This is a genomic window from Alcanivorax sp. HI0007 (assembly GCF_001635525.1).
Classification (GTDB): Bacteria; Pseudomonadota; Gammaproteobacteria; order Pseudomonadales; family Alcanivoracaceae; genus Alcanivorax.
In genome coordinates this window covers 1-56,719 of record NZ_LWEJ01000170.1, presented here as the reverse complement: position 1 = coordinate 56,719, position 56,719 = coordinate 1, and the positions used below count along the sequence as shown (strand labels likewise).

The following is a 56,719-nucleotide window of genomic DNA, read 5'->3' as shown; positions in this document are numbered from 1 at the left end:
AGGGCATCGAACACCTCGGGTATCAATTTTGTATGCAGGCTGAGCATACCGAGATGCCCCGTTACATTGAGGTCATGGGGCGATTATGTATTGCCATGCTGGGTAACAGACACGACTGGCAAGAGATGATGGCATCACCTTTCTTCAGTCGCCTGCTGGGTCTGGTAGAGAATGAATCAGAGACAGGCTCCTAAAAACAACAATAAAGGAAGTGACCATGGAAAAACGCTACCTCTTTGGCGCACTGCTGCTGTTCTTGATGGCCGTATTATTGATCTGGGGTTTGCCGGGAGACCCTGAGAGCCACCGCACAGCGAAGCCGGCACGGGATACCGCCAGTACCTCCCTTTCTGATCTTGAAATCGCCGGCCTGACTGACACGGAAGGCTATGATCATTTCCGTCAGCGGGCGCAGAGCGTGGGGCCGACACCGGCGTCGCTCCAGGGGACCCGTGTTGATGGCCAACTGTTGGTTAACGCCAATGGAGACCTGGTTATCAATCCTGCTGTCCGTCAGGTGTTTGACTATTTCCTGACGGCTGTGGGTGAAGAGCCCCTGGAAGATATTCAGGCACGTCTTGCCGGGTATTTGTCAGAACAACTTCCTCCCCAGGCCGCACGCCAGGCCTGGACGATTTACCAGCAGTACATGGCCTTGCGGGAAGCCATGGAGCAATTGCCGGAGCACGATGGCAGTGTCGCAGCCATGCGTCAGGCCATCACGCAGCGACACGATATGCAGCAGGCGTATCTGGGACCGGAAGTGGCCGACGCTTTTTACGGGCTGGATATGACCTATGATCGCTACATGATTGAACAGCAGGCTGTGCGTGAGAATGACAATTTGACGGCGGTGGAACGGGACCAGCAACTGGCTGCCCTTGAACAGAATCTGCCCGCGGGCCTGCAACAGATGCTGAATGAAACCCGCGCTCCGATAAGGCTGCAACAGCGCACCCGGGAAATGCGCGAGCAGGGCGCCAGCGAAGCGGAGATTCGTGCATTACGGGAGCAGACTTTCGGTCCCCAGGCGGCAGAACGTTTCGAAGCCCTGGAGCAACAGCGTCAGGATTGGGAGCAGCGTTACCAGGCATATCGACAGGAGCGCCTGCAGCTGATCAACAGTGGGTTGTCACACACGGACCAACAGGTGGCGCTGGCCCGGTTGCAGCAACGACTTTTCGAAGAGAAAGAACTCGCCCGGGTACAGGCTCTGGACCGGATCAACAGCGAAGACCGTTAATCCGGCGACGGTTCGGGGCTGACCTAAAGACGAGCCCGGTGGGCTCGTCTGTAGCGGCCTGGTCAGAAATGATAGCGCAAACCTGCGCCGATCATATCGACGCCGATATCATTGTCGAAATGCACGAACTCGCCATACAGGTACAGTTTGTCGAGCAGGTCAACGGTGGCACCAACCCCGCCAAAAGCGTCTGTGGATGAGTCGTCATCGTCTCCGCCCGCATTGCGGATATCGAAATCAGTGTCTGCCACCCCGGCCTTGCCATACAGACCGACCGGGCCCAGCTCAAGACTCAACAACCCAGCCAAGGTAAAGGCGCCGCCTTCGATGCGGGTACCGTTGTCAGCCTCCTGTTCCCCGAAATCGTAGTAGCCGATTTCTGCACCAATCAACTCGATGGGGCGCCAACCAAGAAACAGGGCGCCGGTGGTGTCATCGTCATCGAACTTCACATCGTCGACGTTTTCGTCCACCGAGGCGTTATAGAGGCCGCCCCCGATATAAATCCCGCCGGCATTGGCGAGAGGTACCAATGTCAGCAGAGCCAGGCCGGTGAGTGCTTGTCCAAAGCGTTTCATGTGGTTCTCTCCTTAAAAGACATAACAGCAGTCTATACGACTTACATGTGATCTACGAAGAGATAAATAGTGAACAGTCGGCTTCGGGGTAAAGTATTTTAATTTTGTGATCAATACTTTACGAAGAAAGGTGTTTCGAGAGAATCGATATGTACCTTCTGTAACGTTTTTGTTTTCCGCTGTAAGCAAAGAAGCCCGACTTTTGTATATCCCACATTTTTGATAGGGAAGAGAGCGGGTCTTGCGCAGAAGGTATGTACATATACCCTGCTTGGTTGTAAACGGTTAGCTCGCCAAGCCATAAATCGACGCCGTCATAAAGCAGGTCAACACGTAGATGATCGAATTCTTTGCCCAGTTTCCGAGCAATTCTCAAAGCGGCTGGAAAGGAAGCGGGAAGGGGCATATTGGGGTCTGGCTTTGCCAAAGAGGCAGGTTCATCGCTCAATACAGGATTGTCATCGTTGTCTATATTCCACGCATTTGATCTGATGTCACCCAGTCTGCCACCAATATGAACAATGCGGCCTACCTTGTCGCCAAAAGTATATATTTTAAGCTCTGTAAGACTGTCTTTCTTGGGCTCAATAATTTCTTCAAGGAAGATTTTTCTTCGAATTTGACTATAAGCCCACTCACCATGATCTTTGCCATGATTAAGTCTTAACCAGCTCTGCGCTTTTTCCTCAAGCTTCCTTAAGTCATAGTTTGCTTCGTTGAGAAAATAATTTGTTCCGCAGCCATGGTTTGCTTTCAGAATTGCTGGCTTCCCAATTAATTCCCGGGGAATATTTCCGATGCTATTGCCTGCCCAGAGTACCTTTGCGATACGAAGTTCAGGAATTCTTTCCGAAACCCACTTTTTACAAGCTAATTTGTCTGAAAGTATGACGAATCTCCGGTCATGGTCAAAAATCTTTCTCCATATAAACTTATCGTTAATGGTTTTTGGGAATATAACTCTTGGGAAATATCGTATTCTTCTTATGAAGAAAGCAATAATTTTCGGGTGGGTCACCCATATCCAAAGAGTAAAAAAAACGAGGTATGCGCTATCGGCAACGGTGTTTTTTTTATTTTTCGGCGTAAGCATAAATCAATGACCATTTTAATAGGTGGCTGCCGTCGGCTTTCACAATTCCGAGTGTCTCGGATAGCGTAGGCGCTAACTCTTCTGTTTTGGCTTTCTTCAAGCCAAAAAGAAAGTGGCAGAATGAAATCAGGTCATCATGCTTTGAAAAGCTCCAATAGAATTGTTCATGATTCTCTGTGATATTTTTGAAGCCTGATTTTCGCATATATTCAGAAAGCTCTCCCTCTTCGAAGAAGTTTCCGTCATGCCCTGTTTCTGTCCATCTATCTACAGGGCCATTTAAAAAAATGGCCACATCAGAACCTTTGAGAACATCTGCAACCGCTATTTTTCCACCATGCTTCATTATTCTGAAGCATTCATCAAAAAACTGTTGAATTTGTTCGCGGGTTAAGTGGTGTAGGCCAGCAAGGCTTCCCACCTTATCCACGGACAGACTTTCTAATGGTGTGCAGAAAATGTCGGTAAAGTGCGTCTCGAAATGCGGAGGTATATAATCTCCAAAGTTTTTTGCTGGCTCAACGCAGATTGGTATAGCTTCAGCTTCATATAAGGCTTCGGAAAGGTAGCCTCCCCCTGCCGGGGCATCAACGATAATATCCCCTTTAGAGGGTTTAATCAGGTCCAGGATGATCCTCCTTTCCTGGTCTCTGGCTTTTGGCCATTTCTCCATGGCCAGATTGTAAGACTTCCCTCTCTCGTTAAAAATTTCCTTATAGAACGCCACAGTGCTTCCCCAGCAATCATTAATAAATAAGCCGATAAGATGATGAAAAGAGATTTCTTTTAAGTTTTCGGACTGTCTTCATGGAGTATGAGTTTGGTCTTTATTATCGGAGGAATGCGCATTTTGGTGCAACTATATACATATGGAGGATTACCGTTTCCTTTGCGAAGGGATTGAGGCTGCGTTTCTTCCAGGTGTCCGCAGCTGATGGAGTGATTCGGCCTCAAGGAATTGTGTTGAATTGACGAAACCGTTTGTTCGGACTGGTTTTTCCAGTTCTTGTATTCTTCACGTTCTTACACGCTAAGATTTGACAATGAAAAGACCTGACTACACAAAATTGTCCTGCATTAGAGGACTGATCTTCGATCTGGATGGCACCCTGGTGGATTCCAGGCTGGACTTTACCGCCATCCGCCACGAACTGGCCTGCCCGGAAGGGGTGGGGGTGCTGGAGTATATTGCATCGCTCCCGGAAGAGGATCGGTCCCCAGCGGAAAAAATCGTTCTCCAGCATGAGCGCCGGGGCGCCGAACGGGCTCAATGGATGCCCGGTGCCCGGGAATGCCTTGAGTATTGCGAGCGGGCCAATCTGCCCACGGCGATCCTGACCCGGAACGCCCGGGAGGTGGCAGATCTGACCCTGACGCGTCTTGGCATCCGGGTGGATATGATGCTGGCCCGCGAGGATTGCGCCCCCAAGCCAGCGCCCGACGGCTTGTTGCAGATTGCGGATGCCTGGGGGCTGCCGCCTGCCAACCTGGTCTACGTGGGGGATTTCATTTATGACCTGCAGGCCGCCCGGCGGGCGGAGATGATCAGCTGTTTTTACGACCCTCAGGAAACCGGCAACTACCAGGCCGAGACGGACTGGCATCTTGCCGGTTTTGAACAGCTTACGGCGATGCTTGGGACGATTTCAGGTATTGCCGCGCCGCCTGATTGACTTTGGGGGCCAGTAGCAGGGCAGAGGTCATGGTGGGGATGGCCATCAGGGCATACATGGAGTCCACCAGGCTCACCACCAGTTTCAGCGATGCCACTGAGCCCAGCACGACCAGTACCAGATACCACCAGATGTAATAGTGCTGGTATTTTGCACCGATCAGAAAGCCCAGACATTTACTGCCGTAATACCAGAAGGTGAAAACGGTACTCAGACTGAGCAGGGAAACCAGTACCGCGAGAATCACGGCGCCACCATGGGGGAACAGGTCCCCGAACGCGTTGGCAGTGAGGGTGACACCGTTACTTTCACCGCTTTGCCAGACGCCGCTGATGAGAATGACCAGAGCGGTGCAGGTACAGACAATCAGCGTATCAATCACCGGCCCTAACATGGCCACCATGCCCTCGCGGACGGGCTCCCTGGTCTGGGCGGCGCCGTGGGCCATGGCTTCGGTGCCGATGCCGGCTTCATTGGAAAAGGCCGCCCGGCGGATGCCGGTAATAATGACACTGCCCACCACGCCACCGGCCACGGCATTGCCACTGAACGCATCCTGGAAAATCATGGCAAAGGCCGCCGGGATGTCACTGGCATGGCTGATCAGCACCACAGCAGTAAGCAGCAGATAACCGACCACCATGGTCGGCACCAGCAAGCCGGTGACCCGTCCCAGCCGTGGCAGTTTCCCCAGCGCCACCATCATTACCAGCAGTGCCAGCACCAGGCCCAGCAACAGATCGAAAGTGAAATGCGCATTGTCACTGGCCAGGCCCGCTGGAATCGCCAGGGTGTCGCGCAGCACCTGGACCAGTTGATTGATCTGGAAAATCGGCATGGTACCCAGCAGCCCGGCCACGGCGAAGAAGTACGCCATCGGCAGCCATTTTTTTCCCAGCCCCTCGCGCACCACATACATGGGGCCGCCTTGCCACTGGCCTTCACTGTCCTGGCCACGGAACATCACGGCCAGGGTGCAGGTATAGAACTTGGTGGCAATCCCGACCAGCGCACTGACCCACATCCAGAAGATGGCACCGGGGCCACCCATGGCGATGGCAATGGCCACGCCGGATACATTGCCCATGCCCAGCGTGCCGGAGAGGGCGGTGCTGAGAGCCTGGAAATGGGACAGCTGCCCGGGGTCATCGCGGTCCGGTTTGCGCCAAAGCAAACGTACGCTCTGTGGCAGGTAGCGGTAGGGCAGCAAGCGGGAATAGAGCAGAAAAAAGAGGCCGCCACCCACCAGCAGGATCACCAGCGGTGGTCCCCAGAGAAAGCCGACCAGCTGGCCCATGACCGTTTCGAGTTGTTTGATCGTATCCATGGTCCGTAACCCTAGCATGGCGTTTATGGCACGGTCAGGTCTGTAAAGGAGGCCGTCATCTTTCTTTTTCTCCGCAAGCTGACACACTGAAAGAAAAACAACGGGGCATGATGATGGGGTTATGGATTATTCGGCGGGTTGCTGTACTGGCGGTGTTGGTGTCTCTGGCACCCGGCCTCCAGGCGGATCCGGTCTGGGAAGTCAGCAAAGAGGGCAAGCGTATCTGGCTGGGGGCCACTGTGCATTTTCTGCGCACGGCGGACCTGCCGCCACCAACGGCCATGCAGCACGCCTACAAGGAAGCGGACCAGCTGTATCTGGAATCGAATCTGGCTGAGTCCGCCACGCCGGCCTTTTCCCGGCGACTGACGCAGATGATGATGCAGCCGGCTGGCCGCACCCTGAAAAAGGATCTGTCCGATCCCGTCTGGGGGCAATTGCAGGACTATGCCGCCCAGGCCAACTTTCCACTGGCCACTTACCAGAGCTTCAAGCCGGCCATGGTCGCCATGGCCATGACGGTCCATGAGTTGGGGCGTCAGGGCTTTGGCCGGGGTGTTGATGAATACTATTTCACCCGGGCGAGCGAGCAGGGCAAGTCAATGGGTTTTCTGGAATCCAGCGATACCCTGCTGTCATTCATGGCGCAATTGAATGAGGAGAGTGGCGACGCCCTGATCGAGTCTTCCCTGGAAGGTATCGAGCACATGGATGGCATGATGGAACAGGCGGTTAATGCCTGGCGGGAAGGCGATCTGGACGGCCTCTATCTTCTGCTGGGTGCGGATGAAATGGAGAGCGAATATCCCGGTATCTACCGGAATCTGATCATCGATCGTAATCGCCAGTGGTATCCGAAAATCCAGCAGGCCATGACGGAAGGCACGCCGAGCCTGGTGCTGGTAGGCGCACTGCATCTAGGCGGGCCGGACAGCCTGCTGGTGATGTTCGAGGATGCGGGCTACAAGGTGGAGCCTTTCAACGCCGGTCCAGAGCAGGGGAACCAGTAAGCTCGTTCAGAGCCCGGGCGAACCAGGTCCGGGTCTGTCGCCTGTGGGGCTTCTCCGTGCAGAGCGATAAATTTCCGGGTCATGTAGTCATCGGGATTTTCCAGCGCCGCCAGGCGCTGGTGTATGAAGGCTTCTGTCAGAGCCAGTCCACAAACCTCAGTAATGCAAAGTCGTCATTCGCCATAGCTGGCAGGAATCGGGAGTGCCATGGGCGTGATTTCCGTTGCTGTGATTGTGTCTGCCAATTGTTATGTTATAACATAACTTAAAAGGGAGGCCATCATGTCGGACGTGCTCAGTGAAAAGGCCCTGCTGGCCATGCCCGAGGCGGATTACATGAATGCCACCCAGCAGCCTGCTTAACCCGGCTGGAAGCCAACGAAAGACATTATGCCCATTCACGAACCGGATGATTCCATGACTACCCAGCCAGCTGCCCCCGCGCGCCAGCTACCCGTCACTGTACTGTCGGGCTTTCTCGGCGCCGGCAAAACCACCGTTCTTAACCATATCCTCAATAACCGTGCCGGGCTCCGTGTGGCCGTGATTGTCAATGACATGAGCGAGATCAATATCGACGCGGCGCTGGTCAGCAATGAGGTGTCCCTGAATCGTGCCGAAGAAAAGCTGGTGGAAATGAGCAACGGCTGCATCTGCTGTACGCTTCGCGAAGACCTGTTGCTGGAAGTGACCCGGCTGTCCCGGGAGGGGCGTTTTGATTACCTGGTGATTGAATCCACCGGTATTTCCGAACCGCTACCGGTGGCGGAAACCTTTACCTTCGAAGACGAAAACGGCGACAGCCTGTCTACGGTGGCTCGGCTGGATACCATGGTCACCGTGGTAGATGCGGTGAATTTTCTGCGTGATTACCGCAGTGCCCGCACCCTTCAGGAAGAGGGCGAAAGCCTGGGCGAGGACGACCAGCGCAATGTGGTGGATCTGCTGGTGGAGCAGGTGGAATTCTGCGATGTGCTGCTGATCAGCAAAACCGACCTGGTCAGTGAGGCCGATCTGGAAACGCTCACCGCCACCCTGCGGTTGCTCAATCCGGACGCTCGCATCATACCCATCAGGCACGGCATGGTACCGCTGGATGCGGTGCTGGACACCGGCCTGTTCGATTTCGAAAAAGCCCAGCAGGCGCCGGGCTGGCTCAAGGAAATGCGCGGTGAGCACCTGCCGGAAACCGAGGAATACGGTATCAGCAGCTTCAGTTATGAGGCCCGCCGTCCTTTCCATCCGCAGCGGTTCTGGGACTTTCTGCAACAGCCCTGGCCCTACGGAACGCTGTTGCGCTCCAAGGGGTTTTTCTGGTTGGCCAGCCGCCCGCAATTTGCCGGCAACTGGAGCCAGGCCGGTGAGATCGCCCACCACGGCCCTGCCGGCCTGTTCTGGAAAACCGTGCCGGACAAGCACTGGCCCACAGACCCGGACTATCGCGCCATGATCATGGAGAAATGGCAGGAGCCCTTTGGCGACATGCGCCAGGAGCTGGTTTTCATCGGCCACAATCTGCAGCCGGAGGCCACCCGGCAGGCCCTGGATGCCTGCCTGCTCACGGAAGAAGAAATGCTCGCGGGCAAGGAAATCTGGCAGCAACTGGAGGACCCGTTCCCGCAGTGGGAGATGGCAGGATGATCGAGGCAAGGACATTGCCTGCGGCCTATGCGGCCCCGGGTTTGAGCATGCGTGATTATGCCGCCGTTCTGACCGATGTGATGATGGACCCGGTACAGGTGGCCGTCTGGGACCGGCGCAGCCCGATTGACCCGCAGCGGGTAACGCTGGCCTGCAGCAGGAAAATGGCCATAAAAAGCTGGCTGGATGCCAGTGACCTGACCGGTTCCATTGCCCGGTCGTTGCCCGGCGAGGATTTCGCCCCATTGCGTGAGGACCTGGCGTTGCTGGCGGAGATGATGGCCTGTTTGTTCGGTACCACCGGCGTGGGCCTGCGCGTCACGGCCCTGGAGAAACCCATGTGCCCTCGCTTCCATGTGGACCGTATCCCGGTGCGCATGTTGTGCACCTATGGCGGCCCGGGTAGCCAGTGGTTGCCGGCACCTTCTGTGCCGGCCGGGCTGCTGGTGCCGGGCGTGGACCAGGAAGGGCGCTACGCCGCGGACAGCGTGCAGCAATTAGAGGCCGGGCAGGTCGCCCTGTTCAAAGGCGACACCTGGCGGGATAATCCGGGCTCGGGTGTGGTCCACCGGTCTCCGCCCGTGTCTCCCGGTCAGCAACGCTTGCTGGTCACCCTGGACATATAGGATTGCCATGAGCCGCATTGACCGTATTCTTGCCAGCGCCGAACAGCATTGCCGCGATCAGGGTGTCCGTTGGACGCCCCAGCGTCGTCAGGTGCTGACGTTGTTGCTGGCTCAGTCCGGTCCGCAGAGTGCCTATCAGTTGCTGGACCAGTTCAAGGGCCAATATCAGAGCAACGCCCAGCCGCCGACCATCTACCGGGCGCTGGAGTTTCTGGTGCAACAGGGGCTCGCTCATCGGCTCAGTTCCACCAACCAGTACCTGGCCTGTGATCACATCACCTGTCACCACGGACACCAGGGCACCGTGTTCCTGCTCTGTGACGAGTGTGGTGCCGTTCAGGAAACCCCCATGGCGGGGGCAGCCATCAGTGAGTTGCAGCAGAGTATCAACAGCCTGGGATTTGTGACCCAGCAGAACCCCCTGCTGGAAGTGCATGGCCGCTGCGCCAGCTGTATTGCGCATTAACCCCCGCGGATCGCGGGGATGGTTGGCGCCTTGCCTGCAAGGTGCCAACGATTCAAAAACCCGTTGAAGATTCTGGAGACAACCATGTCCCGCTTACGTCTGGACCAGGCGGCCATCGCCCTGTCCGGTTTGTGTATGATCCATTGTGTGGCCAGCGTAGCCGGGCTGTTTGCAATCGGTTTACTGTCCCTGTTTGGCGGCATGGGGGAACTGTTTCATCAGGCACTGCTGGTCATTATTGTGCCGGTCAGTGTAGTGGCCATGGTGGTGGGCTATCGTCACCACCGCCGGCGTTGGGTGTTGCTGCCCGGTCTGATGGCTCTGATCGGGTTGTGTCTGATTGCGGTGTTCGAATCGGCGTTCCATGGCACCCTGTGGGAACCCGTGCTCACCACTCTGGTCGGAATCTGTCTGGTGACTGCGCATATTGGCAATATTCGCGCCTGCAAGAAATGTGACTGCGAGGGGCATCATGAAGAGATTCGCACTGCGTGAAACGGTGGTTGGGCTGTCACTGCTGGCCAGCCTTCCGGCGCTTGCCGCGGGAGTGCACCAGCATGGCCTGGCGGAAGCGGCCGTGGTGGTGGAAGGCGAGAGTCTGACGGTCAGTTTCCGCGCACCCTTGATGGATATTCTCGGCACTGAGCAGCCCCCCGCGGATGCCGCTGCCCGGGTCCGTTATGAGGACCGTCTGAAACAGGTGAGTGAACCGTTACCGTCCGAGGCGGCGGAGTGTCGGCTCAACCATGCCACCCGCAGCAGTGTTGCGTCGCTGTTTCCGGACGTGGATGCTCACGACCACGACCACGACCACGACCACGACCACGACCACGGCCATCATGTGGATGTGGAAGCGGAGTGGACCTTCCAGTGTCGGTCCCCGGGTGAGCTGACCCGGATTACCTTGCCGTTTCTGGACACCTTTTCCGGGCTGACCACGGAAGTGGTCCTGTTGTTGCCGCAAGGGCAGGGGGCCCTCCGCCTGGCGCCCGGCGACACCCGCATTCCCCTGGAGTAATCGTGGTACTGGAACTGGATAACCTGCGTTATCAGCACCCGGGGCAAGCCCGGCCTTTCATCCATATTGACCACTTTGCCCTGCAGCCCGGTGAGCGGGTACTGCTTCATGGTCCCAGTGGTTGTGGCAAAAGTACCCTGTTGTCACTGGTCACCGGGATTCGCCCGGCCCGGCAGGGCCATATCCGGGTGGCCGGCAAACCGTTTTCCTCCCTGTCACAGCGGCGGCGGGATGCTTTCCGGGCGGACCATATAGGTGTCATCTTCCAGGCCTTCAACCTGTTGCCGTATCTGAGCGGGGTAGAGAATGTCTGCCTCAGTGCCGGCTTTTCCCGACGCCGTTGTGAGCGAGCAGGGGCCAGCAATCACCGCCAGCGCAGGGACGCCGCCCAGGACCTGCTCAACCGGCTGGGGCTGGATGCCGCCACCTCGGTACTACCGGCCTGGCAATTGTCGTTCGGGCAGCAACAACGGGTGGCCGCGGCCCGGGCCCTGTTCGGCAAGCCGGATCTGATCATCGCGGACGAGCCCACGTCCGCGTTGGATACCGATAGCCGCGATACCCTGTTGACCCTGCTTTGCGAGCAATGCGAAGACGCGGGCAGTGCCTTGCTGATGGTCAGCCATGACAGTCAGGTGGCGGACCGTTTTCATCGCAGCGTGGCGTTTTCCGCACTGAACGGGGGAGGGCTCCATGCTGCCTAGGATCATTCTTGCCTCGCTGCGTACCCGGAAAACCTCGGCAACACTGATTGTTGTGGCCATCGCGTTGAGTCTGGTGATGATCGTGGGCATCGAGCGTCTGCGTCACCAGGTGCGCGCCAACTTTGCCAGCACCGTGTCGGGTATCGATCTGATCGTCAGTGCCCGCGGCGGCCCCATGAATATCCTGTTGTACAGTGTGTTCCGGCTCAGTGACCCCACCGCCGGGATGCGCTGGCAAACCGTGCAGCATCTGGCGGATCATCCGGATGTGAAATGGTGGATTCCCATCGCCCTGGGGGATTCCCATCGTGGCTTTCCGGTGGTGGCCACCAACGACAGTTATCTGGCCCACTACCGCTATGGGCGGGACCGGGCCCTGTCGCTGGCAAGCGGCGAGTGGTTTGCCGGGGCGGATCAGGTGGTACTGGGCAGTGCCGTGGCCCAGCGTCTCGGTTACCGGCTCGGTGACGATATCGTGCTGGCCCATGGCGCCAGCGGCCCGGCCATTATCGAACACGACAACCACCCCTTTACCGTGGTGGGGGTGCTGGCAGCCACCGGCACGCCGGTGGATCAGAGTGTGCATATTTCCCTGGCCGGCATGGCCGCCATTCACAGCGGTGGCCAGTTTCGTTCCGGGTTGCCGCCGCTGCCGGGTCAGCAGGCCGATACCCCGGATTCCGTGAATGCGGTCATGCTGGGTCTGCAACGACGTACCGCCGTGCTCAGCCTGCAGCGGGAACTGTCCCGTTATAAAGCCGAGCCGCTCAGCGCCATCATTCCCGGTGTCCAGCTGCAGCGCCTGTGGCGCATGACAGCGGTGGGGGAAAATGCCCTGCGTGCCACGTCCCTGGCGGTTCTGTTGGTGGCGCTACTGGTGCTGGTGTCCACCATTCTGGCCGCCCTGGAAGGCCGCCGACACGAACTGGCGGTACTGCGTGCCGCCGGTGCCGGCCGGCTTGCTGTCTATGGCGTGATCGTAGGGGAAAGCCTGTTCCTCACTCTGATCGGCAGCCTGCTGGGTCTGACGCTGTTGTTTGTGGCACAGTGGGCGCTGGCTCCGCTGGCCCTGGCCGAATGGTCCCTGCGTCTGCCGGACAGCTTCCTGTCCCTGCGCGAATTGCCGACCCTGGCGGCCATCCTGCTGGCCGGTTCCCTGGCCGGCATGATTCCGGCGGAAAAGGCCTTCCGCAACAGTCTGGCCGATGGCCTGACCCCGAGGAACTGACATGCGTAGTCTGATTATCTGTCTCTGCCTGCTGGTCAGTCTGCCCGGCTGGGCAGCCCGTGAACTGGAATGGGATGACCTGGTGCCCGCCGATTACGACGTCAATCAGGTCTACGAACAGCTCTTCAACAAGATCTATGGAGATAAGCCACCGGAAGACGTGGACGATGGCGATGCCCGTGGCGAGCAGATGATGGATGCCATCGACAAGGCCTGGCGCGAAGCGCCCCTGAAGTCGGAATTGGACAATACGGTTGTGCGTCTGCCCGGCTATGGCGTGCCGCTGGATGGTGATGAGGAATACGTACGTGAATTTCTGCTGGTGCCGTACTTCGGCGCCTGTATCCACACCCCGCCCCCGCCCCGCAACCAGATCGTTCTGGTGAAGATGAAAGGGCAGGGCGTGCCCCTGGATCTGGTCTTTGAAGCCCTGTGGCTGGAAGGCACCCTCAAGGTGTCCAGTCAAGATACCGAATACGGCACCGCCGGCTATGTGCTGGAAGGCGAATCCGCCGAAATGTTCAGCGGCTACTAGCACCGTTCCTCCTTCTTGATCTCCCCGTAGGGTGCAGTTCGCCTTAGGCTCAGTACTCCCTGCACTCGTTTCCAGCCCTGTCCTGATGCCAGTCGCTGTGCGACAATGCGCGCGCCTCGCGCGCACTCTCGCCGCTGATATCTCTCATCAGCCGCGCTTTTCGCTTTTCCAACCGGATCAAAACATTGCTCACAACCGCCAACCTCACCATGCAGTTCGGTGCCAAGCCGCTGTTTGAAAACGTGTCCGTGAAATTCGGCAACGGCAACCGCTACGGCCTGATCGGCGCCAACGGCTGCGGCAAATCCACCCTGATGAAGATTCTCGGGGGAGATCTGGAGCCGTCCTCCGGCAATGTGTCCAAGGACCCGGACGAGCGCATCGGCAAGCTGCGCCAGGATCAGTTCGCCTACGAGAAATACTCGGTGGTGGACACCGTGATCATGGGCAACGAAGAGTTGTGGAAGATCAAGGAAGAGCGCGACGGCATCTACGCCAAGGCGGAAATGAGCGAGGAAGATGGCATACGCGCCGGCGAGCTGGAGGCGGAATTCGCCGAGCTGGACGGCTACACCGCCGAATCCCGCGCCGGTGAGCTGCTGTTGGGCCTGGATATTCCGGTGGAGCAGCACTTCGGGCCCATGAGTGAGATTGCCCCCGGCTGGAAACTGCGCGTGCTGCTGGCCCAGGCCCTGTTCGCCGATCCGGACATCATGTTGCTGGACGAGCCCACCAACAACCTGGACATCAATACCATTCGCTGGCTGGAAGACGTGCTCAACCAGCGTCAGTGCACCATGATCATCATTTCCCACGATCGCCACTTCCTGAACAGTGTCTGTACCCATATGGCAGACCTGGATTACGGCGAAGTGCGCCTGTACCCGGGCAACTATGATGAATACATGACCGCGGCTACCCAGGCCCGCGAGCGTCTGCATGCGGACAATGCGAAAAAGAAACAGCAAATCGCCGAGTTGAAAACCTTTGTCAGCCGCTTCAGCGCCAACGCCTCCAAGTCCAAGCAGGCCACCAGCCGCGCCAAGCAGATCGACAAGATCAAGCTGGATGAGGTGAAACCCTCCAGTCGCCAGAATCCCTACATTATTTTCGAGCAGGACAAGAAGCTGTTCCGCAACGCGCTGGAAGTGAAGGGGCTGGCCAAATCCTTTGACGAAGCGCTGTTCTCCGGCCTCGACCTGCGCGTGGAAGTGGGCGAGCGCATCGCCATCATCGGTCCCAACGGCATTGGCAAATCCACCTTGCTGCGCTGTCTGGTGGGGGATCTGGCACCCACCGCCGGGGAAGTGAAATGGTCCGAGAACAGTGAACTGGGTTACTACGCCCAGGACCATGCCCACGACTTCGCCGACGATATGGACCTGTTCGCCTGGATGAACCAGTGGGGGCAGGAGAAGGACGACGAGCAGGTGATCCGTGGCACCCTGGGCCGCTTGCTGTTTTCCCAGAAAGATATCGGCAAATCCGTGAAGGTGATCTCCGGGGGAGAGCAGGGGCGCATGCTGTTCGGCAAGATCATGCTGCAACGGCCCAATATTCTGCTGCTGGATGAGCCCACCAACCACATGGACATGGAATCCATCGAGTCCCTGAACCTGGCCCTGGAAAACTACCCGGGAACCCTGCTGTTCGTCAGCCATGACCGGGAATTCGTGTCCTCCCTGGCCACCCGGATTATCGAAATCACTCCCACCGGTATCGTCGACTTCCAAGGCAGCTACGACGATTACCTGAAAAGTCAGGGCGTGGGCTGAATCGACGTTTGTCTCTGTTGGAGCCTTGGTTGCAAGGCGAAGGCCCGTAATTCAGCAATGAGCCTGCTGATGTTTCTTCGCTTTGCGAGCAAAGCTCCAACAATGCTTCGCTAGCGGTTTCCCCGCACCATCGCCCAATGCCGCACCTGCGTTCCCGGCATCGGCGCTTCATGCACCACCTCGAACCCGAAACGCCGGTACAGCGATACATTGTCCGGATTATGGGTGTCCAGATAGGCGGGCAACCCTTCCCGGTCCAACCGCTCCAGCGTTGGCTCCAGCAGCCTTGTGGCCAAGCCCCGGCCCTGATGCTGCGGATCAATCCCCAGTAATAACAGGTAGGCATGGGGCTTGCTCATCAGACCGTCGTGCACTTTCTGCATGGCGTCTCCAGCATCCAGTTGCCGTTTCACTGCCGCCGGCCCTTGACGCAACATGGGCAGAGCACCAAAGCGCACCATATCCATCACACTCCGATGCAGAGCCCCGGAAGGCAGCCACAGCGCAGCGCCGTCTACGGAACCCGGTGGGGTACAGATTTCTCCCCGGTGCTGAGCATGGCGAGCCAGAAACAGGAAGGTATGGCGGGACTGGGCCAGCCGGCGCGAGTCATCCGGAAAGAAATAGCAAAACAGGGGGTCCCGGTAAAAAGCCAGACTGAGGACTCGGGCGATGGCATCAATGCGAAGGGGATCATTTACATTCATGAGCGGGTGGGGTTTGCTAAACGGCAGCCAAGCATACCGGAAGCGGCGAAAAATACAGGTATAACGGATAGCCCTCCGGCCTGTTCTGATCCTGTTACATTTTACATACTGGTGAGAATGTCGGACTTCCGCTAGGCTCGGGAACACTTGAATAAAAAAGAAACAGAATAATAACCCCCCGGGAGAGAGGGACCATGGATATACTCCAGCTGCTGGTCGGCGGGATAGCCAATGGCTGCATTTACGGGCTGTTGGCGCTGGGTTTTGTATTGATCTACAAGGCATCCGAAGCGGTCAACTTCGCCCAGGGCGACATGATGATGCTGGGGGCCTTTCTCGGCGTTACCTTCATCAATGCCAGCTACGCGGACCTGCCTTTTCTGGTGGGCATCACCCTGGCCGCCCTGATCCTCGGCCTGTTCGGCTACCTCCTTGATCGTTTCGTGCTGCGAGCCATCTTTGGCCAACCGCAATTTGCCATGGTGATTCTGACCATCGCCCTCGGATTTCTGATCCGCTTCGTGGCCGGGGTGATCTGGGGGCATGATCCCACCTCCCTGGAAACGCCCTTTATTGGCCGGGTCTGGACACTGGGGGAACTGATGATCCCGGTGGTGGACGCGGTGATCATCATTACCACGGTGGCGCTTACCTCCATTCTCTACTTCTTCTTTGCCCGTACCCGTCTTGGCGTGGCCATGCAGGCCAGCAGCCAGAACCAGATGGCGGCTTACTACATGGGCATTCCGGTGAAACGCATCAATGCCATTGTCTGGGCCCTGTCCGGGGTGGTGGCGGCCATTGCCGGGGTCATGTTTGCCGCCAAGGGGGCGGTGGAGCCTTCCGTGGGACTGCTGTTCGGTATCAAGGCGTTTGCGGCGGCGGTGATCGGCGGCCTGGGCTCTTTGCCCGGGGCGCTGCTGGGCGGCCTGCTGGTGGGCATCGTGGAACCCTTCGCCGGTCGCTATCTGCCGTCCGGCGTCGGCCAGATTGCCCCCTATGTGTTGATGTTGCTGGTGCTGATCCTGCGCCCCGGCGGCCTGTTCGCGCAGATCAGCCAGAAGAAGGTGTAGGCCATGAGCAACCGATTCAAAAGCCGTTACGACGACGATATCAATCTGTTTGAAGGGCGCTGGCACCTGGCCCACTACGCCATCCTGATGGCGCTATTGTTGGCCGCGCCCTGGCTGCTGGGCACCTACTATCTGGGTGAGCTCACTGCCGTGCTGGTGTGGTCCCTGGCGGGGCTGGGCCTGATGCTGATCAGTGGTCATACCGGGCAGGTCAGCCTGGGGCATGCGGCCTTCATGGCCATTGGGGCCTTTACCAATCTGGCGTTGATGCTGCGTGGCTGGCACTTTCTGCCTGCCTTGCTGGCCAGTGCAGTCACCTCCGGAGTGATCGGTGCGATCATCTCACGGCCGATCCTGCGTATGAGCGGCATCTATCTGGCCATCGCCACTCTCGCACTGAGCATCATTATCGAGGACGTGGCGATTATGGCCGAGCCGATTACCGGTGGGGTGGCCGGGGTGTTTGCCCCGCCGATTGCCATGTTCGGCATGGAGATCGACCGGTATGCCACCCCGGAAGCCTTCTACTATCTCTGCCTGGCGGTACTGGTGCTGGTCACCCTGGGGTATCTGAACCTGCTGCGCAGTGCCTCGGGCCGCTCTTTCCTGGCCGTGCGTGACAGTGAAGTGTCCGCCCGGGCCCTGGGGGTCAATGTGGCCCGCGCCAAGACCCTGTCTTTCAGCCTGTCCTGCGCTATCACCGGCCTGGCCGGGGCGCTCTATGCCCACCTGGCCCAGGCGGTGAACTATGAAAGCTTCCTGGTACTGATCTCCATCACCTTGCTGTTGCAGATCGTGATCGGCGGACTGGGCTCGGTGCACGGGGCCTTCTTCGGCGCCATTGTGGTGGTGTTGCTGCCACAATTGATCGCCATCGCCAGTGATTACCTGGATAACACCGCCGGCATCCAGATTGCGGCCTACCCGGGCCTGGATACGGCCCTGTTCGCCCTGCTGATTCTGCTTATGGTGATTTACGAACCGCGTGGCCTCTACGGCGTCTGGTTCAAGGTGCGCACCTGGTTGCAGCTGTTCCCGCTGTACCGCAAGGGGATGTTCCGCCGTACCCGTACCTACCTGAAAACGGAGCGCCAACGATGAGTCTGTTACAGGTAAAGGATCTCTCCATTTCCTTCGGCGGGGTGAAAGCGGTGGACGGTGTCAGTTTCACCGTGGAGCCCGGCGAAGTGTTCACCCTGGTTGGCCCCAACGGGGCAGGGAAATCCACCATCTTCAATCTGATCAGCCGTCTCTATGAACCGGGCGGCGGGCAGATCCTCTTTGACGGGCAGGACATTACTTCCCTGCCGGCGCATAAGGTGGCCGGGCTGGGTATCGCCCGCACTTTCCAGAATATTGAATTGTTCGATCACTCCTCGGTACTGCAGAACCTGTTGATCGGCCGTCATTGCCGGCGCAATACCCGCTGGTTCGAGGAGCTGTTGTTCCTGCCCAAGGTGCGGCGCAGTGAACGGGAGCATCGGCTGCTGGTGGAAGAGGTGATTGATTTCCTCGACCTGGCTCCCTACCGGGACAAGCTGATCGCCGGCCTGCCCTACGGGGTGCGCAAGGTGGTGGAAATTGCCCGGGCCCTGTCCAGCCAGCCGAAACTGATCCTGCTGGATGAACCGGCTTCCGGCCTCAGCGTGGAAGAAACCCAGAACATGGCCTGGTGGATCGAGGACATGCAGAAAGATCTGGGCCTGACCGTACTGATGGTAGAGCACGACATGAGCCTGGTATCGCGGGTATCCAACCGGGTGCTGGCGGTGTCGGAAGGCCGGCCGCTGGCCATGGGCACCGCCGCCGACGTACAGGCAGACCCCAAGGTGATCGAAGCCTATCTGGGCACGGAGGCAACCTCATGAGTGCAGTGCAGAAAGACGCCATGAATGATGCCAAGCCGCTGCTGCAGGTCAAAAATCTGGAAGCCTTCTACGGCCCGGTGATGGCCCTGCGCGGGGTATCCATCGATGTGTTCGAAGGCAAGGTGGTTGCCATCCTTGGCGCCAACGGCGCCGGCAAGACCACCCTGATGAAAACCATTTCCGGCGCCCTGGCGCCGCGCAAGGGCAGCATCAGCCTGGCTGGCGAAGCCATCGAGGGGCGCGAACCGGATGCCCTGGTCCGTCAGGGTATCGCCCACGTGCCGGAAGGCCGGGAAGTGTTTCCGTTTCTCACCGTGGAAGAGAATCTGGCCATGGGGGCTTACATCCGCCGCGACAAGGCGGGTATCCGCCAGGACATGGAGATGGTGTATGACTATTTCCCGATCCTGCTGGAGCGCCGCAACCAGCCCGCCGGCACCCTGTCTGGCGGTCAGCAGCAGATGCTGGCCATCGGTCGCGGGCTGATGTCGCGGCCGTCGCTGATGTTGCTGGATGAACCGTCCCTGGGGCTGTCGCCGCTGCTGGTGCAGGAAATCTTCGCCATCGTCCGTCGGCTGAATAAAGAGCAGGGCGTGACTCTGTTGCTGGTGGAGCAGAATGCCCAGGTGGCACTGAACACGGCGGACCATGGCTATGTGCTGGAAACCGGCCGCATCGTCATGGACGGCAGCGCCGAGGCGTTGCTCGCCAGCGACGACATTCGCGAGTTCTATCTGGGCCAGTCGGCGGGGGATGACCGACCGGAAAAACGCTGGAAACGAAAGAAGACCTGGCGCTGATGATGACAACAACCAACAACGCACCGACCCGTCTCCACGGTTGCGACACCGTGGTCAAACTGTGGCGCCAGCAATGCCTGGAGCGGGGAGCGCAAATTGCGCACCGGGAAAAGGACCTGGGCATCTGGCAGAGCTACAGCTGGCAGGACTATTACGAAAAGGCCCGCGCCATCGGCGTGGCGCTGCTGTCTCTCGGCCTGGAGCGGGGCCAGCCGGTCTCCATTCTCAGTGAAGACAACAAGGAATGGCTCTACTGCGATCTGGGTATCGCCGGCGCGGGCGGCATCAGCAATGGTGTCTACACCACCGACAGTGCCGAGCAGCTGGCCTACCTGGTCAATGACAGTGGCTCGGCTTTCCTGTTCGTGGAAAACGATGAACAGCTGGACAAATACCTGACCGTACGCGACCAGGTGCCCACCCTGAAAAAAGTGATCGTGTTCGATCGCAAGGGGCTGCGGGATTTCAGTGATCCCATGGTCATGTTCCTGGATGAACTCTACGCCCTGGGCGAGGGCATCGCCGATGCCGAAGCCCGGTTCAGCGCCAGCATCGCCGAGAGTCAGCCGGATGACATCCGCATGCTGATCTACACCTCCGGCACCACCGGTGCCCCCAAGGGCGCCATGATCAGCCACCGCAATGTGCTGTTCCAGTTGGCGGCTGGTGAGCAGGTGCTGGAAGCCCATGAAGACGACGACCAGCTCTGCTTCCTGCCCCTGTGTCATATCCTGGAGCGGCTGGTGTCGGTGGAAGTGCCCATCTACAAGGGCTGTACCGTGAACTTTGCGGAAAGCCCGGAAACCGTATTCGAGAACCTGCGCGAAGTGTCGCCCCATACCTTTGCCGCGGTGCCGCGTCTGTGGGAAAAGATCTACAGCTCCATGATGACCCTGCGAGACGAAGCCACCGGTTTTGGCCGCTGGTGTTTCGACCGGGCTCTTGCTGCCGGGGATGGCTGGCACTGTGAGCGCAAACGCTCGCCGCTTTCCTGGCTGCATTACCAGTTCTGGAACCTGTTGGTGTTGCGCAATGTCCGTGACCTGATCGGCATGGCGCGTCTGCGTCGGGGCACCACCGGCGCGGCACCCATTTCCCCGGACCTGATTCGCTGGTTCCAGTCCCTGGGCGTGCCGCTTTATGAAGGCTATGGCATGACCGAAACCACCGGCGTGGTATCGCTCAACAGCAAGGACCGGGCCCGGGTGGGTTCCGTGGGCGAGCCGCTGCCCGAGACCGAGGTACGCATTGCCGACAACGGTGAAGTGCTGGTACGCGGTGACCATGTGTTCGCCGGTTACTGGCGCAAGCCGGAAAAAACCGCGGAAGATATCCGCGATGGCTGGCTGCACACCGGCGATGTGGGGCGTCTGGAAGACGGCATGCTCACCATTACCGGTCGCCTGAAAGACATCATCATCACCGCCGGCGGCAAGAATATTACCCCGGCGGAAATTGAAAGCCGCATAAAGTTTTCTCCGTATATTTCCGATGCCGTGGTCATTGGCGACCAGCGCAAGTACCTCACCTGCCTGATCATGATTGATCAGGAAAACGTGGAGAAATATGCCCAGGGTCGTCAGGTCCCGTTTTCCAACTTCGCCTCCCTGTGTCGTGCCAAGGAGGTGATCGACCTGATCGACAGCATCATTACGGATGTGAATAAACAGTTCGCCCAGGTGGAACAGATCAAGTATTTCCGCCTGATCGACGTGCTGCTCACCGCCGAAGATGAGGAGCTGACTGCCACCATGAAGCTGAAGCGTTCCTTCGTGGAGAAAAAACATAAGCACCTGATTGATTCCATGTACTGATTGCAATTACCTGAAGTCACGGCTTCAGGTATGAATTCGAGAGGAGAATGCATCATGAAGAAGCTTTGTCTGGCGGCTCTCGCCGCAGCCACCCTGATCGGGTGCAGTGATAACAAGGAAGAAGAGAGTGCCGCCGCCGAGTCGGTGCGTGGTGTCAGTGATACGGAAATCAAACTGGGCGGCATGCACGATCTGTCCGGGGTGTTTGCCGCGTTTTCCTCCCCGGCGGTGCAGGTGGCCAACGACATGTTTGCCGACGTGAATGCCGAGGGCGGGATTCATGGCCGTGAGATCCGCTATATCGTCGAGGATCATGCCTACCAGGTACCCAAGGCCACCCAGGCCACCAACAAGCTGATCAGCCGGGATGAAGTATTTGCCATGGTGATGAGTCTGGGCACGCCCCATAACCTGGCCGCGTTCCCGGTGATGGATCGCAATAATGTGCCCAGCATTCTTCCTCTGGCGCTTTCACGACAGATGGAAGAGGAGGGGGACTTCTCCCACCGTTTCGTCTTTGGCCCCAGTTACTATGAAGGGGTACTGAAAGGCGTCAACTGGATGACGGACGAGTACGGCATCGAGAAAATCTGTGTGATGTACATTCCCTCGGATTTCGGCGAGGAGGTGAACCAGGCGATTAACGACGCCGCGGCGGGCAAGGATTCCCTGACCCTGGCGGAAAGCACCTCCCACCGACCGGACGAGAGTGATTTCACCGGCACCCTGGCGCGCCTGAAGGATGCCGGTTGCCAGTTGGTCGCCGTGGCCCTGCCGGTGCGGCCGATCATTTCCGTGGTGGCCACCGCCAAGGAAATGGGCTGGGATGACGTGAAATTCGTGGTTTCCCAGGCCGGCTTCCATTCCGCCGTTGCCGCGGCACCCGGGGGTGTCACCGAAGGGCTTTACGGTGTGTCTCCCTGGCAGGATATCGTCAGCCGCATGAAGGATGTACCGGAAGCGAAACAATGGGCGGAAGAGTACCAGGCGCAATACGGCTCTGTGCCCAGCGGCGGTGCCGTGCTCGGGCGTGTGGGTGCCATGGTGACCATCGAGGCACTGCGCAAGGCTGGCCCGGATCTGACCACCGATTCTTTCCTGGCGGCCATGGAGTCTCTGGATTTCAATGATCCGGTCACCGGGGTGGATATCAAGATGAGCGCCACCAATCATCGTGCCGGCAACGACATGATTCTCTCCAAAGTCATCGACGGTGTCTGGGAGCCGGTGGTGACCCTGGAAGACTGACCACCCGCTTTGCCGCAGGCGCTTTGCTCGCAAAGCGCCTGCGGCCCCTATCAATCCCCCCTCCCGTATCAGGTATACTCGCGCCTCCTGGATTATTTGGTGACTCTCCATGCAGGCCACTTCAACGTCCGTATCCCCCGGCTGGCGGCAACGCCTGGCTTCTCTGCTGAATACCCCGCTTTTCGGACACACCATTACAGCTTTGATCCTTCTCAATGCCATTATTCTGGGCGTGGAAACCTCCGCGGTAGCCCAGGAGCGGGCAGGGCAGTGGCTAAACCTGCTTAACCAGGTGGTGCTGGCCGCGTTCGTGCTGGAAATCGTCCTCAAGCTGGTTGCCTTCGGGCCACGCTTCTTCCGCTCCGGCTGGAATGTGTTCGATTTTCTGATCGTTGCCATTTCTCTGGCTCCAACGTCCGGGCCCCTGGCGATTCTGCGCAGCCTGCGGATTTTGCGGGTATTGCGCCTGCTGTCATCGGTGAGGCGGTTACGCATGCTGGTGGAGTCATTGATGCAGGCCCTGCCGGGGATCGGCTGGACGGCGGCATTATTGTTGATGATGTTCTACATCTTTGCGGTGATGGGTACCGAGCTGTTCGGTGAGGCGTTCCCGCAGTGGTTCGGCACGCTCGGCGCCAGCATCTACAGCCTGTTCCAGATCATGACTCTGGAAAGCTGGTCCATGGGCATTGCCCGTCCGGTGATGGAGGTCTACCCCTTTGCCTGGATCTTCTTCGTGCCCTTTATCCTGATCTCCAGCTTTATGGTGCTGAACCTGTTTATTGCCATCATCGTCAGCGCCACCCAGGAAGTGCACGAAAGCGAACAGCGCGCCGAACGGGATGCCAACAACCAGATCGCCCATGACGAACGTCAGGAAATGCTCGACCTGATGCGTGCCATGCATGAAAAGATTGCCGCGCTGGAAATCGCTTTGCAGAAAAAAACCGGCCAATAGTGCCGGCATGAAATGGCTGTAGGCGCTTGCAGGCAAGTTCCTACAGGAAAAGTGAAAGGCCCGGAAACGCTCCGGGCCTTTTTTGTGGAGGTAGTGTGTTGGAAGGTAGGCTGGATTGCCTCCTTGCTAGACAGTTTCCACCAGCACGATCTCGCTGTCCGCTTCTGCCACCACGGTCAGATGTGTTTCGTCACTGATGGCCAGGCCATCGCCGGTATCGGCCAACACCTCATTCACCCTGACCCGTCCCTTGGCGGGCACCAGATAGACCTTGCGACCCGCCTCCACCGGGTAGGTCACCGTCTGGCCCTCGCTCAGGTTGGCGGCCACGACACGGGCATCCGCCTGAATCGGCAGGGCATCGCCGTCATCCGGGTAGCCACTGGCGAGTATCTCGAAGTGTCCCTCGCGGGATGCCTTCGGGAAGGGCTTGCTGCCCCAGGTGGGTGGCAAACCGGTGGCATTCGGAATGATCCAGATCTGAAAGATCCGGGTCTCCGTATCCTCCAGGTTTTGCTCGCTATGAGTAATCCCGGTACCGGCGGACATCACCTGCACATCGCCGGCTTCCGTGCGCCCACTGTTACCCAGGCTGTCCTGGTGGGTAATGGCACCCTGGCGCACATAGGTGATGATCTCCATCTCCCGGTGAGAGTGCGCCGGGAAGCCCGTGTGTGGTGCGATGGTGTCATCGTTCCATACCCGCAGGTCACCCCAGTGGACCCGTTTGGGATCGTGATAATTGGCGAAGGAAAAGTGGTGCCGGGTATCCAGCCAGCCGTGTCGGGCATGGCCCAGTTCATTGCGTGCGCGCAGCTCGATCATGACGTCCTCCTGTAACAGGCTCCATTGCCTGTCCGTCGATGGAGTCACTATATGATCAGTATGACTGATTAAGAATGGGCTATTTTTGTGGAATAAAATCAATTTAGTTGATGTTTCGGGCGCTTACCGGACGGCATTCCCGGCAAACGATGAACCGGCATCTTCCTGTCGAATGATGGCCGCCACATCCGATAAGAGGATGCCCCCTCCAAGAACGGAGGCATAACACCCAACAAGGAGAGCCATCATGTCCGCTAATACCGTCCGCTTGCACCGCGTCCTGCGCGCCACCCCGGATCGCGTCTACCGCGCCTTTCTGGACGCCGATGCCATGGTCAAATGGCTGCCGCCCCATGGCTTTACCGGCAAGGTCCATGAAATGGACGCCCGTGAAGGGGGCGGCTATCGCATGTCGTTCACCAACTTCTCCACCGGCAAAAGCCACTGCTTCAGCGTCCGCTACCTGGAACTCAAGCCCAACGAACGGATACGCCACACCGACCAGTTCGACGACCCCAACTTGCCCGGTGAAATGCCGGTCACCATTTCGCTGAAAGAGGTGCTGTGCGGCACCGAGCTGACCATCACCCAGGAGGGCGTGCCCGAGGTGATACCGGTGGAGTTCTGCTATCAGGGCTGGCAGGAATCTCTGGAAATGCTGGCGCAACTGGTGACCCCGGAAATCCCGGACGAAGGGTGATCGAATCTTGTCCCGGTAAGGCCATGCCTGTTCACGCGCGGGGTAGGGTGATGGTGTAGAGTTGCCAGGGAATCTTTTACCAACACGTCTCAACGTCGGAGTGACCATGTCCAACTCGCCACAACAATGGTTGCAGGCTTTCACCGGGGGCTTTATCGCCACTCTGCTGTTTCACCAAGGGGTGCTGGCGCTGTTCTGGCTGGGCGGTCTGGTCCCGGCGGCGCCCTGGAACATGACACCGGTGCCGCCCTTCGGTATTCCCCAGGTATTGTCGCTGGCATTCTGGGGCGGTGTCTGGGGTGTGCCAGTCTGGTGGTTGATCCGTCGCTGGCAGGGCATCCGGCACTGGCTCGGCGCGCTGATCATCGGCGCCATCGGCCCGACGCTGGTTGCCATGCTGCTGGTGTTTCCCCTGAAAGGGCTGGACGTGAACGCCGCCAAGGTGGTTGGCGGCCTGATTGTTAACGGTGCCTGGGGATTGGGGCTGGCCGCGTGGATGTGGCTCAACCGGGCACGTTGGCATAGCTGATGAAACAGGCGCCATTGGCGCCTGTTTTCGTTGTGATTGCAGTTGGCCGCAGAGCCAGGAAATGGCACGAACAGCCCTAGTCTTGTGTTGCCATCGTGGTAGCGTTGACCTTCATTTCATCGGCGGGAGCCAAGCATGCCCAGTAACACCCATACCGTGATGGTCACCGGCGCTTCCGGCTATATTGCCGGCTGGATTGTGAAATACCTGCTGGAGGCAGGCCATACGGTCCACGCCACCGTGCGTGATCCCAACAAGGCGAAAAGCGTGGATCACCTCAAGCGCATTGCCGAAGCGGCACCCGGTACCCTGGAACTGTTCAAGGCCGACCTGCTGGACGCGCAGAGCTTCGATGCCCCCATGCAGGGGTGCGATATCCTCATGCATACCGCCTCGCCGTTCGTGCTGGATGGCTTCACCGATGCCTACGATGCCCTGGTTCGCCCGGCGGTGGAAGGGACCCGCAATGTGCTCAACGCCGCCAACCGCTGCGAAACCCTCAAGCGAGTGGTGCTGACCAGCAGCGTGGCCTCCGTGTACGGGGATGCCACGGACATGAAAGGCAAAAGCGCCTTCACCGAAGCCGACTGGAACACCACCAGCAGTGTTGACCATAACCCGTACCAGTACTCCAAGGTGGCCGCCGAAAGGGAGGCCTGGAAAATCCACGACGGTCAGTCTCAGTGGGACCTGGTAACCATCAACCCGGGCATGGTCTACGGCCCGTCCCTGACCAACGCCAGTAACTCTGCCAGCATTGGCACCCTGCTGGATATGGGTCGCGGCAAACTGAAAACCGGTGTGCCGGCTTTGGAATACGGCATGGTGGACGTGCGCGAAGTGGCCCAGGCGCATTTGCTGGGGGCGTTCAAACCGGAAGCGGAGGGGCGCTACATTCTGGTCAGCCAGTCCGTGTCCATGCTCGACATCGCCGGCATGCTGCGCAAACAATTCGGCAAGCAGTATCCCTTCCCGATGATGAAGGTGCCCAAGCCGGTGGTATGGGCTGTCGGCCCGTTCATGGGCCCGGTCACCCGCAAGTTCATCAGCCGCAATGTGGGCTACCCCCTGCGCTTCGACAACAGCCGCAGCAAGGCACTGGGCGTTAGCTACCGCCCGGCCGCTGACACCCTGACAGACCACTTCGAGCAGGTGCTGGAAGACGGGCTGGTACGGCGTCGATAACGCGGTGGCTTGCTGAAAACCTTCGCCTTGCGAGCAAGGCTCCAACGACTCGCCTTGACCGTTGGGGCCTTGCTTGCATAGCGAAGAGCCAATGGTGGGAAAACCTTTTCCGGATTCCCTCATCCCAGTATTAATTCTGCCCCATCACCAGATTGCCCCTGGCTCATTATGTTGCAGGTTGGGGGGATGTAGTGGGCCATGATCATAATGCTCGCCTTAAACCAGTCGTTAAAATGATGTCATCTCCAATCCTCTTCCGGTATGGTTTTCCGCTGGCATGAAGCCAGTTCAAAGTAAAGGCTGAGCTGAGGGAGCTTGGTCAGGAGAACACCTTTTTCACAGTGTTTGATAACAGGGATCCGTTTTCTCAGGGGGATACATTATGTTTCTACGTGCATTCTGTGCAATTTTTCTGCTTTGGGGTTCTATTGCTCAGGCAAAAACTTTCATCGTGAACAGCGACGGTGATAACAATAATCCGGTCGATGATCTGGTCACTCTGCGGAAGGCGATTGCCTCGGCCAACGCGCTGGAAGGGCCCGATACGATCCTGCTTCCGGAAAGATTCCAGATAGAAACCAGTGTGGGTTATTCCATCAGAGATGATGTTGAGATACTCGGTGTAGCAGGGGCTGAGGCGGAGATTATCAACACTGCCGATTCTTTAGGAGCTTCGCTGTTCGACCTGGAAAGTGGTCGCCAAGTCCATTTTGAAAATCTGGTTATTGGGGCCTTGCAGAATCAAGGCAAAGGGATTGCTGCCTGCGGCAGTGTGACGATGGATAATATCGTCGTTACCGGATTTTACCAGGCTTTTGACCTGTGCTCCGCGCCGGTCAACCTGCAGGTAATTCGAAGCAGTGTTCTCGACAATACCACTGCGTTGGGCTGGAATACTTTCAACGAGGGAAATCAGGTTGTTGCTCTGTTTGATCGTTCTCTGATTGCTGGCTCAAGCATCTTTGTTCGTGCCTACAATGCTGATGTGAATGTGGAAATTCGTAACTCACTCTATGTGGCGCAAGATGCTTATTTGCGTATAGTAGGTAGCACATCTATGAAGATTATTGACAGTGCACTGATCCTGTCAGACAGCGGTACCCTGCTCACGGCGAATTACGAAAGTCACAAAGATTCTACAATCAGTCCCCGGCAGTATTTCTATCCGAGTCTGGAAATAATCCAGTCCACAATTGCCGGTCATCAGACAGGATATCCTGTAATCAAGGGCGATGGCGCTAATGTGCGTATCGCCCACACAACCATTGCCGACAATCTTAATAACCAGGGCCATCTTTTTGTGTTCGCTGGCCATAAGAATCCCGACTCAAATCAATGGCAGGGGGGAGTCACGATCGAACACTCCGTCATTGATAGGTATCAGACCGCTGACGTGCCCATCGAAATAAGAAATATAGATCTCAAGGCGCGTTTTTCTTTTGTGCCCGCCATCAACAGGGCTATTGGTTCAGAAAGCATCGATTTTGATGCTTTCAGTTCTCTGTATCAGGGCGCCCCGTCCTACCTAGCCGATCCAGTATTAGACTCGTTCAATCTACCCTATTACTTGCCCCAGAGTGGCAGTCCGCTGATTGATGCCGGTGACTCGGAACTCGTTGCTGGTGAAGATGGTGTGCCTGAGCTGGAACAGCGGCAATCCAATCGTATTCTGGGTGCGGCCATCGATATCGGTGCAACGGAATACAATCATGAACCTGTGCTGAACGATGATGCGTTGATAACCGCCTACGAAGAGCAGATCGCATTATTGGCTGATCCGGATGAGGACATCGTGCTGGATCTGGACAACTTCGTCAGTGATCCGGATGGTCACATCATTGAGCTGCTTGATTTCTATAGTGAAGGGGCGATTACCTTCGAGCCTGCTACCCATACTATCAGCGGCCACCAAAATGCATTCAAGGCAGCGGTTATGAGGGTGAAGATGACCGATGAAACCGGCTTGAGTGCAGTGCAAGAAATGGACTGGCAACCAAAAAATGACGCCAAAGGCGATGGTGGTAGCGGTGGGGGAGGCGGTAGCCTGCCGGCAACTATTCTTGGGGCGATAGTGCTGCTCGGTATGGGGCGGGCTCGACGGAGAAAAATCACCCTTTAATGAATGTTGAATTGCTGGAAGGGGCTGCTTGGGAAAACCATGCAAAGCGCTGGCTCCTAGCCCAAGCATAATCTCCCACAAAGCCAAAACGCAGGGTGGATTAGCCGGAAGGCGTCAATCCACCCTGCGGTCGACATCAGGACTGACTGGCCTGCTCGCGGCGCGGCTCGTAGGGCTCGCCGCCACCGGGGAAGGCCAGACGCAGGTTGTTCAGCCAGGTGGTGCCGAACTGGCGGAACAGGGAGGCGCTGTTGTAGGGGATGCCATAGCGATCCGCCAGCGCGCGAACCCGTGGCGCCACTTCCTGATAGCGGTTGCTGCACATGTCCGGGAACAGGTGGTGTTCGATCTGGTGTGACAGGTTACCGGACAGGATATGAAACAGCTTGCCACCCTCGATGTTGCAGGAACCCAGCATCTGGCGCAGATACCAGCGCCCACGGGTTTCGCCTTCCACCTGTTCCAGGGTGAAGTTGTGCGCCCCGGCCGGGAAGTGCCCGCAGAAGATAATGGTGAAGGCCCAGATGTTGCGGATCAGGTTGGCCACCGCATTGGCGCCAGCCACTATCCCGAACACCAGCAGCGGCGAGAAGGGCACGTAGAAGGAAATCGGGATCGCCACCAGCGCCGCCGCCAGTGGCCAGGCGATGTAATCCTTGGCCACCTGCCGCCATACCTTGTAGCCAATCCGTTTTAACAACGGCGTGAAATCCTTGAGCTTGTTCTTGCCTTTCAGGTGGTCATCGATGGCTTGCTCATGGACGGCCACGCCTTCTTCGAACAACAGCATCAGCAGAATGAAATAGATCGGCTGCAACAGAAACGCCGGTTTCCACTTCTGCATGGGCGTTACCCGCATGATGCCGTAGCCCACATCCAGATCCTTCTCCAGCACATTGGTCCAGGTGTGATGCACCACATTGTGGGAATGCATCCAGCGGTCCGAGGGGCTCATGGTGTCCCACTCCCAGGTGTTGGATTGAATCTCCGGGTCCTTCATCCAGTCCCACTGGGCGTGAAGCACGTTGTGGGCGATTTCCATGTTTTCCAGAATCTTGGCGATACCGAGCATGAACACGCCCAGCCCCAGGATAGTGAGCATCACCGGCCAGGCGGCCAGCGCGTGGCCCCAGGCGGGGATGAAAAACAGTGACAGGTAAATGATGAAGCGGGCGCTGACCGCCATGGTGCGCTGGGTCTTGATAACCTTGAGGATATAGGCACGGTCCCGGTCGCCGCGGGAATCAAACACCTCGTTGCGAATGGCTTCCAGCTCGTGGCCGAATTCTTCGATCTGTTCGTCGGTCAGGTCGACCGGGTATTGATGGGTTTTCATTATTGTTCCCTCACAAATCCAGTTCGCAATCGCCGGCGGCGGCGCAGATGCAGGTCTGTACAATGCTGCCTGCCTCGTTCAGTACCTCGCCGGTACGCAGGTCACGTACACAGCCGGACACCAGGGTGGTGTTGCAGGTATGGCAGATGCCCATGCGGCAGCCGTGGGGCGGGTTCATGCCGGCTTCCTCGGCCACTTTCAGCAGCGGCGTGTCGCTGTCGCCGTCAGTTTCCACATCGCTCTGGGCGAAGCGCACCCGGCCACCCACCGCATCGGCGGGCACCTCGGTAAAGGGGGCGCGGAACCGCTCCACATGCAACCGGCGGATACAACCCGCGTCTTCCATGCATTGCTCGATGGCTTCCAGCAGGGAAGGGGGGCCGCAGGCGTACACATCCCGTTCTTTCCAGTCCGGGCAGAGTGCATCCAGTTGGGCGGCGGAAAACCGGTTGCGGCTCGGGTCGTCGCCCTCGCGGCTATAAATCAGATGCAGGTGATAGCGATCGTTGTAGCGATCCATCGCCTTCAGTTCCTTGCCCAGCACCACATCAAACTCATGGGGTGCATAGTGGATATGGTGGGTATCCGGCAGGCGCCCCTGGGCAATCAGGCTGTTGACCATGCTGAAAGCTGGCGTGATACCGCTGCCGGCGGTGATAAACAGCGGCTGGATCGGCTGGGCGTCAGGCAGGTAAAAGTCCCCCTGGGGCAAGCCGATGGGCAGGTAATCGCCCACTTTGATATTGCGCACGATGTGGTGGGAAATGGTGCCCTTGTCGATGGCCTTCACGGTGATGGTGAAGCAGTCGTCCTCCCGCTCCGGCGGGGAGGAAATGGTGTAGGTGCGGGTGTAATGCTTGCCGTTGGCGGGAATCCCTACCCGCACATGCTGACCGGCACGGTGGCCCCGCCAGTTCAGGCCGGGGCGCAGGGTCAGGGTGCGTGCATCCTTGGTTTCATCCCATACCTTGACCACCCTGGCCTGCAGCTTGTGGGTGGTCCACAGCGGATTCACCAGCTCCAGATAATGGGAGGTGCGCAGGGGCCAGGCAAAGTAATCGGTGATGGTACTCAGACGAGACCAGATAGAGGGTGACGCACCTGGCTCGGGCTGGGCGGGTTGACGCATAACGGTTCCTCGTTCGTTGTCATTTTATGAGGTGTTGCTCGCCTGGCGGACCAGGCTGGCGACGGGCAGCAAGGGCGGCCCGCCATTGTCCGTTTTGTCTGTTCTGTTGTGGTAGCGCGTATCAGGGTCAATGTCAGTATCCGCCTGTGCAGGGCGAGCTGACCAACCTGCTTTACGCAATCCCAACGGAATGCCCGTCAAGGCATACAATCGGGGCAGCATGAATGTGCACACTTGTGCGTGCACAAGTGTTTACAAGACTAAAATGACAACGCCCGGCTTGTCCACCCTGTTTTTTTGATACGGCGACAACCCCGCGCCAAACGCGTTGGCGCCTGGCTCACAAAGCGAAACGCCGAGCCTTCTGCCGCTAAAAACCAAACCCGCCATGAAATCCATCGCCCCCCGCCCAACAGTTGGTACACTGCACCCCTGATTTTCTGCCACCCGGGCCCTGACGTGACTGATTCCCTGTTTTCCTCCCTGCCACTGACCAGCGACATGCTCGCCAACCTGGACACACTGGGCTATACGGCCATGACACCGGTACAGGCGGCCAGCCTGCCGCCCCTGCTGAAAGGCCGGGATGTGATTGCCCAAGCCAGCACCGGCAGCGGCAAAACGGCTGCCTTCGGCATCGCTCTGCTGCACCCGCTCAACCTGCGCTACTACGGCTGCCAGGCCTTGGTGCTTTGCCCCACGCGGGAGCTGGCAGACCAGGTGTCTGCCGAGATTCGTCGTCTGGCCCGGGGTGCCGGCAACATCAAGGTGCTGACCCTCTGCGGCGGCCAGCCCATCGGCCCGCAAATCGGCTCCCTGGAGCATGGTGCCCAGGTGGTGGTGGGCACACCCGGGCGCATCCTCAAGCACCTGAGCAAAGGCACACTCAGCCTCGACGGGCTCAATACTCTGGTGCTGGACGAAGCGGACCGCATGCTCGACATGGGCTTCTTCGATGATATTGCGGAAGTGATTCGCCAGACCCCGGCCCGTCGCCAGACCCTGCTGTTCTCCGCCACTTACCCGGCGGGCATCAAGCAGCTGGCAGAAACCTTCATGCGTGACCCGGAGCATGTGGAAGTGGCGGCCATGCACGACAACACCCGCATCGAGCAGCGTTTCTACGAAGTGGAGCCCCTGCAACGCTACGAAGCCGTGGCCGACGCCATCGCCTGCTTCCGGCCCACCGGCTGTGTGGTGTTCTGTGTCACCAAACAGCAGTGCCAGGATGTGGTCAGCCAGCTCTGCCGGCAGGGTCTGGCCGCCCGGGCTCTGAACAGCGACCTGGAGCAGCGCGAGCGGGATGAAGTGCTCACCCTGTTCGCCAACCGAAGTCTGTCTGTACTGGTCGCCACGGACGTGGCCGCAAGAGGGCTGGATATCGACAGCCTGGACATGGTCATCAACGCGGAACTGTCCCACGACCCGCAGACCCATATCCACCGGGTCGGCCGCACCGGCCGGGCGGGGGAGAAGGGCCTGGCCATCAACCTGGTGGCGCCCCGTGAAAGCCGCCGGGCCATGGCCATCGAGGAACTGCAGGGCGAAATGCTCAACTGGCACCCGGTGTCCAGCCTGAAACCCCGCGCCGGCGATCCCATGTTGCCGCCCACGGTGACCCTGTGCATCGGCGCCGGCCGCAAGGACAAACTGCGCCCCGGCGATATTCTCGGCGCTCTCACCGGCGACGCGGGCATCCCCGGCAACCAGGTGGGCAAGATCACCGTCACCGACTACCAGGCCTACGTAGCCATCGAGCGCGATAGCGCCGACCTGGCACTGCAGCGATTAATGCGTGGCAAGATCAAGGGCAAGAACCGGCGGGTAAAAAAGCTTTAGCCCGCCGGCGACCGCCCTTTCCGTTGGAGCTATGCTCGCATGGCGAATACCCAAACCAGAAAAACCGTTCATGTATTGCAGCGAAGAAATCGCGTCTCAACGTCCGCCTACATAAAGAACATGACGATTTCCACCCGACCAGCCTTGTCTCAAAGCGCCAAGGAAGCGTTCCCTTTGCGCTTGAAGTGAGCATGCGTTTGAGTGGAGTTGTGAAGCGTTACGCTATAAATAAAAATGTACAAGGGAACATCGCGCCCGGTTTCGGGCTTTTCATAGGGAAGTGAGACAGGTACCCATGCCATTGAAACTACGCTTGATCAAACGGTTACTGGAAGTTTTCTTGTGGGTCCGGCATCCCAAAATGGTCCTGTACTTTATTCGTCGAACGGGCGCCTACCCGAATATGTTTTGCCCGCGAACGGTCAATGATAAATTTCTCTGGAGGAAACTGTTCGACCACGATCCACGTTTTGTCATTCTTTCCGACAAGTTGGCGTGTAAGGACTGGGTTGCGGCCAGGGTGCCAGCGCTGAATATTGCCCCGGTCCGCTGGATCGGGATCTCGGCTGCGTCCATTCCGCCTGAGCTGTTGGGCAAGGCGGTACTCCTGAAAGCCAATCACGGCAGCGAAACCAACCTGTTTCTCAGTAAAAACACATTCTCAGAGAAAAAGATCGATGCCACCATTCATGACTGGCTGACATATGATCACGGCAAAGAGCATCGTGAGTGGGCTTATGCCCATATTGACCGAAAAGTTTTCATAGAAGATGAAATTAGGCCTCAGACCGGTGAGCTTGAGGAGGTCAAGGTCTTCACCCATGGTCGTGATGCCGTCCGGTTGCATCATATCGGCGACCGGTTTGGCAACAAGTGGGCCAACACTTGGGATATCACTGCCGATGGCGAGCTGTATATCAGCCCTGAGCCCGACCGAATAGTCCCACCCAATGACGCCAAGCCATTACCGAACACAGTTGACGATGCTGTCTCCATGGCCCGAAAGCTTGGTGCCGAGTTCGATCAGCTGAGGGTAGATTTTATTTTTGATGGTGAAGCTTGGTGGCTGGGAGAGTTGACAGTCTATAACGAGGCTGGGTATGTGTATCTACCTTCTGCCAACGATGCAAACTCTCGCTTTTCTCAAGCCTGGGATATCAGAAAATCCGCTTTTTTGAACGATCTGAACCTGACCGGTTTCAGACGATTTTATGCGTCGATACTCAAACAGTATTTGGAGCGTGCGTCTTCCTGATAGGTTGCGCTCCCAGCGATCGGCCTGGAGCAGCGCCACTGAGGCAGACATGCCATCGAATGCCCAGACAAGGCCACCCGTCTTTTGTAGGAGCTATGCTTGCATGGCGAATAGGGCGGTGAACAACCGGAAAACCCCTTAGCCGGCGAAACGACCCACGAGAAATTGCACACCAATGGTGCAAATCAAGGCTGTTGATGCGCCACAAAACAGACCATAAAAGCCAGATTATCCGGCGTTCCTGCTCAACTCCGCCAACTTCTGATCCAGCATAGTCAGAATATGCCGGCGGCTGATCACGCCGACCACCTTGTTGGCGCTGTCCACCACCGGGTAGATCTTGGGCTTGGCGGCCAGCATCTGCTGGGCCAGCCCCAGCACCTCATCGTCCAGCGATACGGTCAGCACTTCGGCCTGCATCAGGTCTCTCACCGTGGCCACGCGCTGGTTGTGGTAGACCACCTGTAGCGCGGCCTGCAGGCATTCACGCTCGCTGATCCAGCCCACCAGGGTGCCGGCCTTGTCGGTGACCGGGCTGCCAAGCATATCCAGTTTGATCAGCTTGCTGGACGCCTCCACCACCGGCATCTCCGGGTGGATCGTCGCAAAACGGGTACACATCAGGTCGTTAATGGAGACAGAATCCATGGGCTTAGCTCGTTGTCAGGCTCTAAAACCATCCTGCCGACTGTCGCCGGCCTGTACCCCTGACTACCGCGGGAACCGTGCCAACTCTGTTGGCCCGCTTGGCGGCGGCGCCTGAAACATTCATCGTCGTGCTCCTTGACCTAAAGCCGACTTGAAGTTGCAGACTGCCGACAACATAGAGGCGACTTTGGCTCCGGAGACCGGCTATGAATACGTCTGTAAAGAAACCTGACGACTCCTCAACCCTCTGGAAAAGCGTGGGCGGCCGCCATTGGGTGGAATCCCGGGATTTGATCGACCACCTTTTCAAGCCCATCGAAGCGCTGCTGGTGGATGCGGTGAAATGCCAATCCCCTCATCGTGTACTGGATATTGGTTGTGGCGCCGGCACCTCCACCCGGGCGATCAGCCGTCATATCAGCCCTGGCGGCTGTGCAACAGGTGTCGATATCTCCGACATCATGATCGAGGCGGCGCAACAGGGGGCCGGTGGGGACGGTGTCGGTGAGGAGAGCGCCGGTGAGGCAAACGCCAGCACGGCGTTTATCTGCGCCGATGCCTCCACTTACGATTTTGACGAAGGCAGCTTTCAGATGCTGATCTCGCGCTTTGGCATCATGTTCTTTGACGATCCGATACGAGCCTTCCAGAACCTCCGTCGCGCAGCCGCCCGCGATGCCCGCGCGCTCTTTGTTGCCTGGCGCTCCCGCGAAGAAAACCCCTTCATGACCACCGCCGCCCGTGCCGCCAGTCCCATGGTCACGCTCCCGGAGCCACACCCGGACGCCCCCGGTCAGTTCGCCTTTGCAGACCGCCATCGCGTCGAAGCCATCCTGGATGCTGCGGGCTGGAATAATATCAGGGTCGAACCACTGGATATCGAATGCACATTCCCGGTATCCGAGCTGGTCGGATTTTTCACCCGTCTCGGCCCGCTGGGGCGGGTCTTTCCTGACCTGGATGAAACAACGCAATCACAGCTCATTCCGGTAGTCAGTGAGGCTTTCACGCCCTTTATTGAAGGGGGCATGGTCCGGTTCAACGCCGCCTGCTGGCAAATCAAGGCGCGCGCCTAGCGGGCGGGTACTTGTTCCCTTGTCGGCGAGTCACAAACTCGCCGCGCCGTTGGTCACCTCGAAATGCGCCTCGAACTCCCTCCCGAAGCGGATTCGTTTATTTCCCCGCCAGAGTTGTGTAAATTCGAACTGGTTCACAGATAACGAATACCAATAATAACGGCCGGCCAGGGTGGCACGGCCTGAAACAGCGAATCTGGGGAAGGGATGCCAGTCTGTTTACGTAACCTGTCAGTCCTGTTGCGACCGGCCCATACACGGCCCGGACACCAACAGCCATGAGTACCGTCCTGCTCGTCATCATTGTCGTGGGAGTGGCCGTGTTACTGCTGCTGAAGTCGTTGCCTTCCAGCTCTGGCCAACTCTCCTATCGTCGTAAGCCCTACCTGCTAAGCAAAGCGGAGCGTTCTTTTTATGGTGTGCTCTGCCAGGCTGTGGGCGATAACACCCTGATCTTCTCCAAAGTCCGCGTCGCGGATGTACTGGCTCCTCAGAAAGGCCTCAACCGATCCAGCTGGCAAGGAGCCTTCAACAAAATTTCCGCCAAACACATCGATTTCCTCCTCTGCGACCCCCAAGACTGCGCCGTAAAACTTGCTATTGAGCTGGATGATGCCAGCCATGGTTCGGCCAAACGGCAGAAGCGCGATGCCTTTTTGGAACAAGCCTGTGAATCGGCTGGGTTGCCACTGCTAATAAGGGGGTATGGGGTGGTGGATATTCGTCAGCAGGTTGAGGCGATGCTTTTTCCTGTGCAGCATGATTCGTCCTTGGAGGAGCTTGGGCAGATTGAAGGGCAGGGCGCTGAAGTAACGAAAAATGAGCAGGAAAGGGTCGATAACCATTCCGAGCAACAAGCAGGTAATGAGAAAGAGGCTCCGACTGAGGCTGAGGTTGTTGCACTGCCGATTGCACCTGCTTGTCACCAGTGTGGAGAAGTGATGGTCCTGCGGAGGGCTCGCTCAGGGAAGAATGCAGGGCAGCAGTTTTTGGGGTGTAGTGCATTTCCGAAGTGTCGAGGAGTGAGGAAGTATTGAGTTGAAAGTGCACGGGGCAAGACTTGACCCTGTTTCTCTCATTGTTCTCATCGGGGTGCTAAAAATTTTGACAAGAAGTGGGGGTTTAAATGAAGGATAACTGGTTTGAAAAAATGTCACCTGATGAAGAAATGATTAGACAGGGTGATGTGATAAAAGCGTACTCTAAAGAAGCAAGGTTATTTGTAATTGTTACAGCAGACTGTGATATTGATAAAAATAAACATGATGGGAAAATTACATGCGTTGAGCTGATTGATCTTAATGATTTTCTCGAGAGTAAGTTTTATGCGAAAAAAGTGCATGATGAAAAAAGAAATACCGTAAATAATATTTTAAATCTAATCAATAGAAAGTCACCAGAAAGTGATGTGGTAAATCCTGAGAATATAGTCAAATGGGTTGATAGAGAGGGGCTGGAGGCTGTTTGCCGATACTATGAATTTGGCGGCAAAGATAAGGGTAATTTGAAGAAATATTGTGCTCAATTCAATTCCCTGATTAGTGGCAGTAATAAAAATAGGTTTGTCAAGTATTTGTCGGAAAGCAAAAAAGGAGCTGGGGATCTTGAGGTCCAGATTAAGAATTATCTTTCCGGAGGTATGGGGGAAGGTTATTGCTTTGTTCCCTTTATACCTAATGAAAATCAGATTGGCTATGTAATATCTTTCAGGGATATCGTCACAATTAAAGATGAATCTATTTTTGTGAATGAAAGTGAAATAAGAGCTTCTGGGATTGATGATGGGTATGTAAGGGTTGCTAGGCTTTCGGATTATTTTAGGTTTTTTGTTTCACAGAAAATGTTTCAGTTGTACTCAAGGATTGGCATGCCAGAGTATTTTGAAAATGAATCTGAGATTGCATTTAAGTTCATAGCGGAAGAATCTTTTGAGGTGATTAATGTTTAATTGCAAGGCTCTAGTTATCGATTCAAAGTCAATGGAGAAAATGGCAAGAGCAAGAATTTCGGATACTTGGTTTGATGAGTTTTTCATTCCAGAAAATTTTGATGGGTTGAAGCGTATCGAAAAGAATGGATTTGTATTTCTCCTGAGTGGTGAAGGTGAGGAAGTGCCTCTGACAATAGTGTCAAGTAAGGTGTTAAAAAAAATAGAAAAGCCTAAAGCGGTTTTTGATAGGATTATGCAGGTCTCACTAGCGTCCTTTAGTAGTAAGGTTTCAATACCTAAGTCTTGGGGGAAGTATGTTTCAGGAAGCTGTTTTTCTATTTATGCTTACCCAAAGAACAATGGAGAAGGGCAGAGGGTATACTTTGATCGCGTTACGGGGCGAGAAATCTTGCATGTGTATAACTACAAAGAAGCGCCTGTTGAATTTTCTGATGTTGATAAGAATGAGGATGTCGTTAACAGCGTAATAGATGCATGGTATGACATTTTGACATCAGATTCTTTAAGCTCTTCATCTGGTGATGTTCGGGATATTGAGGGTGACTTTGGTATCGTACTAGATGATACATCGACAATGGATCATGTTGCGTCTGCTTCATTAGAGGATTGGTGTAATTATAAGCTTACTGATCAGCAAAGAAAATTTGTCGAAGCGGGTTTAAGTGCGCCTATTCGTCTAAGGGGCGCAGCGGGTACAGGTAAGACTCTTTGTATGGTGATAAAGAGTTTGAAAGAGATTATTGATGCAAATAATGATGGGCGCTCATTAAGGATTGCATTTCTTACGCATAGCGAAAGTGTTGCACATGATGTGGTTTCACCAATGATATCGATACTCGACCCTGAAGGAAGAAGAGCGAGTAATGATAAATCATGCTTGTGGGTCGGTTCATTGTATGAGCTTGCAAAAGATTTTTTGAACTACAAATCCAAAAAAATTGTTCCAATATCTCTGGATGGCATTGAGGGTAGGCAGGACCAACTCGAATACATTAAAATGTTTATTGGTGAAGTTGCAAGAGACCCTTATGTCAAAGAGTCGTTGTTGCCAAAAGCATCTGAATGGATAAGGGATGCTTTTCTCGGTAATTCAAATAATGAGGTTTTTGTTTCGGATTTGATGAACGAAATATCCTCTATTCTTGATCCAGAAGGGATTAATAAGAATAAGCCTGATAAAGTCCAGAGATATGTTGCTAATGAAAAAAGAAGTGATTGGCAGATGTCGCTGCCAAAAAGATCTGATAGGGAAATCGTTATAGAGGTATATGATAAATATTACAGGTCGTTATCAAACGAAAACATAATCAGTCTTGATCAGATGATTGCTGATCTTGTCAGGTATCTTGGTTCAAATACTTGGGGATATGAGGCTGAGGAAAGGGGGTTTGATCTTGTTTTCGTTGATGAACTCCACCAGTTTAATCATTTAGAGCGAGAAGTTTTTCATGAGCTTTTCAGAAACAAAAGAAATAATACCGATGGGAAGCTGCCAATTTTTATGGCTTATGATTTGAAGCAAAGCCATGATGATCGCTTTTTGTCAAGCGGGGTGTCGGGTGGTGCTGCAAGATTCTTTCAAACGATTAATGTTGGAAAAACAGATTTGATTGAATTGACTAAGATTTTTAGATCAACTCCTGAGATTTCGGCATTCTTGTCTAATATTGATGGATGCTTTCCAGCATTGGATTTGGGAGAAGAGTGGGTTGATTATACCGGGGATTCGAAGCTTGATAGCGGTGAAAAGCCTACTTTATATTCATTCCCCAAAAACTCAGTTCTCATAGACAAAGTGGTGGGCGAGGCTCACCGTCATGCTAGGAGGATTGGGTCTGGGAAAAATGTGGCAGTGTTATGCATGAATGAAGAGCTTTTCTCTACTTATGCTAATGCGGGTCGTATTGCGAAAAAAATTGTAGTTATTGATAGTGAAAGGAGTGTTAAGAATCTGCAATATGCAGGAAAAAGATGTGTTTTAAGTATGCCGGATTTTGTGGCTGGCCTACAATTTGATGTGGTCTATATTATTCACATTGACAAAGCTGACATGAGTGATGAGGAAAGTTTGGGAAGGAAGAGACGTTTTCTATCAAGGTTATATCTGGGCGCTAGTAGAGCCTCGAAGGTTCTTAACTTGGTAACATCAAGAGAGCGTGGAGGGCAGCCTGAGATGCTAGAGTCTGCTTTTCAGGCGGGCATTATAAATAAGTCAGATATATAGCTGGCTTACATAATTCTGGGGTCAGGTCTCCCATTTCCCAAACGGATTTAGGATCAGGTCTTGCCCCGTGCGACAATCCACTAAAAGAGTCAGGCAGAACGCCCTTTACGACACGCCAGATCCACCAACCACCGAAAGATCCTGAATTGTGACCGCAGGTAAATCATGTATTCAGGGTGCCACTGGACGCCGATGATGGGGGCATTGTCGGTGGGCTCAATGGCCTGGGTGATCTTGTCCAGATCCCAGCCGGTGCGGTGCAGGGCGTCGGCGGGCCGTTCCACGGCCTGATGGTGCAGGCTGTTCACGCGTAGTTTGGTCTTGCCGGTGATGTGGGCGAGTCGGGAGCCGGGTTCCAGCCAGACCTGTTTGGTGGGCAGCAGGCCAGGGCGGTTATAGGTCAGACGGCGAATATCGCGGATGTCATTGTAGAGGGTGCCGCCGAGGACGGTGTTGATCAATTGCGCTCCGCGGCATATGCCCAGGATGGGAATGCCGTGGCTGAGGGCATGCCGAATCCATTCGATTTCCAGGGTGTCCCGTGCCGGGTCGAGTTTGACTTTGGCATCCACTTCACCGCCGTAGTGTTCCGGGCTGATGTCGTTGCCGCCACCGATCACCAGCGCATCAGGCGGCTCGCCCTGCCAGGGATGATCAATCGAAAGGCGTTGGGGCACCGCACCACACAGGCGCAGGGCCAGCGCCGTGCACCACCAGGCCGGCGCCCAGCGACGGTGGTTGCCGGTCACTCCTATGCGTGGTTTTCCATCCATCGGGCTATCCTTTTCACCCAGGCGCCGCGATCCACACCCAGCAGCGGTCTGTCTGCCGTGAGAAAGTCTTTACCCAGCGCCTGGAGTGAGGCGTCGTCGTTGGCCAGTTGTTCAACCCAGCACCAGCGGAGCCAGGAAGCGTTGAGGCTCCATTGCGGGTCGTCAATCTGGCAATTGGGTAACCGGTAGTGGAAGGTCGGTCGCGACTTGATTTTCGGGTCATCGACCGTAGCGCGGACGCGGTCCGCATCGATCTCGGCAAACAGGGGTAGCATGTCCAGGGCGCGGTTGCGGGTCGGGTTATGTTCAAGGTAATCGTCGATCAGGGTGGCGATGTCCGGTTCATCCCGGGTTAGCAGCAGCTTGATATAGGACTCCTCGAACAGGTCGATATAAGGGCTGATGCGTCGCGCCAGATTCACATCGTTGGCTTCGATCTGCCACCACTGGAGCAGCCCGAAAGCGCGCAGGTAACGGTGAATGGTTGGCGCATCCAGTGCCGGTACTTCCGCATTGATATGGACCCCGTAGGCCGCGATCAGCGATTCCTCGGTACCGGTGGCGCCGGCCTTGCGCAGCGCCTCGACCATACCATCCAGGATAGTGAGTGATGTTACCGGCAATGGCGGGCATACCACCTCGACGGGCACCAGCAGAGCCGCCGCCTTTGACAGGGGATGCAGCAGCTCATCCACGGTCTCGCCCGCATTGGCGGCCGCTGTCTTGAGGAAATCCCAGTCGAGCTCGATATTGAAATCACCGTGATCAGTTTGTACACACACTTCCGCGGCGGTTTCGTCTGTCACTTTTCCGTTGAGCGTATCGCACACCACGCGGGCGGTATCCCGGAATGTAATACCGGAGAACTCAAGCTCGAAGCCCACAGTGCGGACTTTTCCTGCGGTATTTTTCAATGCATTCAGTGTTTCCAACCGGGAACTGTAAGCATCCATTAATGAGCGACCTCGCTGCTTGTCCAGGGTGACCTTCCCTGGAGTTGGACCCACTGACTTGATGAGTTTTGACAACATTACGCTGCCTGCGGAGCGGACAGCAACCATGAACAACAGGACACCCACAACTTGGCACTCTGTGCGCTTTAGAAATTACAGCTTCCTATCCTTTGTCAGTTCTTCTGCTCTGATTGGCGACTACCCAGCGACACATCTAGGGCTAATCAGGGAAGAATTCTAATTTGTAATCTATCGCCTCGGGGGATGTTTGGGCGGGTATTCTTAGGGTTCGCATGGCGGGTGTGATTCTTTCGGCCAGATTGATCATGCCCGGATCAGCCTGTTTAACGCTTATGGCTGAGATGTATCCGTTTTTGGAGAAATTCAGCTCCAGAATAATGGTTCCACCCAGCTGAGGATGGGCCCGAAGAGCTTCCTCGTAGAAGTTGTTTATTGTTTCGAATCTCAGGTCGGTTTGCTGTCTGAGAGCATCATTCTTGTCATAGTTATTGTTAGAAAGAAGCCCGCCCATTTGGGCTGTTGTCCCATGCAGGGCGAGTTCAAGATAGCTCCACAGCTCGGAGGCTTTCTGCTTTTCTTCGCTATGGTTTTCGTTGCTGAGGGTTTTAGCCAGGCTCTGCACGGTTTGTTGTGTCAGAATGTCGACACTCTTGAGTGTTTTGTCGTCTGAACTTGAATGGAAGTGCTTACGGATAAGCTGGATATCTTGCTCGATTTTGGCAAGAGGGGCTTCCTCGGCGGAAATGTTCCATGAGAAGAGAGTGGTCAGCAGTACTATCAGTGAGCGTTTCATCATGAGTATCAGTTTTTTATCGCTGACCTCATTGTATACCACACAAAGAAAAACCCCGGCGGATAAGCCGGGGTTTTTTGTTTCCAATCCCGCCCTTGTGAGGCGAGCCCGGAAATTGGCTCCGGGCCTGAACACCGGAGCGCGTCCGGCGTCAGGCTTCGGGTATCAAGCGTTATACCCGCTCAATCACAGTAGCAATACCCTGACCCAGGCCGATGCACATGGTGGCCAGGCCGAGTTTGCCGCCTTTCCATTCCAGTACGTTCAGCAGGGTGCCGGTGATACGCGCGCCGGAGCAGCCCAGCGGGTGACCCAGGGCGATGGCGCCACCGTTCAGGTTCACTTTCTGGTCGGCCACGTCCAGCAGCTTCAGGTCCTTCATGACGGGCAGTGACTGGGCAGCGAACGCTTCGTTCAGCTCCACGTAGTCGATGTCGTCGATGGTCAGACCCGCACGAGCCAGGGCCTTCTGGGTGGCCGGTACGGGACCGTAACCCATGATGGCGGCGTCGCAGCCGGCAACGGCCATGGAGACGATCTTGGCACGGGGCTTCAGGCCCATTTCTTCGGCCTTGGCGGCGCTCATGACCAGCATGGCGGAGGCACCGTCGGACAGGGCAGAGGAGGTGCCGGCAGTGACGGTACCGTTGGCCGGGTCGAAGACCGGACGCAGTTTCTGCATGTCTTCGATGCTGGCACCGGGACGGATCACTTCGTCGATCTCGCACAGGACCTTGTTGCCGTCCTGGTCGTGACCTTCGATGGGAACGATCTCGTTCTTCCAGCGACCTTCCTGGGTGGCTTCCCAGGCCAGACGGTGGGAACGGACACCGAACTCGTCCTGCTGCTCACGGCTGATGCCGTGCATCTTGCCCAGCATTTCCGCGGTCAGGCCCATCATGTTGGAGGCCTTGGCGGTGACCTTGGAGATCTCAGGGTTGATGTCCACCCCGTGATCCATGGCCACGTGACCCATGTGCTCCACACCACCGATGACGAACACGTCACCGTTGCCGGTCTGGATGGCCTGGGCGGCGGAGTGCAGGGCCTGCATGGAAGAGCCGCACAGACGGTTCACGGTTTGCGCGGCGCTGGTGCGCGGGAGGCCGGCCAGCATGGCGATGTTACGGGCGATGTTCATGCCCTGTTCTTTGGTCTGGTTTACACAGCCCCAGATCACGTCTTCGGTCTGCTGGATGTCCCAGTTGGGGTTACGCTCCATGAGCGCTTCCACCAGCAGGGAAGACAGTTTTTCGGCACGCACGTGACGGAACTGGCCATTACGGCTCTTGCCCATGGGAGTACGGACCGCATCGACGATAACTACGTCATTGGGATTCAAGCTCATTTCTCTAACTCCTTTCAGTCCGTGGCTTAGGCGAAGAAAGACTCGCCCTTGGCGGCCATGTCTTTGAGCATCTGCGGGGCTTCGTAGATGCCACCCAGGTGCGCGTACTTGTCACACAGCGCGACGAATTCTTTCACGCCGAGGCTGTCGATGTAGCGCAGCGGACCACCACGGAAGGGAGGGAAGCCGATGCCGTAGATCATGGCCATATCGGCCTCGGCAGCGGAACCTACAATGTTGTCTTCCAGGCAGCGAACGGTTTCGGTGCACATGGGAATCATCATGCGGGCGATGATTTCGTCCGCATCGAATTCCTGGGTGTCGGCGACGTGGGGCTTGATCAGTTCGTAGGTCTTTTCGTCGACCACTTTCTGCGTCTTGCCTTTCTTGTCCTGCTCGTACTTGTAGAAACCCACACCGTTCTTCTGGCCATAACGCTCGTTTTCGAACATCACGGTGGAGACGTCTTTGAAGTCGTACTGCATACGCTCGGGGAAGCCGTCGGCCATAACCTGGGCGGCGTGAACACCGGTGTCGATGCCGACCACGTCCATCAGGTAGGCGGGGCCCATGGGCCAGCCGAACTTCTGCATGACTTTATCCACGGCCTGGAAATCGGCACCGTCGCGCATCAGCATGCCGAAGCCGCCGAAGTAGGGGAACAGTACGCGGTTAACCAGGAAGCCGGGGCAGTCGTTGACCACGATGGGGGTTTTGCCCATTTTCTGGGCGTAGGCCACCAGGGTGCCGACGGTTTCGTCGGAGGTCTTCTCGCCACGGATCACTTCCACCAGCGGCATCATGTGTACCGGGTTGAAGAAGTGCATGCCGGCAAAGTTTTCCGGCTTCTTCAGGGCTTCGGCCAGCTTGGTGATGGAGATGGTGGAGGTGTTGGACGCCAGGATGGTGCCGTCTTCCACTTTCTCTTCGGTCTCGGCCAGAACGGACTGCTTGATCTTCTGGTTCTCGACCACCGCTTCCACGATCACGCCAACGTTGCCGAAGTCGCCATAGTTCAGGGTGGGGCGGATGTTGGACAGCACTTTGCCCATGCCGGCCGCATCCAGTTTGCCTTTGCTGACGCGCTTGGCGAGCAGCTTGGAGGCTTCGTTCATGCCCAGGTCCAGCGCCTTGTCGGCGATGTCCTTCATGATGATGGGGGTGCCTTTCAGGGCGGACTGGAAGGCGATACCGCCACCCATGATGCCAGCGCCCAGTACGGCGGCCTGCTCAAAGCCCTTGGCGGACTTGGCGGTTTTGCCGTTGACCTTCTTCACCTGCTGGTCTGCCAGGAACAGGCCGACCATGGCGGTGGCTTGCGGAGTCTTGGCGACTTTGGCGAAGCCTTTGGCTTCCACTTCCAGCGCTTTGTCGCGGGTCATGCCGGCGTGGGCCTGCATGGCTTTGACGGCTGCCACGGGAGCGGGGTAGTTCTTGCCAGCCTGACCCTGGACCATGGCCATACAGGTCTGGAAGGCCATCATGTTTTCCATGGGCGGCAGCTTCAGGGGCTCGAGCTTTTCCTGACGCTTGGCGCGGAAGTCGATCTTGCCGGCCAGGCACTGCTTGACCAGGTCGATGGCAGCGTCGTTAACCTTGTCGTGGGCAACCACGGCATCGGCAACGCCCACTTTCAGGGCCTTGTCAGCCTTGTGCTGGCCGCCGGCGGCGATCCACTCAACGGCGTTGTCCACGCCGATCACACGGGGCAGACGCACGGTGCCGCCGAAGCCCGGGAACAGGCCCAGCTTCACTTCCGGCAGTCCCACCTGGGCTTTTTCGCTCAGTACGCGGAAGTCTGCGGCCAGGCACATTTCCAGGCCGCCACCCAGGGCGATGCCGTTAACGGCAACCACTTTGGGGATATCCAGATCTTCAAAGGCGTTGAAGACCTGGTTGGATTTCAGACACCAGCCGGCAATTTCGTCTTCCGGCAGTTTGAACATGTCAGTGAATTCGGTGATGTCGGCGCCAACGATGAAAACCGACTTGCCGGAGGTCACGACCAGGCCTTTGATGTCGTTGTTGCCTTTAATGGCATCGACAGCCTTGCCGAGGTCTTCCACGGTTTCCTTATTGAACTTGTTAACGGACTCGCCCTGAAGGTCAAACTTCAGTTCGGCGATGCCGTCGTCAAGCAGTTGTACGCTTACGGCGTTGCCTTGATAGATCATAGCTTCTGCTCTCCAGTCCCAAAGTACGCGGCGAATCAGGCCGCTTTGGTATTGCCCGGCCCCCGAAAATGGGGGAGGCGGCGTCCTTCATATAAGCATTCATGTGAGTGTTTGCTTACATAAACAACGAAACTTGTAGGCCCGCAAGTATAGGGAAGGTGAATGACTTTTTTAGCCCCAATTTGTGACTAATTGGTCGTGGGCCCTCTGGGGCTGCTGCGGTTGGTGAAAATTTCATCACTCGCTCCCTGTGATAGTGCTGATGGGTGTGGCGGTTAGTGCCGTATTGCGGCAACCATGGCAGACTGCCCCTCCCAACATTTCCGTTGGAGCCTTGCTTGCAAGGCGAAGAGATATCCGCTGGCACATGGCCAGATTGAAACCCTTCGCCTTGCAAGCAAGGCTCCAACGGTGGCGTGATTCTTTACCGAGCCTATTAATGCCCGTAGACAAGCTCAGCCTGCCCAACATCACCCGCCGACCGCAGCACACGCCGGACTGGCCGGATGTGCCGCCCTTGCTGGCGCGGATTCTGGCCGGGCGGGGCGTGGACGACCCGGCGCAGCTGGAGTTGGCGCTCAAGCGTTTGCCTCATCCGTCTGCCTTCACAGGACTGCGTGGGGCCGTGGAGCTGTTGTTACAAGGGCGATCCGATCACTGGCGTATCTGTATTGTCGGCGACTACGACGCCGATGGCGCCACCGCCACCACCCTGATGGTGCGGGGCCTTGAGTTGCTGGGCTTCCCGCGCCCGGATTTCCTGGTGCCGGACCGCTTCGAATATGGGTACGGACTGTCGCCGGCCATTGTCGAGCTGGCCCAGCAGCAGTACCGGCCGGACCTGATTATCACCGTGGATAACGGCATCGCCAGCGTGGACGGTGTCGCCGCCGCCCAGGCCCGGGGCATCAAGGTGCTGATTACCGATCATCACCTGCCCGGCGATACCCTGCCGGACGCGGATGCCCTGGTGAACCCGCGCCTGCCGGGCTGCGAGGATTTCCCCGCCGCCAACCTGGCCGGGGTGGGCGTGGCCTTCTATTTATTGATGGACCTGCAGCGGGCCCTGCGCGATCAGGGTTTCACCCCCACGCAGCCGATCACCGATTTGCTGGATCTGGTGGCCCTGGGGACGGTGGCGGATGTGGTGTCCCTTGACGACGCCAACCGGGTGCTGGTGGAGCAGGGCCTGCGTCGTATCCGCGCCGGCAAGGGCTGCCCGGGTATCCGGGCCCTGTTGCAGGTGGCCGGGCGCGATCCGAGCCGGGCGCTGGCGGCGGACATGGGGTTTGCGGTGGGCCCGCGGCTGAATGCGGCGGGGCGCCTGTCGGATATGACCCATGGCATTGCCTGTCTGCTGGCAGAGACCGAGGCGGAGGCGCTGGATATGGCCCAGGAGCTGGACACCATCAACCGCGAGCGCCGCTCCATCGAGCACGGCATGCGCGACGCGGCCATGGTCGAGGTGTCGCGGCTGAACCCGGAGAACCTGCCGGCAGGGCTGTGTCTGTACGGCAAGGAGTGGCACGAAGGGGTGGTGGGGATTCTTGCCTCGCGGGTAAAGGAAATTATTCATCGCCCGGTGATCGCCTTTGCGCCGGCCCAGCAGCCGGGCACCCTGAAAGGCTCCGGCCGTTCCATTCCCGGCCTGCACCTGCGCGATGCCCTGGATGCGGTGGCCACCGCCAACCCGGGACTGCTGAGCAAGTTCGGTGGCCACGCCATGGCGGCGGGGCTGTCCCTGGAGCGGGACAAACTGGATCAGTTCAAGGTGGCCTTCGAGAAGGCGGTCAGTGAGCTGCTGTCCCCCAGGGCCCTGGAAAAAGTGGTGGAGACCGACGGCGAGCTGGATGACCACGAGCTGTCCCTGAGTAACGCGGAACTGCTCAGCCACCGCTTCCCCTGGGGGCAGGGTTTTCCGGCGCCATGCTTCGATGGAGAATTCGAGGTGCTCAAGCACCGTATTGTCGGCGAGCGCCACCTGAAGCTGACCCTGGGTCTGCCCGGCGTCAACGGCATCATCGATGCCATCCACTTCAATGTGCCGGTGGAGGCCTTGCCCAGCCGTATCGCCCGGGTGCGCGGCGTCTACCGTCTGGAAGTCAACGAATTCCGCGGCCAGCGCAACCCGCAGCTGCTGTTCGAGCATCTGATTCCGCTGTAACGCTGCCAACCTCCCCGGAGCTATCCGGGCTACCCAAACTACCCGATTCACCGTTGGAGCCTTGCTCGCAAGGCGAAGGGGTCGAAGGCTCGCCTGGGCTCGCATTTCGCCTTGCGAGCAAGGCTCCAACGGGTGGGGATTGATCTGGCACACCCTGCCGCCCCGCAAAATTGTCGACAATGCTGTCGGCGGTGCCGGTTTTTGCTAGCATTGCGCTTCGCGCTCACCATCGGGCGCCTTTTTTACTGGGGTACGGCCCAAAAGGCCGTGCCGGCATTGACTGCGCGGGGTGGCTATCGTCCACCGCTGTGTTGTGTCCTTAACGGAGGGGACGAAGATGAAGACCATACACAAGCACCGCCTGAAGGTGGTGAACGAGGTGCAGGAGTTGCGCCTGCCCGAAGAAGGCAAGGTTCTGCGGGTGGATTATATTCCCCAGGAAGCCATTATTTTCATGTGGGTGGAAGTGGACGCGGACACCGTGATCGACACCCCCAAAGAAGTGCGTACCTTCAAGGTGTTCAACACCGGGTCCGGCATTCCCAATAATGCCCGTTATATCGGCACCACCATCAATCAGATGAAGCCGGATGCCTACCACGTCTACGAACTGAGAGACTGACATAGCGCGCCCGGGACATCGACAAAGCCGCTGTAGGAGTTCCTCTTGAGGGACGAATCCGAGCCCTGGCGAGGAAACAGGCGATGCGGGTGTCACCTGATCATTCTGGAGACCCCGGTTGCTCTGCTGCTCCGAACCGAATCCGGGGCAGACTCTGCGGGCGATTTCCACGCTGACGCGTGGTTCGTCCCTCAAGAGGAACTCCTACAGCGGCTTCGTTATAAACGTGCGGGCCGCGCTCTTGCGGTGAAGCGGGCGCCGCCGCCCCTCGTCAGCCAACCCGCAAACCGTTAGACTGCGCTGTTTTCCACGTATCCATTCTGCCAAGCACTAATTCTAGAGAGACGTAATGGAAGTCAATCCGCTGCGAACCCATCTTTCCGACTTGTCTGAGCGTGTCGAAGCGCTTAGGGGGTATCTTTGACTATGATCAGAAGAGCGAACGTCTGACCGAAGTCGAGCGCGAGCTCGAAAGCCCGGATGTCTGGAGCGATCCGGACTATGCCCGGGGGCTGGGCAAGGAACGGGCCCAGCTGGAGCTGGTCGTCAACACCATCAATGAGGCCTCCCAGGGGGTGGAAGACACCTCCGGGCTGCTGGAGCTGGTGGTGGAAGAGGGTGACGAAGACAGCCTGCCGGAAGTGGAAAGCGAGCTGGACCGGCTGGAGAAGATGGTGGCGGATCTGGAGTTCCGTCGCATGTTCTCCGGCCAGATGGATGCCTGCAACGCCTACCTGGATATCCAGGCCGGGTCCGGTGGTACCGAAGCCCAGGACTGGGGCGAGATGCTGCTGCGCATGTACCTGCGCTGGGGCGAGGCCCACGGTTTCAAGACCGAGCTGGTGGAAGCGTCCGCCGGCGATGTGGCGGGTATCAAGTCGGCCACCATCCGTTTCGAGGGCGAGTACGCTTACGGCTGGCTGCGTACCGAAACCGGCGTGCACCGGCTGGTGCGCAAGAGCCCGTTCGATTCCGGCGGCCGTCGCCATACCTCCTTCAGTTCGGTGTTCGTGTCCCCGGAAGTGGACGACGATATCGACGTGAATATCGACGTGGGCAGCATGCGGGTGGACACCTATCGCGCCTCCGGTGCCGGGGGGCAGCACGTTAACCGGACCGATTCCGCGGTGCGCTTGACCTATGAATACACCGACGAGGGTGGCGAGAAGCACACCCTGGTGACCCAGTGTCAGAGCGGGCGCAGCCAGCACCAGAACAAGGACCAGGCCCTGAAGATGATGCAGGCCAAGGTCTATGAAGTGGAAATGCAGCGCCGCAATGCGGAAAAGCAGGCCCAGGAAAGCAACAAGTCGGATATCGGCTGGGGCAGCCAGATCCGTTCCTACGTGCTGGATGACGGTCGCATCAAAGACCTGCGTACAGGGGTGGAAAGCCACAACACCCAGCAGGTACTGGACGGCGCGCTGGACCCGTTTATTGAAGCGTCGCTGAAGGCTGGATTGTAAAAACTGACTGGTGAGGGTAGGCAGTTACCTGACTCTCAGTGGTTTAATGAGCAAAAAATGCCACTGCAATGGCATTAAAGAAATCAAGGTACCCCAATGTCCAACGACGAGCAGCAGACACAGATCGATTCTCAGGAAGGGGCGCATGAAGAGAATCGCCTGATCGCCGAGCGCCGGGCCAAACTGGCCGAACTCCGTGAGGCGGGCAATGCCTTCCCCAATCACTTCCGCCGCGACTTCCTGGCTGCCGACCTGCAGGCGCAGTATGGCGAGTTCAGCAAGGAAGAGCTGGCAGAGAAGAATATTCAGGTCGCTGTTGCCGGCCGCATGATGCTCGATCGCAAGGCGTTCAAGGTGCTGCAGGACATGTCCGGGCGCATCCAGATTTATGCCTCCAAGGACGTGCAGAAAGACACCAAACATTGGGACCTGGGCGATATCGTTGGTGTGAAAGGCACCCTGTGCAAATCGGGCAAGGGTGACCTGTATGTGATGATGGATGAGTACCTGCTGCTGACCAAGGCGTTGCGTCCGCTGCCGGAAAAGCACAAGGGCCTCACCGATACGGAAGCCCGTTACCGCCAGCGTTACGTAGACCTGATCGTCAACGAAGAGACCCGCAAGGCCTTCCAGATCCGCTCGAAAATGGTGGCGGGGATCCGCAACTTCCTGGTGGAAAAGGGCTTCGTGGAAGCGGAAACCCCCATGCTGCAGGTGATCCCCGGTGGCGCCACCGCGCGGCCCTTCATTACTCACCACAACAGCCTGGATATGGACATGTACCTGCGCATCGCGCCGGAACTGTACCTGAAGCGCCTGGTGGTAGGTGGTTTCGAGAAGGTGTTCGAAATCAACCGCAACTTCCGTAACGAAGGGCTTTCCACCCGGCACAACCCGGAATTCACCATGCTGGAGTTCTACCAGGCCTTTGGTGATTACCACGACCTGATGAACCTGACCGAGGAGATGCTGCGCAAGCTGGCCCAGGATGTACTGGGCACCACGGAGGTGAGTTATCAGGGGGATGTGTACGATTTTGGTAAACCTTTTACCCGGATAACGGTTTTCGATTCGATTTTGCATTTTAATCCTGAAATAGACCCGGCGAAGCTGGCGGACCTGGATGGGGCCCGCACCATTGCCGAGTCACTGGGGATTCCACTGAAAGACAGCTACGGCCTGGGCAAGGTGCAGATCGAGATCTTCGAGAAGACGGTAGAGCACCGCCTGAAGGACCCGACCTTTATCACCGAATACCCCACCGAAGTGTCGCCGCTGGCCCGTCGCATGGATGACAATCCGTTTGTGACCGAGCGTTTCGAATTCTTTGTGGGTGGCCGTGAAATCGCCAACGGTTTCTCGGAGCTCAATGACGCGGAAGATCAGGCCGAGCGTTTCCGCCAGCAGGTGGCGGAAAAGGATGCCGGTGATGACGAAGCCATGTTCTACGACGAGGATTACGTGACTGCTCTGGAACATGGCCTGCCGCCGACAGCCGGTGAGGGTATTGGTATCGACCGACTGGTAATGTTGTTTACGGATTCACCGTCCATTCGGGACGTGATCTTGTTCCCGCACATGCGTCCCCAGGGGCGCTGAGGCTTGATTGGGGCACATTTTGTGCCCCGGCTTGCGGGTAGCGAGTGGGAGAGCGACACAACACATCCCCCCGGGGGGGTAACGGGCTGAAACAACAAAGGCTGACTGTGTCCATGAGTAGTGCAATTCAATACCAAGGAAGAAAAGCGCGCCGTGCCGGCAGTGAACAACGTCGTCAGGCGATTCTTGAGGCCGCGCTGAACATTATTGTCAAAGATGGCATTCGCGCAGTGCGCCACCGGGCGGTCGCCCGTGAGGCGGATGTGCCCCTGTCGGCAACCACTTACTACTTCAAAGATATCTCCGACCTGATTGCCGATACCTTTACCCTGTTTGCCGAGCGGGCATTAAAGGAAGTGATTGAACCGTTCAAGCAGCAGGCCTTTGCGCTGTTATCCCAATTTTCCCGTGACAGTCTTGCCGATGCCGATGAGCGCCAGCGTCTGATCGACATGATGGGCAAGATGATGGCGGCCTTCATTGTGGACGAGCTGAACACGCGGCGTGGCCATCTGGTGGCCGAGCAGGCGTTCATGCAGGAAGCCATCATGGACAGCCGCCTGCGTGAGCTGGCGGACCTGTACCTGCAGCAGCAGCTGGAAAGCCTGATCATCGCCACGGAACTGTTCGGCAGTGAGCACCCCCGCCTGGATGCGGAGTTGATTCTCATGGCCATGATCTCCATCGAGCAGCGCCTGCTGGTGCACCCGGAGAAGATCGAACAGAGCTTCGTTGAGGTGCGCATGTGTAACTTGCTGGACAAGTTGTTGCCCCATGGCTGAGAGCAGTGCCCAGAACGTGCAGCTGGAGCCCGGCTGGAAGCAGCATCTGGCCGGAGAGTTCGAACAGGATTACATGGCCCGGCTGCGGGCTTTCCTGGCGAGCGAAAAGCGGGCCGGAAAAACCGTGTTCCCGCCCGGCCCGGATATCTTCAACGCCTTCAACCTGACCCCCTTCGACAAGGTGAAGGTGGTGATCCTGGGACAGGATCCTTACCACGGCCCGAACCAGGCTCATGGCCTGTGTTTTTCCGTCCAGCGTGGGGTCAAAACCCCGCCGTCGCTGGTCAATATCTACAAGGAAATCCATCGGGATCTGGGAATCGAGATACCGTCCCATGGCAATCTGACCCATTGGGCAGAGCAGGGCGTGCTGCTGCTCAATGCGGTGCTTACTGTGGAAGCCGGCCAGGCTGCCTCCCACCAGAAGCAGGGTTGGGAGCAGTTTACCGACCAGGCCATTGAACATCTGAATCGTGAGCGTGAAGGATTGGTGTTTCTGCTCTGGGGCAGTCATGCCCAGAAGAAGGGCAAACTGATCGACCGCAATAAACACTGCGTGCTCACGGCCCCGCACCCGTCGCCGCTATCCGCCCACCGGGGCTTCCTCGGCTGCGGCCATTTTTCCCGTGCCAATCAGTACTTGTTGCAGCAGGGCAAGACGGCCATCGACTGGACGATCAGTTAATAGTGAACAGTTAACAGTGAATAGCTCGCGAGAGATTCTGTTGTTTCTCAGCCCAAGAGGCCGCGCCCAGAATGTTGGCGCGGCCTCTTGGCTGTGAACATCAGCGACGCTAGCCCGCGCGCTGTTAACTGTTCACTATTAACTATTCACTGCTTTATGGAGTTTTCGTGTCTGACTGCGTGTTGTTTTCCGAAATCGAAACCCGCTGCGGCCGAGTGATCGCCCGCGCTACCCTGAATGCCCCCAAGGCACTCAATGCCCTGAGCCTGGAAATGATCCAGGCCCTGAGCCAGCAGATGGATCAGTGGGAGAAGCGTGATGATGTGGTAGCGATCTGGCTGGATGGGGCCGGAGGCAAGGCCTTCTGTGCCGGCGGCGACATCGTGCAGATGCACAAGTCCATGGTGAAACATGCGGGGCAGGGCAGAAACCCCTTCACGGAGCAGTACTTCGCCGAGGAATACGCCCTGGATTACCGTATCCACACCAGCCGGATTCCGGTGGTGGTATTCGGCGACGGCATCGTCATGGGGGGCGGCATGGGTCTGCTGCAGGGCGCGGATTTCCGTCTGGTGACATCGCGCTCGCGCATGGCCATGCCGGAAATCACCATCGGTCTGTTCCCGGATGTGGGCGGCAGCTGGTTCCTGAACCGGCTGCCGGGCCGGGCCGGGTTGTTCCTGGGCTTGACCGGCGTGCACATCAACGGTCGTGAAGCGGTGGAAATCGGCATGGCCGACCGCATGGTGGATGGCGATGCAGAGTCCCTGCTGGCGGCGTTGGCAGAGCAGGCGTTTGCCGATGATGTCACCGACAACCGGGCCGTGCTGTATCGTCTGTTCAAGCAGCAGGCCGCTGACATGAGTGAGCTGAATCATCCACTGATTGATCACCTGCCGCAGATCAATCGCCTGTGCGATGGCGAGACCTTGCCAGTGGTGGTGGAGCAGTTGCTCGCCGCGAAGGATCGCGACAGCTGGCTGGACAAGGCGCTGGGTAACCTGGAGCGGGGTTGCCCGCAAACCGCACACCTGGTCTGGGAGCAGCTGGCCCGGTCCACCTATCTGTCCCTGGCCGATATTTTCCGCATGGAATGGTGTCTGGCAGTGCAGTGTTCCCTGCACGGCGACTTCCGCGAAGGGGTACGCGCCCTGTTGATCGACAAGGATGGCAAACCGGCCTTCCGCCACCGCAGCGTCAACGATGTACCCCGGTCGTATATTGATGGCTTCTTCCGGTGCCCGGCGCCGAAGCACCCGCTGGCAGAGCTGGGTTGATCAGTTAACAGTTAATAGTGAGCAGTTAACAGCGCGCGAAACGGGGTTTCCGGTTTTGCCCCGCAAGAGGCCGCGTCCAATGTTTGGGCACGGCTTTTTGCGTAAGGGGCGACGCTCCTACGGAGAAGGCGGAAACCGCTGATACAGGTTTTCATAGGGTGCCCGATTTCCTGCTTAACAACGTAAAAGGCCGCGCCCAATGCCTGGGCGCGGCCTCTTACGTTTGAAAAAGCCGCAACGATGCGAGCCCGCGTCGCTGTTAACTGTTAACTGAATTCTCACTCTTTCCACGGCAATGAGTAGGGCAGTGCTCCCAACTGGCTGTCCAGGGCCTGTTCATCCCGGAACAGCACGCCATCCGTATCCCGACGCAGAACCACCAGCGCAGCACGGCCCTGTGGGGTGCGGGCGGCGCTGACCACTTCGCCGGCGGCTTTGCCGTTGCTGTCGCGCAGGGTTTCGCCCGGTAACAGGTCCACGTCCGCGGTGTAGTCGATCCGCTGCATACGCTGTTTGAGCTTGCCCTTGAAGTGCATGCGGGCCACGACTTCCTGGCCGGTGTAGCAGCCCTTCTTGAAGTTCACCCCGGCGGTGACGTCGTAATTGAGCACCTGGGGCAGAAACAGATCTTCCGCGCCCGGGTAAACCATGCCCTCACCGGCGTCGATGTCGGCCAGCTGCCAGCCATTGGCGCGGGTTAGCGCCCGGTCGCTGGCCAGGGTCTGCCAGACCGGCTCGGCCCTGTCCTGCGGCACGATCAGCAGGGCGTGGTCGGTGAAGGGGTAACGCAGCCAAAGGCCCTGATCGGTCTCGGCGCTGTTGCCGTGATCAGGGGCCGAGGCGGGGAGATGACCGGCCAGACCCAACACCACGAGATTCGGGTCCACGGTGAATTCCACCTTGGCGCGAAGCCGGTATTTCATCAGTGCCTTGATTACCGCCTCGCTCAGGCCGGCAGGACAGAGCAGCAGATAGTCGTCGCCGTCACGGACAATGCGTACGCTGACCAGGCCGCGTCCTTTCAGAGTCAGGTGCATGCCGGTGCGATGGCACTGTTGGTCCACTTCACGCAGGTCGCAGGACACCTGGCCCTGCAAATAGTGGCCCGCTTCCTCGCCGTGGGCGCGGATGACGGCAAGGTGGTCGCAATGGCTCAGATAGGGGGCTTGGGCGCTGTCGGCCAGGTCTTGGGTGGCGATAAAATCGGACCAGCTCATGGGGCTCCTGTGAAACGGACTGTCGCGAAGGGGCGAATAATGGTGCATATAGTCGCAATGTTGAAGATCGTAGGAGCCTTGCCAGCAAGGCCCCAACAACCCGTTAACAGCACACCATTCGAAATGAGGCTCGCACTTCACCACATCGGGAATGAGAAATCATCGGACATGATAGATAATGCAGGCTCAGTCTGGAAGATACGGCAAGTAATGCATGAGTGAAGACCTGAAACGCAAGTATCGTTGGCAGTGCCGCCGCGGCGCCTCCGAAGTGGAGGTGGTGCTGTACGGTTACCTGGATGATCATTTCGATAACGACTCGGCGGAGCATCAGGCCTGGTTCGCCAAGCTGCTCGCCTGCGAAGATGCCGACATGTTCGAGTGGTTTACCTATCGCAGTGAGCCGCAAGACCCGGCGCTGCGCGAGTATGTACGCCATGTCCTTGCCCTGGTCTCCGCGAAAAAAGCTTGAGCTGAGCCCCTCCCGCTATCCCGCCCGGCTGAAGTGGCTGGCGGTGATTGGGGTGGTGCCGGCAATCCTGCTGACGCAAATGCCCTGGTGGGCGCTGGTGCTGCTATTGCTGGCGTTACCGCTGCTTATGAGAGGCTGGCAGCCGCCGCAGCTGTCCCAGATGGAACTCCAC

Annotated in this window: 53 protein-coding genes and 1 pseudogene (1 of these 54 cut by a window edge); 39 read left to right on the top strand and 15 right to left on the bottom strand. The window is 57.5% G+C overall.

The window, feature by feature from the left end; translation table 11 throughout:
• Together A3714_RS09240 and A3714_RS09235 are read left to right on the top strand one after the other, a co-directional pair.
• Positions 1 to 194, top strand: the 3' portion of a protein-coding gene (locus tag A3714_RS09240) for a TetR/AcrR family transcriptional regulator (protein WP_063509991.1). It extends 499 nt beyond the left edge of the window; the window shows 194 of its 693 coding nt (coding positions 500-693); its start codon lies off the left edge, out of view; its stop codon occupies positions 192 to 194.
• Between the two features lie 23 nt (positions 195 to 217).
• The gene (locus A3714_RS09235) at positions 218 to 1,243 is read left to right on the top strand and encodes a lipase secretion chaperone (RefSeq protein ID WP_063509990.1); all 1,026 of its coding nucleotides are present in this window, start codon (positions 218 to 220) and stop codon (positions 1,241 to 1,243) included.
• Positions 1,244 to 1,305: 62 nt separating this feature from the next.
• Here the strand turns inward: A3714_RS09235 and A3714_RS09230 are convergent, their stop codons facing one another.
• The 3 genes from A3714_RS09230 to A3714_RS09220 form a co-directional block, all read right to left on the bottom strand.
• Positions 1,306 to 1,821 carry an outer membrane beta-barrel protein gene (locus A3714_RS09230; protein WP_062816347.1) on the bottom strand — a complete coding sequence of 172 codons (516 nt, stop codon included), beginning with the start codon at positions 1,819 to 1,821 and terminating at the stop codon, positions 1,306 to 1,308.
• Positions 1,822 to 1,939: 118 nt separating this feature from the next.
• A complete protein-coding gene (locus A3714_RS09225) occupies positions 1,940 to 2,914 on the bottom strand; it encodes an ATP-grasp fold amidoligase family protein (protein WP_063509989.1) in 975 nt (324 codons plus the stop codon).
• Positions 2,895 to 3,641: a class I SAM-dependent methyltransferase gene (locus tag A3714_RS09220; RefSeq protein WP_082844814.1), complete on the bottom strand. Its 747-nt coding sequence runs from the start codon at positions 3,639 to 3,641 to the stop codon at positions 2,895 to 2,897. The genes A3714_RS09225 and A3714_RS09220 overlap by 20 nt, the downstream gene beginning before the upstream one ends.
• 316 nt (positions 3,642 to 3,957) lie before the next feature.
• Between A3714_RS09220 and A3714_RS09215 the strand changes: the two genes are divergently transcribed.
• Positions 3,958 to 4,587, top strand: a complete 630-nt coding sequence (locus A3714_RS09215) for an HAD family hydrolase (RefSeq protein WP_063509988.1) — start codon at positions 3,958 to 3,960, stop codon at positions 4,585 to 4,587.
• Here the strand turns inward: A3714_RS09215 and A3714_RS09210 are convergent.
• Entirely contained in the window at positions 4,538 to 5,914 is a 1,377-nt protein-coding gene (locus A3714_RS09210; protein WP_063509987.1) for a sodium:alanine symporter family protein, read from the bottom strand. The two genes, A3714_RS09215 and A3714_RS09210, sit on opposite strands and share 50 nt — an antisense overlap.
• 107 nt (positions 5,915 to 6,021) lie before the next feature.
• Between A3714_RS09210 and A3714_RS09205 the strand changes: the two genes are divergently transcribed.
• From A3714_RS09205 to A3714_RS09160, 10 genes are all read left to right on the top strand, one after another.
• Positions 6,022 to 6,924, top strand: a complete 903-nt coding sequence (locus A3714_RS09205; protein WP_063509986.1) for a TraB/GumN family protein — start codon at positions 6,022 to 6,024, stop codon at positions 6,922 to 6,924.
• 390 nt (positions 6,925 to 7,314) lie between these two features.
• Positions 7,315 to 8,565 carry a zinc metallochaperone GTPase ZigA gene (gene zigA, locus A3714_RS09200; RefSeq protein ID WP_369798887.1) on the top strand — a complete coding sequence of 417 codons (1,251 nt, stop codon included), beginning with the start codon at positions 7,315 to 7,317 and terminating at the stop codon, positions 8,563 to 8,565.
• A 47-nt stretch (positions 8,566 to 8,612) separates the two neighbouring features.
• On the top strand, positions 8,613 to 9,191 hold the full coding sequence (locus A3714_RS09195; protein WP_063509985.1) for a DUF1826 domain-containing protein: 579 nt from the start codon (positions 8,613 to 8,615) through the stop codon (positions 9,189 to 9,191).
• A gap of 7 nt (positions 9,192 to 9,198) precedes the next feature.
• Positions 9,199 to 9,657 carry a transcriptional repressor gene (locus tag A3714_RS09190; protein ID WP_063509984.1) on the top strand — a complete coding sequence of 153 codons (459 nt, stop codon included), beginning with the start codon at positions 9,199 to 9,201 and terminating at the stop codon, positions 9,655 to 9,657.
• An 84-nt stretch (positions 9,658 to 9,741) separates the two neighbouring features.
• Positions 9,742 to 10,152 carry a MerC domain-containing protein gene (locus tag A3714_RS09185; protein ID WP_063509983.1) on the top strand — a complete coding sequence of 137 codons (411 nt, stop codon included), beginning with the start codon at positions 9,742 to 9,744 and terminating at the stop codon, positions 10,150 to 10,152.
• The gene (locus A3714_RS09180; RefSeq protein WP_063527175.1) at positions 10,130 to 10,675 is read left to right on the top strand and encodes a DUF2796 domain-containing protein; all 546 of its coding nucleotides are present in this window, start codon (positions 10,130 to 10,132) and stop codon (positions 10,673 to 10,675) included. The genes A3714_RS09185 and A3714_RS09180 overlap by 23 nt, the downstream gene beginning before the upstream one ends.
• 2 nt (positions 10,676 to 10,677) lie before the next feature.
• Positions 10,678 to 11,379: an ABC transporter ATP-binding protein gene (locus A3714_RS09175; protein WP_231865970.1), complete on the top strand. Its 702-nt coding sequence runs from the start codon at positions 10,678 to 10,680 to the stop codon at positions 11,377 to 11,379.
• Positions 11,369 to 12,607, top strand: a complete 1,239-nt coding sequence (locus tag A3714_RS09170; protein WP_063508140.1) for an FtsX-like permease family protein — start codon at positions 11,369 to 11,371, stop codon at positions 12,605 to 12,607. The genes A3714_RS09175 and A3714_RS09170 overlap by 11 nt, the downstream gene beginning before the upstream one ends.
• 1 nt (position 12,608) lies before the next feature.
• Positions 12,609 to 13,142: a DUF3299 domain-containing protein gene (locus A3714_RS09165; protein ID WP_063508139.1), complete on the top strand. Its 534-nt coding sequence runs from the start codon at positions 12,609 to 12,611 to the stop codon at positions 13,140 to 13,142.
• A gap of 185 nt (positions 13,143 to 13,327) precedes the next feature.
• Positions 13,328 to 14,917 carry an ABC-F family ATPase gene (locus tag A3714_RS09160; RefSeq protein WP_063508138.1) on the top strand — a complete coding sequence of 530 codons (1,590 nt, stop codon included), beginning with the start codon at positions 13,328 to 13,330 and terminating at the stop codon, positions 14,915 to 14,917.
• A 110-nt stretch (positions 14,918 to 15,027) separates the two neighbouring features.
• Here the strand turns inward: A3714_RS09160 and A3714_RS09155 are convergent, their stop codons facing one another.
• On the bottom strand, positions 15,028 to 15,624 hold the full coding sequence (locus A3714_RS09155; protein WP_063508137.1) for an N-acetyltransferase: 597 nt from the start codon (positions 15,622 to 15,624) through the stop codon (positions 15,028 to 15,030).
• 194 nt (positions 15,625 to 15,818) lie between these two features.
• Between A3714_RS09155 and A3714_RS09150 the strand changes: the two genes are divergently transcribed.
• The 7 genes from A3714_RS09150 (at position 15,819) to A3714_RS09120 (ending at position 23,385) form a co-directional block, all read left to right on the top strand.
• The gene (locus A3714_RS09150; protein WP_062816359.1) at positions 15,819 to 16,697 is read left to right on the top strand and encodes a branched-chain amino acid ABC transporter permease; all 879 of its coding nucleotides are present in this window, start codon (positions 15,819 to 15,821) and stop codon (positions 16,695 to 16,697) included.
• A gap of 3 nt (positions 16,698 to 16,700) precedes the next feature.
• Complete coding sequence (locus A3714_RS09145; RefSeq protein WP_063508136.1) at positions 16,701 to 17,798, top strand: branched-chain amino acid ABC transporter permease; 1,098 nt, start codon at positions 16,701 to 16,703, stop codon at positions 17,796 to 17,798.
• Positions 17,795 to 18,565, top strand: a complete 771-nt coding sequence (locus tag A3714_RS09140) for an ABC transporter ATP-binding protein (protein ID WP_063508135.1) — start codon at positions 17,795 to 17,797, stop codon at positions 18,563 to 18,565. The genes A3714_RS09145 and A3714_RS09140 overlap by 4 nt, the downstream gene beginning before the upstream one ends.
• The gene (locus A3714_RS09135; RefSeq protein WP_231866191.1) at positions 18,562 to 19,365 is read left to right on the top strand and encodes an ABC transporter ATP-binding protein; all 804 of its coding nucleotides are present in this window, start codon (positions 18,562 to 18,564) and stop codon (positions 19,363 to 19,365) included. Before A3714_RS09140 ends, A3714_RS09135 begins: the two co-directional genes overlap by 4 nt.
• Positions 19,365 to 21,179, top strand: coding sequence for a long-chain fatty acid--CoA ligase (locus A3714_RS09130; protein ID WP_063508134.1), 1,815 nt, complete (start codon positions 19,365 to 19,367; stop codon positions 21,177 to 21,179). Before A3714_RS09135 ends, A3714_RS09130 begins: the two co-directional genes overlap by 1 nt.
• A 54-nt stretch (positions 21,180 to 21,233) precedes the next feature.
• Entirely contained in the window at positions 21,234 to 22,427 is a 1,194-nt protein-coding gene (locus A3714_RS09125; protein WP_062816363.1) for an ABC transporter substrate-binding protein, read from the top strand.
• Between the two features lie 109 nt (positions 22,428 to 22,536).
• On the top strand, positions 22,537 to 23,385 hold the full coding sequence (locus A3714_RS09120; RefSeq protein ID WP_063508133.1) for an ion transporter: 849 nt from the start codon (positions 22,537 to 22,539) through the stop codon (positions 23,383 to 23,385).
• A gap of 126 nt (positions 23,386 to 23,511) precedes the next feature.
• On the opposite strand, the gene A3714_RS09115 is transcribed toward A3714_RS09120, so the two are convergent.
• Positions 23,512 to 24,210 (bottom strand): pirin family protein, encoded by a 699-nt coding sequence (locus A3714_RS09115; RefSeq protein WP_063508132.1) that lies wholly within the window; start codon positions 24,208 to 24,210, stop codon positions 23,512 to 23,514.
• Between the two features lie 247 nt (positions 24,211 to 24,457).
• Here A3714_RS09115 and A3714_RS09110 point away from each other — a divergent pair, with 247 nt between their 5' ends.
• The 4 genes from A3714_RS09110 (at position 24,458) to A3714_RS09095 (ending at position 28,743) form a co-directional block, all read left to right on the top strand.
• Entirely contained in the window at positions 24,458 to 24,910 is a 453-nt protein-coding gene (locus A3714_RS09110; RefSeq protein WP_063508131.1) for an SRPBCC family protein, read from the top strand.
• A 106-nt stretch (positions 24,911 to 25,016) separates the two neighbouring features.
• Positions 25,017 to 25,439 carry a hypothetical protein gene (locus A3714_RS09105; RefSeq protein ID WP_063508130.1) on the top strand — a complete coding sequence of 141 codons (423 nt, stop codon included), beginning with the start codon at positions 25,017 to 25,019 and terminating at the stop codon, positions 25,437 to 25,439.
• Between the two features lie 135 nt (positions 25,440 to 25,574).
• On the top strand, positions 25,575 to 26,624 hold the full coding sequence (locus A3714_RS09100) for an NAD-dependent epimerase/dehydratase family protein (protein WP_063508129.1): 1,050 nt from the start codon (positions 25,575 to 25,577) through the stop codon (positions 26,622 to 26,624).
• A gap of 382 nt (positions 26,625 to 27,006) precedes the next feature.
• Positions 27,007 to 28,743, top strand: a complete 1,737-nt coding sequence (locus tag A3714_RS09095) for a choice-of-anchor Q domain-containing protein (RefSeq protein WP_063508128.1) — start codon at positions 27,007 to 27,009, stop codon at positions 28,741 to 28,743.
• A 136-nt stretch (positions 28,744 to 28,879) separates the two neighbouring features.
• On the opposite strand, the gene A3714_RS09090 is transcribed toward A3714_RS09095, so the two are convergent.
• Together A3714_RS09090 and A3714_RS09085 are read right to left on the bottom strand one after the other, a co-directional pair.
• Positions 28,880 to 30,079 (bottom strand): acyl-CoA desaturase, encoded by a 1,200-nt coding sequence (locus A3714_RS09090; protein WP_063508127.1) that lies wholly within the window; start codon positions 30,077 to 30,079, stop codon positions 28,880 to 28,882.
• Positions 30,080 to 30,089: 10 nt separating this feature from the next.
• Positions 30,090 to 31,208 (bottom strand): ferredoxin reductase, encoded by a 1,119-nt coding sequence (locus A3714_RS09085; RefSeq protein ID WP_063508126.1) that lies wholly within the window; start codon positions 31,206 to 31,208, stop codon positions 30,090 to 30,092.
• Between the two features lie 459 nt (positions 31,209 to 31,667).
• Between A3714_RS09085 and dbpA the strand changes: the two genes are divergently transcribed.
• Positions 31,668 to 33,047, top strand: coding sequence for an ATP-dependent RNA helicase DbpA (gene dbpA / locus A3714_RS09080; protein ID WP_063508125.1), 1,380 nt, complete (start codon positions 31,668 to 31,670; stop codon positions 33,045 to 33,047).
• Positions 33,048 to 33,342: 295 nt separating this feature from the next.
• A complete protein-coding gene (locus A3714_RS09075; protein ID WP_063508124.1) occupies positions 33,343 to 34,302 on the top strand; it encodes an ATP-grasp fold amidoligase family protein in 960 nt (319 codons plus the stop codon).
• A gap of 228 nt (positions 34,303 to 34,530) precedes the next feature.
• On the opposite strand, the gene A3714_RS09070 is transcribed toward A3714_RS09075, so the two are convergent.
• A complete protein-coding gene (locus tag A3714_RS09070) occupies positions 34,531 to 34,950 on the bottom strand; it encodes a CBS domain-containing protein (protein WP_063508123.1) in 420 nt (139 codons plus the stop codon).
• 206 nt (positions 34,951 to 35,156) lie between these two features.
• On the opposite strand from A3714_RS09070, the gene A3714_RS09065 reads away from it, so the two are divergent.
• From A3714_RS09065 to A3714_RS09050, 4 genes are all read left to right on the top strand, one after another.
• Positions 35,157 to 36,026, top strand: a complete 870-nt coding sequence (locus tag A3714_RS09065; RefSeq protein ID WP_063508122.1) for a class I SAM-dependent methyltransferase — start codon at positions 35,157 to 35,159, stop codon at positions 36,024 to 36,026.
• 278 nt (positions 36,027 to 36,304) lie between these two features.
• A complete protein-coding gene (locus A3714_RS09060) occupies positions 36,305 to 37,063 on the top strand; it encodes a DUF2726 domain-containing protein (protein WP_082850720.1) in 759 nt (252 codons plus the stop codon).
• 89 nt (positions 37,064 to 37,152) lie between these two features.
• The gene (locus A3714_RS09055; RefSeq protein WP_063509690.1) at positions 37,153 to 37,974 is read left to right on the top strand and encodes a hypothetical protein; all 822 of its coding nucleotides are present in this window, start codon (positions 37,153 to 37,155) and stop codon (positions 37,972 to 37,974) included.
• 40 nt (positions 37,975 to 38,014) lie between these two features.
• A complete protein-coding gene (locus tag A3714_RS09050; protein ID WP_063525832.1) occupies positions 38,015 to 40,201 on the top strand; it encodes a UvrD-helicase domain-containing protein in 2,187 nt (728 codons plus the stop codon).
• 89 nt (positions 40,202 to 40,290) lie between these two features.
• Here A3714_RS09050 and A3714_RS09045 read toward each other — a convergent pair whose 3' ends face one another.
• The 5 genes from A3714_RS09045 to fadB form a co-directional block, all read right to left on the bottom strand.
• On the bottom strand, positions 40,291 to 40,974 hold the full coding sequence (locus A3714_RS09045; RefSeq protein ID WP_063509692.1) for a gamma-glutamyl-gamma-aminobutyrate hydrolase family protein: 684 nt from the start codon (positions 40,972 to 40,974) through the stop codon (positions 40,291 to 40,293).
• Entirely contained in the window at positions 40,953 to 41,927 is a 975-nt protein-coding gene (locus A3714_RS09040) for an amidoligase family protein (protein WP_063509693.1), read from the bottom strand. The genes A3714_RS09045 and A3714_RS09040 overlap by 22 nt, the downstream gene beginning before the upstream one ends.
• A gap of 220 nt (positions 41,928 to 42,147) precedes the next feature.
• Entirely contained in the window at positions 42,148 to 42,828 is a 681-nt protein-coding gene (locus A3714_RS09035; RefSeq protein WP_063525831.1) for a hypothetical protein, read from the bottom strand.
• 85 nt (positions 42,829 to 42,913) lie between these two features.
• Entirely contained in the window at positions 42,914 to 44,089 is a 1,176-nt protein-coding gene (gene fadA / locus A3714_RS09030; protein WP_063509695.1) for an acetyl-CoA C-acyltransferase FadA, read from the bottom strand.
• A gap of 26 nt (positions 44,090 to 44,115) precedes the next feature.
• Positions 44,116 to 46,263 (bottom strand): fatty acid oxidation complex subunit alpha FadB, encoded by a 2,148-nt coding sequence (gene fadB, locus A3714_RS09025; RefSeq protein WP_062816386.1) that lies wholly within the window; start codon positions 46,261 to 46,263, stop codon positions 44,116 to 44,118.
• A 439-nt stretch (positions 46,264 to 46,702) separates the two neighbouring features.
• Between fadB and recJ the strand changes: the two genes are divergently transcribed.
• From recJ to A3714_RS08990, 7 genes are all read left to right on the top strand, one after another.
• Positions 46,703 to 48,427 (top strand): single-stranded-DNA-specific exonuclease RecJ, encoded by a 1,725-nt coding sequence (recJ, locus tag A3714_RS09020; protein ID WP_082844788.1) that lies wholly within the window; start codon positions 46,703 to 46,705, stop codon positions 48,425 to 48,427.
• A 337-nt stretch (positions 48,428 to 48,764) separates the two neighbouring features.
• A complete protein-coding gene (locus A3714_RS09015; protein WP_062816388.1) occupies positions 48,765 to 49,049 on the top strand; it encodes a hypothetical protein in 285 nt (94 codons plus the stop codon).
• Between the two features lie 349 nt (positions 49,050 to 49,398).
• Positions 49,399 to 50,515, top strand: a protein-coding gene (prfB, locus tag A3714_RS09010; RefSeq protein ID WP_103916449.1) for a peptide chain release factor 2 whose coding sequence is annotated in 2 segments (ribosomal slippage) — positions 49,399 to 49,470 and positions 49,472 to 50,515 — 1,116 coding nt in all. Because the reading frame shifts where the segments join, the coding sequence is not laid out codon by codon here.
• A gap of 96 nt (positions 50,516 to 50,611) precedes the next feature.
• The gene (gene lysS / locus A3714_RS09005) at positions 50,612 to 52,114 is read left to right on the top strand and encodes a lysine--tRNA ligase (protein ID WP_063509696.1); all 1,503 of its coding nucleotides are present in this window, start codon (positions 50,612 to 50,614) and stop codon (positions 52,112 to 52,114) included.
• Between the two features lie 113 nt (positions 52,115 to 52,227).
• Positions 52,228 to 52,896 (top strand): TetR/AcrR family transcriptional regulator, encoded by a 669-nt coding sequence (locus A3714_RS09000; RefSeq protein WP_063509697.1) that lies wholly within the window; start codon positions 52,228 to 52,230, stop codon positions 52,894 to 52,896.
• Positions 52,889 to 53,581: a uracil-DNA glycosylase gene (ung, locus tag A3714_RS08995; RefSeq protein ID WP_062816391.1), complete on the top strand. Its 693-nt coding sequence runs from the start codon at positions 52,889 to 52,891 to the stop codon at positions 53,579 to 53,581. Before A3714_RS09000 ends, ung begins: the two co-directional genes overlap by 8 nt.
• Before the next feature lie 167 nt (positions 53,582 to 53,748).
• Positions 53,749 to 54,858 carry an enoyl-CoA hydratase/isomerase family protein gene (locus tag A3714_RS08990; protein WP_231866140.1) on the top strand — a complete coding sequence of 370 codons (1,110 nt, stop codon included), beginning with the start codon at positions 53,749 to 53,751 and terminating at the stop codon, positions 54,856 to 54,858.
• Positions 54,859 to 55,136: 278 nt separating this feature from the next.
• Here A3714_RS08990 and A3714_RS08985 read toward each other — a convergent pair whose 3' ends face one another.
• On the bottom strand, positions 55,137 to 56,075 hold the full coding sequence (locus A3714_RS08985; RefSeq protein ID WP_063508143.1) for a folate-binding protein YgfZ: 939 nt from the start codon (positions 56,073 to 56,075) through the stop codon (positions 55,137 to 55,139).
• Between the two features lie 214 nt (positions 56,076 to 56,289).
• Here A3714_RS08985 and A3714_RS08975 point away from each other — a divergent pair, with 214 nt between their 5' ends.
• Positions 56,290 to 56,547, top strand: a complete 258-nt coding sequence (locus A3714_RS08975; RefSeq protein ID WP_063508145.1) for a succinate dehydrogenase assembly factor 2 — start codon at positions 56,290 to 56,292, stop codon at positions 56,545 to 56,547.
• Positions 56,513 to 56,719: pseudogene (locus A3714_RS08970) on the top strand (hypothetical protein); the annotation flags it as partial. The gene A3714_RS08975 and the pseudogene A3714_RS08970, both read left to right, overlap by 35 nt.

Excerpts from the sequence above, each read along its gene's own strand:
- A3714_RS08975 (WP_063508145.1), top strand. The coding sequence starts at position 56,290 with ATGAGTGAAGACCTGAAACGCAAGTATCGTTGGCAGTGCCGCCGCGGC.
- A3714_RS09120 (WP_063508133.1), top strand. The coding sequence starts at position 22,537 with ATGCAGGCCACTTCAACGTCCGTATCCCCCGGCTGGCGGCAACGCCTG.
- recJ (WP_082844788.1), top strand. The coding sequence starts at position 46,703 with ATGCCCGTAGACAAGCTCAGCCTGCCCAACATCACCCGCCGACCGCAG.
- A3714_RS09140 (WP_063508135.1), top strand. The coding sequence starts at position 17,795 with ATGAGTCTGTTACAGGTAAAGGATCTCTCCATTTCCTTCGGCGGGGTG.
- A3714_RS09205 (WP_063509986.1), top strand. The coding sequence starts at position 6,022 with ATGATGATGGGGTTATGGATTATTCGGCGGGTTGCTGTACTGGCGGTG.
- A3714_RS09000 (WP_063509697.1), top strand. The coding sequence starts at position 52,228 with ATGAGTAGTGCAATTCAATACCAAGGAAGAAAAGCGCGCCGTGCCGGC.
- A3714_RS09060 (WP_082850720.1), top strand. The coding sequence starts at position 36,305 with ATGAGTACCGTCCTGCTCGTCATCATTGTCGTGGGAGTGGCCGTGTTA.
- A3714_RS09180 (WP_063527175.1), top strand. The coding sequence starts at position 10,130 with ATGAAGAGATTCGCACTGCGTGAAACGGTGGTTGGGCTGTCACTGCTG.
- fadA (WP_063509695.1), bottom strand. The coding sequence starts at position 44,089 with ATGAGCTTGAATCCCAATGACGTAGTTATCGTCGATGCGGTCCGTACT.
- A3714_RS09100 (WP_063508129.1), top strand. The coding sequence starts at position 25,575 with ATGCCCAGTAACACCCATACCGTGATGGTCACCGGCGCTTCCGGCTAT.
- A3714_RS09110 (WP_063508131.1), top strand. The coding sequence starts at position 24,458 with ATGTCCGCTAATACCGTCCGCTTGCACCGCGTCCTGCGCGCCACCCCG.
- A3714_RS09090 (WP_063508127.1), bottom strand. The coding sequence starts at position 30,079 with ATGAAAACCCATCAATACCCGGTCGACCTGACCGACGAACAGATCGAA.
- A3714_RS09065 (WP_063508122.1), top strand. The coding sequence starts at position 35,157 with ATGAATACGTCTGTAAAGAAACCTGACGACTCCTCAACCCTCTGGAAA.
- A3714_RS09050 (WP_063525832.1), top strand. The coding sequence starts at position 38,015 with ATGGCAAGAGCAAGAATTTCGGATACTTGGTTTGATGAGTTTTTCATT.
- A3714_RS09115 (WP_063508132.1), bottom strand. The coding sequence starts at position 24,210 with ATGATCGAGCTGCGCGCACGCAATGAACTGGGCCATGCCCGACACGGC.
- A3714_RS09185 (WP_063509983.1), top strand. The coding sequence starts at position 9,742 with ATGTCCCGCTTACGTCTGGACCAGGCGGCCATCGCCCTGTCCGGTTTG.
- A3714_RS09045 (WP_063509692.1), bottom strand. The coding sequence starts at position 40,974 with ATGGATGGAAAACCACGCATAGGAGTGACCGGCAACCACCGTCGCTGG.
- A3714_RS09015 (WP_062816388.1), top strand. The coding sequence starts at position 48,765 with ATGAAGACCATACACAAGCACCGCCTGAAGGTGGTGAACGAGGTGCAG.
- zigA (WP_369798887.1), top strand. The coding sequence starts at position 7,315 with ATGCCCATTCACGAACCGGATGATTCCATGACTACCCAGCCAGCTGCC.
- A3714_RS09130 (WP_063508134.1), top strand. The coding sequence starts at position 19,365 with ATGATGACAACAACCAACAACGCACCGACCCGTCTCCACGGTTGCGAC.
- A3714_RS09085 (WP_063508126.1), bottom strand. The coding sequence starts at position 31,208 with ATGCGTCAACCCGCCCAGCCCGAGCCAGGTGCGTCACCCTCTATCTGG.
- ung (WP_062816391.1), top strand. The coding sequence starts at position 52,889 with ATGGCTGAGAGCAGTGCCCAGAACGTGCAGCTGGAGCCCGGCTGGAAG.
- A3714_RS09230 (WP_062816347.1), bottom strand. The coding sequence starts at position 1,821 with ATGAAACGCTTTGGACAAGCACTCACCGGCCTGGCTCTGCTGACATTG.
- A3714_RS09225 (WP_063509989.1), bottom strand. The coding sequence starts at position 2,914 with ATGCTTACGCCGAAAAATAAAAAAAACACCGTTGCCGATAGCGCATAC.
- A3714_RS09215 (WP_063509988.1), top strand. The coding sequence starts at position 3,958 with ATGAAAAGACCTGACTACACAAAATTGTCCTGCATTAGAGGACTGATC.
- A3714_RS09135 (WP_231866191.1), top strand. The coding sequence starts at position 18,562 with ATGAGTGCAGTGCAGAAAGACGCCATGAATGATGCCAAGCCGCTGCTG.
- A3714_RS09165 (WP_063508139.1), top strand. The coding sequence starts at position 12,609 with ATGCGTAGTCTGATTATCTGTCTCTGCCTGCTGGTCAGTCTGCCCGGC.
- A3714_RS09210 (WP_063509987.1), bottom strand. The coding sequence starts at position 5,914 with ATGGATACGATCAAACAACTCGAAACGGTCATGGGCCAGCTGGTCGGC.
- lysS (WP_063509696.1), top strand. The coding sequence starts at position 50,612 with ATGTCCAACGACGAGCAGCAGACACAGATCGATTCTCAGGAAGGGGCG.
- A3714_RS09190 (WP_063509984.1), top strand. The coding sequence starts at position 9,199 with ATGAGCCGCATTGACCGTATTCTTGCCAGCGCCGAACAGCATTGCCGC.
- A3714_RS09105 (WP_063508130.1), top strand. The coding sequence starts at position 25,017 with ATGTCCAACTCGCCACAACAATGGTTGCAGGCTTTCACCGGGGGCTTT.
- A3714_RS09125 (WP_062816363.1), top strand. The coding sequence starts at position 21,234 with ATGAAGAAGCTTTGTCTGGCGGCTCTCGCCGCAGCCACCCTGATCGGG.
- A3714_RS09055 (WP_063509690.1), top strand. The coding sequence starts at position 37,153 with ATGAAGGATAACTGGTTTGAAAAAATGTCACCTGATGAAGAAATGATT.
- A3714_RS09145 (WP_063508136.1), top strand. The coding sequence starts at position 16,701 with ATGAGCAACCGATTCAAAAGCCGTTACGACGACGATATCAATCTGTTT.
- A3714_RS09170 (WP_063508140.1), top strand. The coding sequence starts at position 11,369 with ATGCTGCCTAGGATCATTCTTGCCTCGCTGCGTACCCGGAAAACCTCG.
- A3714_RS09075 (WP_063508124.1), top strand. The coding sequence starts at position 33,343 with ATGCCATTGAAACTACGCTTGATCAAACGGTTACTGGAAGTTTTCTTG.
- fadB (WP_062816386.1), bottom strand. The coding sequence starts at position 46,263 with ATGATCTATCAAGGCAACGCCGTAAGCGTACAACTGCTTGACGACGGC.
- A3714_RS09070 (WP_063508123.1), bottom strand. The coding sequence starts at position 34,950 with ATGGATTCTGTCTCCATTAACGACCTGATGTGTACCCGTTTTGCGACG.
- A3714_RS09195 (WP_063509985.1), top strand. The coding sequence starts at position 8,613 with ATGCGTGATTATGCCGCCGTTCTGACCGATGTGATGATGGACCCGGTA.
- A3714_RS09155 (WP_063508137.1), bottom strand. The coding sequence starts at position 15,624 with ATGAATGTAAATGATCCCCTTCGCATTGATGCCATCGCCCGAGTCCTC.
- A3714_RS09235 (WP_063509990.1), top strand. The coding sequence starts at position 218 with ATGGAAAAACGCTACCTCTTTGGCGCACTGCTGCTGTTCTTGATGGCC.
- A3714_RS09150 (WP_062816359.1), top strand. The coding sequence starts at position 15,819 with ATGGATATACTCCAGCTGCTGGTCGGCGGGATAGCCAATGGCTGCATT.
- A3714_RS09040 (WP_063509693.1), bottom strand. The coding sequence starts at position 41,927 with ATGGATGCTTACAGTTCCCGGTTGGAAACACTGAATGCATTGAAAAAT.
- A3714_RS09095 (WP_063508128.1), top strand. The coding sequence starts at position 27,007 with ATGTTTCTACGTGCATTCTGTGCAATTTTTCTGCTTTGGGGTTCTATT.
- A3714_RS08985 (WP_063508143.1), bottom strand. The coding sequence starts at position 56,075 with ATGAGCTGGTCCGATTTTATCGCCACCCAAGACCTGGCCGACAGCGCC.